This window comes from Paenibacillus vortex V453 (genome assembly GCF_000193415.1).
Lineage (GTDB): Bacteria > Bacillota > Bacilli > Paenibacillales > Paenibacillaceae > Paenibacillus_AQ > Paenibacillus_AQ glucanolyticus.
Genome location: NZ_ADHJ01000037.1, coordinates 173,014 through 230,684 on the forward strand (window position 1 = coordinate 173,014; position 57,671 = coordinate 230,684).

The window sequence follows — 57,671 nt, forward strand, 5'->3', positions numbered from 1 at the left end:
TCTGACCGGCTGCTGCGTATCACGCGATCCAGGGACATCTCCCCAGAAAGCTCCCATGAACACCTTTATCAGGGAATACAATACAGCTAGGCTTGATGCCAGGGCCAGTCCAGACAGCCAATAATGTCCCTCGCTCAGCCCGCCGCGGATAATAAGGACTTTTCCAAGAAAACCGCTGAGCGGCGGGATGCCAACCAGAGCAAGTGCAGCAATGAAGAACATCCATCCTACCAACGGATGACGCTTCATCAGACCGCCCATCTCACTCAGTTTATTCGTGCCACCCGATGCTATGATGATGCCGCCCAGAATGAAGAGCAGTGCCTTCGCAATCATATCGTGCATCAAGTAGAATACGGCTCCATTCAAGGAATCGGAAGACGCGACTGCAACCCCAAAGGCAATGAAACCCACACTGATAATGATGTTATAATTCAGGATTCGTCCAAGATCCTTGTAGGCAACCGCACCCAAGCTGCCTAGAATCATCGTGGCTGCGGCCATCCATCCGATGATGGCATGAATGCCGCCAATATCATGATAGAAGATCAAGGTAAAAGTACGGATAATCGCATATAACCCGACCTTTGTGAGCAGCGCGCCGAACAAAGCGGTCACTGCCGCTGGAGGCGCACTGTAGGAGCCCGGCAGCCAGAAGAACAGGAACAAGCCGGCCTTCAGGGCAAATACGATCAGGAACAAAATGCCGATGACCGACAATACGCCATCCTGGTGCACTTCGGCCACGCGTTGGGACAGATGCGCCATATTCAACGTACCCACCGTACCATACAAGTAGGCAACGGCTGCAACAAACAGGGTGGATGAAATAATATTAATCAGCATGTACTTTAGGGTTTCTCTCAGCTGACGCTTCGTTCCGCCCAGCACAATCAGTGCATAGGAAGCGATCAGCATCACTTCGAAACAGACAAACAGGTTGAACAGATCCCCCGTCAGGAATGATCCGATTACGCCAGCAAGCAAAAATTGAAAAAAGGGATAGAAGTAGTGCTTCTCTCTCTCTTCCCCAATACTTCGAAACGCGTAGAACAGACAGCCTGCAGCCACAATCAGCGTTGTAAGAACCAGCAGTGCCGCGAGCATATCCGCAACAAACACAATCCCGTATGGTGGCAGCCATCCGCCCATATGAAGCGTCTGAATGCCTTCATGGTTCACTTGATTTACGATGAACAGAGCGACCAGTACGTTCATCACAACGCTGATGGCGCTAATCAAGCGCTGCGCGCGGACGTATTTGGAGCAGAAGATGAGAATTACGGCTGTAACCAGCGGAATGAGAAGCGGAAGAACGATTACATTATTCATCCTCCGTCCCCCTTAACTCTTCCATGTTATCAGTGCCGAGGCGTTGATACGCTTTATATGCCAATACGAAGAAGAACGATGTGACACCGAAGCTGATGACAATGGAAGTTAGAATTAAAGCTTGCGGAACCGGATCGACGTAAGCGGATGCCTTTTCGCCAAGCAGCGGTGCCGCTCCGGTCTTCAGCCGCGACATGGTGAGCAGAAGCAGGTGGACACCATGGGTCAGGAGCGATGTACCCAGAATAATCCGCAGCAAGCTTTTGGACAGAATCTGGTATATCCCAACGGCAAAAATAATCCCGATAGCAAGTGACATATAGAGTTCCATGGTCAGTTATCCCTCCCAATCGAATTGATGATGGTCATCGTTACGCCAACAACGGCTAAATATACGCCGAGGTCGAAGATAACGGCAGTAGCCAGCTCGGTTTCTCCAAGCAGTGGCAGGTTGAAATATCCGAAGGAATGACTTAAGAACGGTGCGCCAAAGGCAAATGAACCGATGCCCGTAAGCAGAGCAATGAGAAGTCCTGTCGCCATAACCTTCCGGAACTCGAAGGGCACGATTTTCCGGGTCATGTCCATGCCGAAAGCCATCGACAACAGAACCAGTGCCGCGGAAGTCATCAATCCTCCAACAAACCCTCCGCCAGGCTCATGATGTCCAGAGTTGAACAGGAACCATGAGAAGGTTACCACGATAAAGATGACAACTTTGGAAACAGTCCGCAGAATGACGTCGTTGCTGTTGGGCAGATAAACACCTTCGTAGCGATCCCGCTCGCCTAGAATGCCTTCACCCAAATCGACTTTGATCAAGGCGTAGATTCCAAGGGAAGCAATGCCCAGAACCGTAATTTCAAGCAGGGTATCGAAACCGCGGAAGTCCACCAGAATGACATTGACGATATTTTTACCGCCCGCGGAGTTGTAGCTCTCTTTAATGAAATAGTCCGCAATCGATTCAAAGGCCCTGCCGCTGCTGGCAGCGAGTGCAATCAAGGTAACCACGGCCCCGACGCCGACCGATATGAGCAGATTTCTCCACTTCAGGCTCATCGGAACCTTTTCCCGCTTCAGCTTCGGCAAATGATAGAAACAGAGCAGGAACAGCATGACGGATACCGTCTCTACAACCATCTGCGTTAGCGCAAGGTCCGGCGCACGGAACAGGACAAAGAACAAGGTAACCATGTAGCCGGCAGCACCGGTTAATATGATCGCCATCAGTCGTGTACGGACGAACGGAAGCGCAATGACCGGAATGACCAAGCCCAGAATCGCAACTGCCTCATAAAAAGACATTGGCGCGTATGCAGACATATCAAACCCGATATTGTCTATCAGCAGCAGCCCTCCGCCAAGAACGGCAATAAAGAATACAAAGATATACATGACGTAATGACGGATTGAACCTGTCATGTAAGTCGAGGTCAGCGACTTGCCGCCTCTTTCGAGGACGCGCAATCCACCGTCATACAGACGGTTTAATGTCATTCGCTTACTCAACGGACGGTTCAGCACGCTCACGCTGCCATGAAGTTTATACAGAACGGTACCCAGAACAATAATGCCGATTGTCATATAAATTTCCGCAGTCCAGCCGTGCCACATCTCGATCTTCACGTGGAAGCGGTCGCCTCCTGCCAGCAGCCCCGGATGAATGGCAGCCATAGCCGGTTCAATAAGGGAGTAGGACAACAAATTCGGAAACAGACCGAAGACGATGGCCAGCGAAGCCAGAATTACTGGAGGAATCAGCATCCCCAGCGGTGCTTCATGCGGCTTCTTCTCCAGCTTCTCAGGCTGGAATTTTCCGGTGAAGGTTCTGAATACCAGAATCATGCTGTACAGGAACGTAAACACGCTGGCTATCCATGCCACAACAGGGATCAGCACACCCCACGTATCTGCATTCCAGAAATTCATATGAGATGCCTGCAGCACGGCGGTGAAGAACATTTCTTTACTTAGGAATCCGTTAAACGGAGGCAGTCCGGCCATGGAAAAAGCTCCAATGACAGCCACCGTGAACGTAATCGGCATGAGTGACATGAGACCGCCGAGCTTCCGCAGATCCCTGGTGCCCGTCTCATGATCCACGATGCCGACCACCATAAACAAAGCGCCCTTGAATATCGCATGGTTGATCAGGTGGAAGATGGCTGCTGTGGTCGCTTTCGTATAGAGCAGCGTGTCCACGCCTCCTCCATAATAAGCCGCCGCAGAACCCAGTCCGAGCAAACTCATGATGAGCCCCAGTTGGCTGATCGTAGAGAATGCAAGCAATGCCTTCAGATCCGTCTGCTTGATCGCGCGAATTGAAGCATAGATCAACGTGGTCAAGCCTGTAATCGCAATGATCCAGAACCAAGCGGCCTGACCGGCAAATACCGGACTAAAGCGGGCAACCAGGTAGATTCCCGCCTTGACCATCGTGGCCGAGTGCAGATAAGCACTGACCGGAGTCGGCGCTTCCATGGCATCCGGCAGCCAGATATGAAATGGAAACTGCGCGGATTTGGTGAAGGCGCCCAGCAGAATCAGGATCATGGCTGGAATAAACAGCGCTTCGCCGCTGATGCTTCCCACATTCGCCACAATCTCGCGGACACTGAAGGTGCCTGTCATGGTATACAACATAATGAATCCAGCAAACATGGCTAGGCCACCGAATACGGTGATCAGCATGGATTTCAATGCCCCGTACCGGGAACGGTCGCGATGGTGCCAGAATGCAATCAGCAAGAATGACGAAATGCTGGTCAGCTCCCAGAAGCCGTACAATACCATCAGGTTATCGGAGAGCACCACGCCCAGCATGGCCCCCATGAACAGAAGCAGATACACATAAAATCTGTGCACGGCTTCCTTCTTTTTGTCCATATAGAAGATAGAATACAATACCACAAGCGAGCCAATACCCGATATTAAGAGTGCAAATATCAAACTTAACCCGTCCAAGTAGACCGTAAAGTTAATTCCAAGGCTTGGAATCCATTCCAGAACGGCCTGAACTTGTTCACCTCCCTGAATGGTTGGGATAAGACCCAAAAAGTAGGCAAACAGGATAACCGGTACCGGCAGAATCACCCATCCGGTATGAACACGGCCTATGAGCTTGTAGGTCAGCATAACCACAAGCGCTACAATAAAAGGTGCCAGAACGGCGATGTGCAGCAAAGACAAAGTCTACTCCTCCTATAGTCCGAATTTTCCTTACATTAGTATTTCCCCATTAATTTAGGAATAAGTCCAAAAAAACACAAAAAGAGCCCGCTGATGGCAGGCTCCTCCGGGTAAAACCATATGGTATTTTTTCGAATCACACTGAAAATCAGTATATCTTGTGAGCAAAACTTTGTCAAAGGTTATGTTGGAATGAAATGTGATCAATCAGGAAATCACTGTATATAAAGGAGTGGTTCCCATGATAATCAAAAAAACATTGGTTTGCGCTATCATTTTTGTCGTTATTTTAGCTGCAGCCATCCTAACCGATAGTCGTACACGATCACGCTATCAACCGGACAACACGTCTTATATACAAAGGTATCAAATGCAGGATTTCCAAGAGGAGTCCCGATGGTTCTCGCCTAGAGAATATATAAAAATCATTCGGAAATCGCCGGAATCCGGACCGGATCAGCCATAGTCCTTGTCCTGTGGCTGTCTATCCGTGAAACTGAATTTCACTGTTTTCTTTGCTTCGCTTTTTTCTCCGGATCAGCCACGATATGATCATGATGACGGCGAGACCAGCAACTACAGCTGCCACATAGTAACCGTAACGGTTAATCATCAGTCCAATGTGATCAACCACCTGATCCCCAACAAACATCCCCAGAGAAAAATAACCGATGGTCCATACCAAGGACGCGGAATAGGAGAACATCGCAAATCTTCGATAGGGCATCCCCTTCATGCCTACCGCATAGGGAGTTACGTTGCGCAATATCGGTAAGAAAGCGCTGATGCAGATCGCATAGTTGCCGTATTGGTGAGTCAGTCGTTCGGATACATTAAGAAACTCGCGAATTTTCGATTTTTCCCCAACGCGGTTTAACAGTTTGCTTGCGGTAAACCGACTGAGCATAAATCCTACCGTCGAGCCTGAGCATACCCCGAGAAAAGTCATAAAAAAAGACGGTACCGGTGATAAAATCTCGGATGCCGCTAACGCTCCACCGGTCATGGCCACGACTTCATTAGGCACAGGAAGGCCGACCAATCCAAGGCATAATACAAGAAATAGCGCATAATGCCCGATCTGTTCAATAAAATCTAATAGCGTATCCACGCCTTGGCCCCCTAATCCGTCCCTTAAAATATATAACCAGTTTATATGCAAGCGCCGCATTCGCACACGTGCTGCAGACGAGGATATGCACTGGACCTGAGACTAGGATCAGTCCATCACGATCTCTTATAGATTTTTAAAAGCTGCAATAAAAGACTGCGGATCATCCTTCACCGTGTAAGAGTACACGCCTTGCTGGGTATGCAAATATAAAAAACCACCGCCGCCTCCCAGAGGCCGATACGAGAGGTCAAACACCTGCTTAATCGGGAACTCGCGGTATTTCGTGACGATTCGATCCTCATACAAGAGCATCTCCCGGCCTTGCTCCTCGGTTCGTTGTTCGATGCCATCCACGACTCGGTTGATTTTGTAATAGGGCTGCATCGCTATACACTTCATAAGCTCCCTCCTTGCTGTCTGTGTCATCCTCGCTTCGAAGATTGCACTTCCCCTCTCTTCTTCCTGCGGTTCCTGATTCGTTCCATCAGCTCCAGGGCTCCAATGAATAGAACGAAAACTACGAATAACCCGATCGCCCGGCCTGGTTCAATCAGGCCATATAAAGAAGCAGCGATGCCGGTAATCCCTACAATAATAATACCTAATACTGAAAGTTTCCAACCTGTTAACATATGTATGCTCCTATAATAAACATAATTGCCATTCATTAAATCGATAGCTTTAAGATTGTCCAGATGTATATTTCCAGACACAGGGAATGTATCATAAAGAAGCCCCTACATTCAAGTTATAACGGAATCGGCAATTTCAATTGCCAAACACTCGTGACTCCTGCAATAATTTACTCAAGGAGAGGAACGATAAGCTGGCTCCGGACACAAATAGACAGGAGGAATACCTTATGAACACATCCATTTGGATCCTGATCATTTGTTTTATTTTGGTGGATTTATGGATTATTGCTTTATTTGTCTTCAAGCGCTCGTTGCGTAATATTAATAGTCAGCGGCTCCCTAAAGAGAATAAGCCTCGACGCGGGAAAACACCCGATTTGCCGCCCATCGTGAAAGCGGGAAGCCCTGCAAGTGAGCTTGCCGGCAGACTGGAGGCCGCCCTGCCTTATACCTATCAGAACATGCTGAAGCAGAGAGTAATGAGTGAGCATCCGGACATGTCAGAACCGGAATATGAATGGCGATGGCAAGAGCTGAAACGTTTTTTTATCCTGTGCGCTGTTCTGGACCGAGTCCCGATGTTCAGCAAAGACGTGGACGAAGTGTGGCATGAAATGCTGATGTATACATACGAGTATCAACAGTTCTCGGAGCGCTTTCTTGGCCGTATGCTTCATCACGCTCCCAACACCGGAAGCGAACATGTTCCCATCCCGAATGAACGGGCATGGTTTGACACGGTCTATGTCCAATTATTTGGCTGGCATGAATACAGCGCCAAGCTATGGGGAGCATTCTTCCGCGTCCCGCTGCCACGCGAAGAGCTGAAGGACTACGGTTCTGGCCATTTCGCCGGGAATCATGGTCAGAAGCGTTTTAACGCTTGGACTTATGAGAGCATGCCTGCGGCACGTACGGCGATTGATGCCGTCATTCATGATTTGCAGGATCGGATTAGAGCAGCCGAGGCGGAGCAGCCGCGTAATCGGAAGCTGGTTAATTTCCGCAATAGCGATGTGCTGCTGGCGGCGGCCGTTTATTATGCTTGGAACGCACCCGAGCAATTCTCAGATCATATGATCCCTGATGAGCGGGAGCTTTATAAGAGCAGCAGCAGCTCCTCTTGCACCGCTGCTTCGGCTTGCGGGTCCGGCGGTGGCTCGGACTCCGGCAGCGGATCCTCCTGCAGCAGCGGTTCGTCCTGCGGCAGCAGTTGCGGAGGCGGCTGCAGCAGCTAATGTGAATCGGGGCCGCAGCAGGTGTGCCAGAGAGTTTATCAACTATATGTAGAACAGGGCCTGGAATAATTCCAGGCCCTGTTTATGTTATGGATGCGTTATTTCCCGCCGTCTACAATTTCACCTTTTCTTACCTTTACATCTCCCAGCCAGTTGATGTTAAGAGATTTCGTGCCGTCTCTAAACAGATCTGGATGATCCGACACTTGAAAATGCAGATGTGCCTCACTGGAATTGCCGGAATTGCCACACAACCCAATCCGATCACCCGATTCCACGTCCGTCCCCTCCAACACGCACACCGATCCCAGCTTAAGATGCGCATACAGGCTGTATTCATGGCTGCCATGATCGATGATGACATAATTTCCTGCAGGTTCGGTTTCGTTTACCACTCCGACAGGCACGTTATCCGCGATGTTGTTCTCAATGGCAATCACTTTACCGCTGGCACCTGCTAGAATTTCTTCTCCAAACGCGAAGTAACTTTCGTTCAAATCGGGATCCCCATGGTAGGTCATCCCTTCCTCCGTTCTCACAACATCGATGGCATACCGCTGGCTCTCCTCCACGTAATGATAATTGTCCATCACATGCTCGCCTCCCCAGAACACATACCATTTCCCCTTAAACGGCAATTTGAACGTTGTTGCCGAATAACGGCTATCCGATTCCGAAAATCTCTCAAGAGGCGATAACATGAATCCGACAATCATGCCCGCTTCATCGATCATGGCTTGGATTCCTTTTGTCCCGCTGTCATCCATCCAGTGAATCATTCGAAGTTTGTTCATCGTGTTGTCCAGAACGAGATGGAACGCACTCACTCCAGCCGTATATTCCTTGGACATCGCTTCGAATTGTTCCACCGTTACAAGTGCTCGCAATTCCTCCTCAAAAAGCTCATACAGCACGCGATGTTCCCCATCAAGCATTAATTTCGGAGCATCTACCATATTCAAGTCCTCCTCCATATGTATACGGGTCCACTATGACCCAAGTATACCTGATGAGATTTATCTTGATCGAAACAGAAGCTTAACTTTAGCTAAACTTTCTTCTGCAGCGAAAATTACAATGATCAATGATTTCATATTCCATATAAAAAGCACCTGTAACCTATCCTTCGACGGTTCAGGTGCTCCTATTCACGATGTGACTTGGCCATATTATCCATTGGACGAGAGAATCATGCCGGAACGGGTCTGCGGCCCGACTTTGCGGATTGAAATCTGATTTTGTTCGGCCCAGCGTGTCAGCTCCCGAATTCCTTCGCAATTCTTCTCTTCAAATTTAAAACAGCAGTACATAGGGGGTACGCTCTTATCCTTGAGAATGAATTGAAAAGCGGCCTTGTGACATCCGGAAACCTTAATCTCACGAATCTGACCGGCATGAACTTCAACACCATTAATTGTAATCGTATCGGAATTCCCGTCAATCTGGACTTCACGCTTTACCAAACGTGCATAAGCTTCAATTCCTAATGCCGCAACAATAACGACATTCACAACCATCTGCATATAGAATAGGACAGGATACGAATATTCCGTCAGTGTCGCAACTTGAAACATCATGATGCTAATTACCAGAGCAAATAAAATAATGTCTTTCATTCTTGTAGAATAGTGAATTGCGAATTTCATAATCATCAGCTCCGTTCGTTCTGTAAGGGTTTTCATTTTCTTCTTTCCTTATTATAACACCATTGTACATAATTTTGACACATATCATTCACATTTCTGTCAAAAAAATATTTGCTTCGCTCCATATTCTATGCTTATTCGAATGGCGCAGTGTCGTCCATGGTCTAGCCAACCGCATAACTACTCGGTGATGATCAGAACCTGTCCCCAGTGAATGCGGAAAAAGTGGGTATGAGCGATTGGTTCCTATGGCATCTCTTAACAACAAAAAAAGAGCATCCCGCCAGATCCAAAATCTGTTGGGATACCCTTTGTTTCAACCTGTTGTCTTTACTTGGTTAACGCCGTATTTCCTTCCTTTCTCCGAAACCGTTTCATCACGACAGATACGGTATCAATAAGGGCGATGACCACAATAATGTAAATGAGGCCGTCCCTGGATCGATCCCAAATTAACTTTACGGTCTCATACGATCCATCTCCCGTTGTTACAAGTCCTGATTGAACGAGCTGATCCATGAATATCGGATTCCAAATCGTCATATCGGAGAACAGGATCACCGCAACGATAACGGAAGCAATGTTAAATATAACATGCATGACGGCAAGCTGCGGCGTCCACTTTCTTGTGATTAATTTCCTGGCTTCATTGAATATGCTGAAGGCGGTAAGAAGCCATATCAGCGGCAAATACTTGGCGAAGGCAGCCTGTTCAAACACCGGAATGGCGATCGAGTGTTCAGCAAATCGATGAACACCGATCAAGTTAATGGAAAACGTGAACAGGACAAAGAACAGCACGGAAAAGAGGATGCCAAGCACCGGCTCGCTCGGTTTAATCCGGGTGGCTGGTTCTGGAATTGCAGGCAATTCCGAGGGTTTCCATGGATCATTGGAGACTTGGCGAGCCCCGCGGTATTCGATAAAGGCAAAAATAACGGTTACCCAGGCAAATCCGTGGATTCCTACGCTAAGCAGCGAGACAAGGTATTCCAGCAGCTTCTCGGCAGTGGGTTCCGTGCTTATAAAGAAATTAACGATGTAGACGATCCCAAGAGCAACGGCTATCGAATACAGAACAATCCTTAGGACGGACCAATAGCTGTCAATCAAACCAGGACCAATGAGATACCTTTCCCTTCCTCTGTATCTGGCTGCCATTTCCACGGGGGGGCCGAGCTCAAGCAGCACCTGCTCCACTTCTTCCAAACTAGCGGTCTCCCTGTCGGCTCCCCGATCTTCCAGCATGTCTTCGACGAGTCCTTGAAGCTCCTTCTCAATATCCGCCCGCTGCGATTCGGGCAGCTTCTGGGTCACCGCATAAATATACCTGTTAATCAGATCCATCACTTTAGTCCCCCTTGTCATTTATAAGTCCCTCCAGACTTGTCATCATATCTTTCCATTCATGGTAGAGCTGCCGATATATATCCTTGCCTGTCTGACTTATGATGTAATATTTCCTCGGCCGGGCTTCATTTGTATCCCACTCGCTGTTAAGCAAGCCTTGTTTCTCCAGCCGTCGCAGCAACGGGTAGAGCGTACCCGCTTCCACGTTGATCCCCCTCTCCTGCAATATGGTCACTAATGAATAACCATACTGCGGCTCGGACAACTGGCTGAGAACACCAAGGATGATCGTACCTCGCCGAAGCTCCTGCACCATACTGTTTAAAATGTCCTGATCCTCTGGCATATCATCATCTCCTGGAAAGGATTATACTGTATGTCACACACTAATGTAAATAAGACATTAATGATCATTTAAAATTATTTTAGATGGCCTTATGTTAACTACTGCCAAGTTTGATGACTTACCAAATCCGGCCAATTGCTTGTACGCAAAAAAAGGTTATCCTACAGCCGTGACGGACCGTAAGATAACCTTCTCTATTTATGCTCAACCCATTACAGGGATACTGTGGATGTTCACGTCAGGGAACCTGGTATACCAACATTATCGTTCATTGGCAGTTACATGTTCATCTTGCCTACCTTATCTCGATTTTCTGGGAAATCCGTTCTGATACTGTGTCGGAATTGCCGTCTCCTTCTGCAGGACAGCTGCAGCCTCCAATGCCCAGTAAGGGTTCCGAAGCATTCCTCTTCCAACGGCAACGAGATCTGCTTCTTCATTGCCAACGACCGCATTCGCCAGTGCAGGTTCATCCAGACGGCCAACAGCTATGACCGGTACTTGCAGCGCTTCTTTAATTTGTCTGGCTAGCGGAACTTGGTATGCCACATGTGTGCCCGGTCTGCCTTCAGCAGCAATCGGTCCCTCGCCGCCTGCGCTGATATGGAACATGTCGACACCGGCAGCCTGATATTCTTTGGCGAAAGCGATGCTCTCCTGAATGCCGTAACCGCCTGTCACGTATTCTCTTGCAGAGATTCGCATGATTAATGGCATATCTTCCGGCATTTCACTTTTTGCGGCTTGAATGACTTCTTTACCAAACTTCGTTAAATCCTGGCCATACTCATCTTTTCTTTGGTTCGTTAACGGGGAGTGGAACTGATGAATCAGATAACCATGTGCACCATGCAGCTCAATTGCATCAAATCCCGCCTTCACCGCACGGCGTACAGCCAGACGGAACTTCTCCACCATCTGCTGAACTTCTTCAGTTGAAAGAGCTCTGGGCGTTTTGGAATTCTCGTCAAACGGAATAGCCGATGGAGCCACAGGTGTCTCCGCATCCTCTGCTTTCCGGCCGGCATGTGCAATTTGGATCGCTGCCTTCGCACCATGCTGGTGAACAGCATCAACGATGCGAGCCAAAGCCGGGATATGATCATCCGACCATAAACCGAGGTCATAATCGGAAATCCGTCCATCCGGTTCGACGTCCGTCATTTCAACGATAACAAGTCCCGCTCCGCCAATCGCACGGCTGGTATAGTGCAAGTAATGCCAATCCGTCGCGATTCCGTCCTTGTTTGTTACGGAGTATTGGCACATCGGCGGCATGACCACCCGATTTTTCAATTCTAAAGATTTCAGTTTGTATGGGCTGAATAAATGTTCCATTGTAACACGCTCCTTCTATTCAAAAAGATTGATTCGCAAACTTATTAATGCATGCGCATGCATCTAAAATAACAAAATAAGAACCATCCGTCAATAAGGAGACTGAAAAATGGTCACGCCTGCACCTGTTTTAATACATCCTGAAGTCCATGCTTCAGCTTAGGCGCAGAGAATTGCTGCTCCAATACCCCTTGGACAGTAGCTTTCGCTTTTTGCAGCTTCTCTTCACCGATATGAGTTAGCGATGTATAGATCCCTCTTCTGTCATCCTCGCAGATGGCTCTCTGCATCGCACCGCAGCTTTTGGCTTCAAAACGGCTGACGAGTCTCGATATCGCACTTTGACTAAGGCCCACCATGGTTTGCAGCTGCTGAAGGCGCAGTTTTTTCTCAGGCGACTCCGATAGAAATAACAGCACATAAAATTCATTCAACGTTAAATCATGCTTTTGCTGCAAGGTTTGTTCCAGCTCATGGGTAATCATCGCCTGAACCTGCGTTAAAGATAGCCAACTGGTTATAAGAGTATGCGTTTGTTCTGTTGACATAAGGTCTCCACCTGTTCTAGGTATATTTCCATCAGATGATCCACTCTGCCACCATCCAACGGCTCACTATTAGTTATTAATAATAACAACTCCCCCTTTGGGACGTCAAACCTATCATTCGTTAAATCGTTCCGCCAACAACCAACATGCCAGTCTATAACCCTCAAGAGAGAGCTTCAACTGACACGCTGTAACGGACTTTTTTCTCTAAAAGAGACTAAACAATCTCCTGCGGTTCCTTATCCAACAGTCCCAGCATTTGAAGGCCGTGCTTGATCCCGTCCTGAGCAACATCCCGGGTCACGTATCTTGCTGCCTGTTTTACAATCTCCGGCGCATTCCCCATTGCTACACCGTGACCCACGTACGACAGCATCTCCAGATCATTCAGATAATCGCCAAAGGCGATAGTATCCTCTAATTGGATACCAAGCATATCAATCAATGGTTTGATTCCTTGGGCTTTTGAACCTCCCGCAGGAAGAACATCGATTCCATAAGGCCCCCAACGCACAAAATCAAACTGTCCCTCGAAACTTTTCGCATAAGCCGATTCCTCTTCCTCCGTACAGAAGACAATGGCCTGATAAATATCTCTGCCCAGATAATATTCCGGATCATATTCCGGGATTGTAAGTTTGAGCTCTCCCCAGCTGGAATCGATATGAACATGCTCGGTTACGTTCATCTTCATCGCTTCGCTGCCGGCATAGATAATCGGATGGTCAAGAAGAACAGCCTGTTCCGTAAGCTGCTGCAAGGAATCCTGCGCTAATGGATTGCCGTAGATCGGTTTGCCTTCATGCACCACATACTGGCCATTCAAACAGACATACGAATCGATACCCAGTTCCTCACGCAGTTCTTCAAAATGATACGGAGCACGCCCTGTTGCAATGGCAACGATGTGTCCGGCTTCCTGTAGTTGGCGAATGGACTCCCGTGTCGTTGCAGGTACCTTCTTCTCATGATCCAGCAGGGTTCCATCAATATCAAAAAAAAATCATTCTCTTCATCAATAATGCTCGCCTCTCTTCCGTATACTCAAGCTTGTAACTACATTGTAAATGATGAAAAGCATTTCAGAGCAAGCATTATTTTCAAACAGGGCTGAAACGGCAAGACGCCTAAGCATACAAAAACCGCGCCCGGGCGCGGTTTTCACGGTATATGGACTACCTTTTATTCATGGTGGATTATACGGTTCGCTCAGCCGATTCTACGGTATGCTTCAGCAGCGTAGCAATCGTAACAGGACCCACGCCGGCAGGTACCGGCGTAATCGCGGAAGCAGCCTCCGCGCAAGCTTCATAATCGCAGTCACCGATATTCCCTTTGTTATAGCCTGCATCCAATACAACGGCCCCCGGCTTGATCCAGTTCCCTTGAATAAAATTGGGTTTGCCTACGGCAGCAACAACAATATCCGCCTGCGAGACAATATTGGCGAGATCCTTCGTTCTCGAATGACAGATCGTAACCGTAGCATTGCGATTCAGCAGCATCATCGATACCGGCTTGCCGAGAATCGGACTGCGTCCAACAATGACGGCATGTTTCCCTTCAATCGGCAGGTTGTAATAATCCATAATCGCAAGTATCGCCGCAGGCGTACAGGAAGGATATTCGGCAAAACCAAACGCATTTTGCGAGAACCCAAGCGTGGTGACCCCGTCCACATCTTTTTCAATACGGATGGTATCAAAAGCCGCTCGTTCATCGATATGATGGGGTACCGGATGCTGCAGCAGAATGCCGTGAACATTGGGATCCTCATTCAGCTCTTGAATGGCAGCCATCAGTTCCTCCGTTGTTGTCGACTCGTCTAGCACCACTTTTTTGGATATAATTCCAAGCCGCTCACAGGCATTTCCCTTCATTCGCACATAGGTTGCCGAAGCCGGATCTTCTCCTACCAATATCGTTGCCAGACATGGGGTTACCCCTTTCTCCTTAAGCTCCTGCACCTTCACGGCCAGCTTGGCCTTGATATCGTCGGATACCAGCTTTCCATCCAAAATCACAGGTTCCTTACTCATTGCACATCCGCTCCTTCGCCATTGTTATTGTAATAAACATAAAGAGGCAAGGCGACATCTCTGTCTCCTTACCTCTTGCCCAGGCGTACGGCATATGATCCTATGTGCTCCCTCTTGGTGACCCAAGTTACGCCAGTAACACATAGATAACTTTTTTTAATATACCATGACTTTGGACTTCACGCTACCAGGATGATGCGCCTGTTCCAAATCGTAATCTTTTTGATTAAATTATTAAAAACACGTATGTTGCCGATTGTCCAAGCATAGAATGTGCTAAGAACATTTCGCTTCAGGAGGACTTGATGAAACATCCCGTTGTATTCAAAATGCTGCCCTTCATCCTGCCGCTTGTCTTCGTGATTCCGGTCTTAACGATATGGCTGCAAAATGGTTCTGGTTCCAGGCTCGTCGAAATCCTTGACATGCAGCAGGTCAAAACCATTTTTACTGGCATCTTCCTTGAGGCGCTACCTTTTGTTTTGCTAGGCGTGCTGCTCTCGTCCCTTCTGCAAATGTTTGTAAAAGAGCAATGGGTGCGCCGTCTTATACCCAAAAATCCGCTCATCGGCGTCTTGTTTGCTTCCATGCTGGGCATCGTGCTTCCCATATGTGAATGCGGGATGATACCGGTCGTCCGAAGGTTGATGTTAAAAGGGATGCCTGCCTACATCGCTGTCACCTTTATCCTCAGCGGCCCCATACTGAATCCGGTCGTGTTCGCCGCAACCATCATGGCCTTCCGCTCGCATCCCGAAGTGGTGAGCGGCCGGATGGGACTAGCATTGGCCGTTGCCGTGACGATAGGTTTAATCGTATATGTATTCTCCAAACATAATCCGCTCAAGCGATCCTTTCAGGAGTTTACCGAACAGGGCTCCGTCAATGGGGGACGGAAAATGCATGAGCACCCTAAAACATGGAGGAGCATGTTTGTTCACGCCGGAGACGAATTAATTGAAATGACCAAGTATCTGGTTCTTGGCGCGTTCTTGACCGCCTGTATCCAATCCTTCATTCCAAGGGATGAATTGTTGGCATTAGGAAACGGTCCTGCCGCCTCATATCTGTTCATGATGGGGTTTGCGTTTATATTGTCGCTCTGCTCGACTTCGGATGCCTTTGTCGCGTCTGCGTTCACGCACAGCTTTTCGGTCGGTCCACTGGTTTCCTTTCTTGTTCTCGGCCCGATGCTGGATTTCAAAAGCTTGCTTATGCTGTCCGCTACGTTCAAGACCAAATTCGTAATCGGTCTAAGCCTGCTGGTTATCACTCTGGTCTTTATCGGCTCTATAGCCGTTGATGCTCTGTTTCGAGGTTAGCTTATTGGGGAGGAGGCTGATGTAAACGATGATTTCCAGCTTGGCTATACGGGGCCATTATGTGCTTCGGTCGCTGCTCATTGCAGCTCTTGCCTTCTATATCATGCATCTGAATGCTACAGATTCTCTTCATTATTACCTGGCTCCACACATGCAGACCCTGCTGCTGCTCTGTCCGGTCCCGCTTCTATTCATTGCATTCGGTATGCTGTGGCACGCTCTTGGGGGTGATACCGGAGAGGTGTGTGATTGCGAGCATCCCCTGCCTAACGGCTTTGTCAAAAACATGACCGTCTACGGGTTGTTCGCAGTACCGCTGCTGTTCGGCCAGCTTCTGCCGAATCAAGCTCTTGGAAGCGACATGGCTTCCAAAAAAGGCATGATCTACACCTATCCGAACCCGGATGTCCGCCGTAAGGCCGAGGACCAGAACGCCTCTGCAGCCTCTGAGACAAATAACCACTCTCTATCTGCTGATCAATCGGCGACCCAAGACGCCTCGCAGCAGGAGCTGTTTATTGCCAAGGACATCTACAGCGTGGAATTCGCAGAGCTCGCCAAGCGTTTATATACGCTTTCCGTCATTTCGGTTGAACCTGACATTTTCTCGGAGACCGTCGGTGCCATCGATATGTATAAACAGCAGTTTCAAGGAAAATCCATTACAGTCCAAGGTTTCGTCCATCGGGATAAACATATGTTAGAAGACACGTTTGCCGTCAGCCGATTCCTTGTCATGTGCTGCACCGCTGACGCCATCCCGTTTGGCATTATTGTCCGCGGCGCGAATGCTTCGTCTTTTGACAATGACACATGGGTTCAGATCGATGGCACGATCCAGGTGAGTACCCTAAATGGTGAGAAAACTCTTCAAGTGCAAGCCGAAAAAATTCAACGGATTGAGCAGCCGGCATCCCCGTACATTTTTACAAATGCGGACTCCGTGGCGGAGTTTGATGAACTGTATTCCAATATTAAAGATACCGGGAGGTAAGGAACCGATGAGCAAAGTGCCTGTAATTATGATTAGCGGTTTTTTGGGAAGCGGCAAAACAACGCTGCTGCTCAGACTGCTGGATTATGCCGCCAAGCAGCAGTGGAAGACAGCCGTATTGATGAACGAGATGGGCGATCAGGACGTGGATGGGGCTATCGTATCCGGCGAAATGCCGGATCTTCCGATCGAGAAGCTGCTTGACGGCTGCATCTGCTGCACCAAACGAAGCGAGCTTGGGCAAGCTCTGAACACCCTGTTAGATCAGAAGCCTGATCTCATATTTATTGAGACCACCGGAGTCGCGAACCCTGAGCAGATTCTTGAGGATCTGCAGGATCCGTCCCTTGTGGATCGTATATCGATCCAGCGCAAAATCGCTTTGGCCGACGGCAGTAAATTTCTGGAATACAACAGCTTCTTCGCATCCAGCCGCGAACTGGTCCGTACCCTACGGGGACAAATCAGCTTCGCGGATATTATCATCCTTAACAAAGCGGGGGAATGCGAAGAGAAACATCTCAACAAGGTCATCACTTCCATACGAAAAATAAACACGGCCGCAAGCCTGTCCGTGACCGATTACAGCCGTATAGATGAGCTGGAAGTGTTTCGTGAATTCTCACTGCCAGCGGATGTTCTCACAGATCAAATTCAAGACACACCATGGAGTGAAGAGGCCCTCAAACATGAGCCTCATCCCCAGGGAGCCCCAATATTCGCGAATCACCGCCATCAACATGGAGTGGAGTCAGAGCAGACAAATCCCTCCTTCTCGGGTCTGGATACCTTAACGTTATCCGCGCCAACCCCTATCCCGCTTCGCATAAGTGTGATCGAAGCCTTTTTGACCGCGCGCAGGTCCAGCCTGATACGAGCCAAAGGCTATATTCAGCTCTCGACTGGCCCCACACTTGTTCAGTGGGCGGGTTCACAGCTGGAATGCCAACCAAGCACCCTGCGGCTGCAGCGCGGATATCTCACACTCATCGGCCATCGTCTGGATAAAACGCGCATCGTACAGGAATGGGAGGACTTACTGAGCGGCGTGGTGCAATAAAGTGAAAATCATGTGGAAATAATCCCAAGAGATGTGAGTGCAACCGCGATGGGAGGAACGTTTCATACATGGAGCATCTTCCAGCAGGAACAGGGGCATCTCACAAGATCTAAGATCTTATGAGACACCCCTTGCGGTAACTGGTAGTTTAAACACATGCGTAATTCCGATAGAATCATAATTTATTCCCGGGGATAATTCACTTCCATGATGTCCATAAATGAAACTTTAGTAACCTCACCATTATGTTTCATATGTACCTTCCCTGTTCGGGAGTCCATTTGATCGATTTGTCCGCGAACCGTCTCTTCCCATCCCCATACCGTTAATACAATCACAGATTCCTCTTGGTAAGCTTCTGTAAGTTGATTGCCGAGCTCTTCAAGTACAAACTCATCTCTAGTAGGTCTCTTTGGTACTTTTGCCTTGGCCATATCCTTGCCCTCCTGATTTATGTTGTTCATGCTGCAGCATTAAATTTCGAATGAACGATTTCTTTCATCAAAACGATGAATTGGGAATCTTCTTCCTATTATACATCAAAAACGATCCAGAATGCTCAGTCCATCACTTATCTCAACGGATGATAGGCAGAACAAAAAAACAAGCCTTGATAATCAAATCAAGGCTTGTTTTTATGCGTAATCATTACGATTAATTTCAGTCAAAAAATATAGTCCTACATAAGGGACTCATTCTCTTCTAATACCATCCATGGCAGCGGATTGTTAAATGTTGACCATTCAAGCTGCATTTCCTCGTCCGTTAACAGACATCCATCCAGGTCCTGCTCGATTTGCTCCCGCTCCATCTGAATGCCAATCATCACGAGCTCGGTCATCCGATCTCCCCAGACGCCATCCCATTTTCTCCGGATATCCGGTTCGCTCTGAATCAGCTCCTGCTGCTCCTGCTCGGTTAATGCAGCAATCCAGTATCCTGCCGGTCCGAACTGAATGGAGGGACCCGCCTGACTTAAGCTTGCAGCCACATCCTCACGCACAGCCAGCCATGCGATTCCTTTGGCGCGTACGACCTCTTCGGGCCAATCCCCCATGAATTCGGCCAGCCGCTCGGGATGGAACGGTCTTCTTCTCCGGTAAACAAATGAGCTGATGCCGTATTCATCCGTTTCCGGCACATGCTCTTCCTTCTGAAGCTCCTGAATCCATCCGGGCGATTGACTCGCTTTTTCAAAATCAAAAAGCCCGGTGTTCAGGATTTTCGCAGGGGAAACCTGTCCGTTCACTGTACGAATGATGCTGGCACTTGGCTGAAGCTTGCGCAGTATGCCCTCGACCTTGGTCAATTCCTCTTCGCTTACCAGATCACATTTATTCAACAGCAGCACATCACACATCTCAATCTGATCAATCAACAGATCGACTACTTCCCGCGTATCCTCTTCGCCCAGCGCTTCCTTCCGATCGAGTAGGCTTTGGCCGGAAGAGAAGTCTTTCCAGAATCGGTTGGCGTCCACTACCGTTACCATGCAATCCAGCCTGGCGAGGTCAGACAACTGCACACCCGAGACCTCATCCGGATAGACAAAGGTCTGCGCGACAGGCACGGGCTCGCTTATTCCCGTTGATTCAATCAGAATGTAATCAAAGCGCTTCTCTTCCGCCAGCTTCTGTACTTCCTGCACCAGATCTTCCCGAAGCGTGCAGCAGATACAGCCGTTGGACATTTCGACCAGCTTCTCATCTGTGCGCGACAAGCTTCCCTCTCCTCGAACCAGATCTGCATCAATATTCACTTCACTCATGTCATTAACGATGACAGCTACCTTCAATCCCTCACGGTTATGCAATACATGATTAAGAACCGTTGTTTTCCCTGATCCGAGATAGCCGCTAAGTACAGTAACCGGTATTCTTGTATTATTCATTTATTGAACTCCCTCCATTCATTAATCGTAATCATTACGATTAATACGTTTTGATATTATATCTCCTCCGTTCAAATGTCAATCCTTCTGTACAAAAAAACACGCCTCAAGCAGTAAAAAACCTCCGGCGCCTTATGTACCGGAGGTTTATACCATATTACAGCGAGGGCGTGAGTCATGATGATGAGCTGCCCTCTATGATTTAACATGCTCTTTTATCTGCTTATCGTTAGAGTTAATCCTCTGCTGCTATCATTTATGTTGAAGCCATTCATATGCGATTTTGAGGTATTACAGCTTACAGCTTTTCAACTGTAGCTTGTCCTGAACCTTGCTCAGCAGGCAAATCCCCGTCTTTCCAGATAACCTGCTCGCCGTAATCTTTTCCCCAATCGTACATCAGTTTCAGGATCGGCATTAAGCTCTCCCCATAAGGCGTGAGTGAGTATTCGACTCTGGGTGGAACCTCGGGGTAAACCACTCGATGCACCAGCTGATCCTCTTCCAGCTCACGAAGCTGATTGGTCAGCATTTTTTGCGTGATATGAGGAATCATCCTGTTCAGCTCACCGAAGCGTTTGACGCCTTCCAAGCCAAGATGCCATAGAATGATCAGTTTCCATTTGCCGCCGATGACCGCAAGGGTTAACTCCTTATGGCAGTTTATTTCTTTGAGATTAATCCGCTGCTTGACTTCACTAGCCATAATTAACACCCCTTCCTCCCTATAGTATACAACGGGCGCGGCCATATCATCAAAATGGAAAACCTCACATAATCAAGCTTCTATTCCAGATTGGCGTGCAGCCCAAACATATTGTCCGACTGCAGTTTCTTCTGTTCCATCAATCTGAGTATGACGGCATCCAGCACGATCAGCAAGGTCTGCTCAAATAAGGAAGCCATCGGTTGAACGGTTACGAGATTATCCTGATTCTGGTCTTTGGTTGCGCCTGGAAGCACAACAACCGTATCTGATAGTTTACCCAATCGGGATTCGGGCTTAATGGTTACAACCGCTAAGGCAGAACCGATGCTTTTGGCCTTCTGGGCCATGGCCACCAAGCTCTGCGTCTCGCCGGAGCCTGAACCGATCAGGATCAGATCCCTCTCTCCAATAGCCGGAGTTACCGTATCACCCACAACATGGACCTTGTATCCCATCTGCATCAACCGCATGGCAAAAGATCGGATCATCAGACCGGATCTTCCGCCTCCCGCTACAAAGATAGACTCGGATCTCATAATTCGTTTGATCAATTCCTTAATCTGGGTACCATCGACCTTCTGTACAGATTCCGAGATCTCCCTGGCAATCACATCTGCATGTTGAAAAATCGGTTTATCCATCGTCCTTAAGCCTGCTTAACCCATTGCTGCATTTGGGCAGCAGCGGCTTTCTTATCCGATTGGCCCGTGATTCCACCGCCAACGATTACGAGATCGGGGTTCGCTTGGATCACCTCAGGCAGAGTCTCCAGCTTGATTCCTCCTGCAACGGCTGTCTTGGCATTTTTGACTACACGTTTGATCGCTGCCAATTCTTCGAAGGAGTTTTTGCCTTCCGCCTGATGGTCATAACCGGAATGCACGCAAATGTAATCCACACCGAATGCATCAATCTCCCGTGCTCTTCCCTCGATATCCTTCACATTAATCATGTCCACCATCACCTGTTTGCCTTGCTTCAGGGCTTCAGCCACGGCGCCTTTGATGGTAGAGTCATCGGATACACCCAATACCGTGATAATGTCCGCACCAGCCTCGGATGCCTTCATCACTTCATAACCGCCAGCATCCATAATTTTAAGGTCAGCAAGCACGCGCAGATGCGGAAATGCCTCCTTGATAGCTTTTACGGCGTGAAGGCCCTCGTTAATGACAACCGGTGTTCCAATCTCCACGATATCGATAAACTCGGCTACCTCGGCCACCACTTCCTTTGCTTCCGAAATATTCACCAGGTCTAATGCCAATTGAAGTTCCATATTGTTAATCTCTCCTTATGAGCGTATTGGTTAGCTGTTACACGCTCATTGTAGAGCCATTACTTTACTTTATGGAAGTACGTACTTATAAGTGAGATACTTACGGCGAAGTAAGTAATGTGGTGGGACAAGGGTTTGCAGGCTCTCCTTTTCCGCGAAAATATTTTCGATAACATGCTAGTGCCCAGGTAAAAAACAATTAAGGTCATTTATTCGCTTCTGTCTCACCAGCTGCTGTGGTTTAATATAGTTGTCCGGCCGGACTAAATGATCGGAAAGGAGGCTGAACGAATTGATTCAGAATATGGAGGTGGCATCTGCGTAAGCGGATGCCGCGTTAAGGGGAGTCCATCTTGGACTCCCCTTCATTCATTTTATTCATAAATAACGGCTTTGATTTCGTCACTATCGATGTTGTTTTTATCATACCAGTAGAAGCCCGTATCAATCTGCGGTTCTACCTTCTCTCCTTTGATAGCGGCAACAGCCGCTTTCACCGTCTCATATCCGATGCCGACCGGGTTTTGCGTGATGGCTCCCGCCATCGTTCCGTTCTTGATGGCATCGATCTGCGCTTTTCCGGAATCGAAGCCGACCACCACGATCTGGCCTTCCTTCTTCATCTCCGTTACCGCATTAATGACACCGACCGCAGATCCTTCATTCGCCCCGAAAATCCCTTTCAAATCCGGGTGTGCCTGCATCATCGCTTTGGCAAGGTCCGTGGATTTCAGATGATCTCCGCCCCCATATTGGATATCAACGATCTCAATATTCGGATACTTGTCTTCGATCTGCTTCTTGAAGCCGTCGCGACGGCTTACGCCCGTGACACTTGTCTGGTCATGGACCACCATCGCGATTTTGCCTTCATTCCCGATGAGCTCCGCCATCTTATCCGCTGCAAGAGCAGATGCTGCCAAATTGTCTGTTGAAGCAGTGGTTACCGGAATGTCGCTCTCCACGCCGGAATCAAAGGCGATCACCGGAATATTGTTCTCCTGGGCTTTTTTTCAGATAAGGGATCGAAGCCTGACTATCCAGTGCAGCGAACCCGATCGCGCTTGGTTTCTTGTCCAGTGCAGCCTGCAGCATTTCGATCTGCTTATCCACCTGGGATTCCGTTTCCGGTCCTTCAAAGGTAATCCGTACGCCCAGCTCCTGCCCAGCCTGCTCAGCTCCAGCTTTCACCGCCTGCCAGAATTGATGCTGAAAGCCCTTGGAAATGATCGGGATATAGATTTCACCTTCGGCACCGGTGCCTGAGCTTGAACCGCCTTCACTTGGACTATCGGTACCTGTCGCTGTACTGCCTGATCCGCCGCAAGCCGCCAGCAAGCCTGCAGTCAGCATGAGAAACAGAGCCAATACGAAAAGCTTTTTCATAATCTCAATCTCTCCTTATGTTTCAGTAATGTACATCTATAGAACTCCATTCCGGAAGTTTCTACACAACCAATCTGCTTCTGATCGAGCTTAATTCCGTCATTGAAACGCTTGAAACGCTTCACGCTTTACGTCTGCGAAGAATATCCGCATACACCGCAAGAATGATAACAAACCCGACCACAACGGTCTGCCACTCCTGAGGCACAGACAGAATGCGCAATCCATTCGTCAGCACACTCATGATCAGAGCACCGATGACCGTTCCGATAATGGTGCCCTTCCCTCCGCTGAGTGAAGTTCCCCCAATCACCACCGCTGCGATAGCTTCCAGCTCATACCCGGCACCCAGCGCCGGATTGGCCGAATTCAATCTCGATGCCATCATGACGCCGGCCAGGCCGGTAAAGGCGCCGGTTAAGGTGTAGATTACGATTTTCCAGAAGCCTACATTAACGCCCGACAATCGGGTCGCCTCTTCGTTGCTGCCAAGCGCAAAGTTATATCGGCCGATAATGGTCTTCGATAGGATAAGATATCCGACAATAGCGGCAACAAAGAAAATGACCACTGCATTCGGAATATCGAGTCCCGGTATCAACCAGCCCAACACGCTGCCTTGGGAGACCTCTGCAAAACTCTCGGCGTCGTTGAAATATACCGGCTTCGCCCCTGAGATGATTAACGCCAGCCCTTTTGCTATCATCATCATCGCCAGCGTGGCGATAAAAGGCGGGATCTTCATTTTCGCAACCGCCGTTCCGGACAGAAGTCCGCATAAAGCGCCCGTCAATATGCCTCCAAGGATACCAACAGGAACCGGCAAACCCCAGAACGTAATGCATACCCCTGTCATAACGCCGCTGAGTGTCATGACCGTACCAACCGATAAATCAATGCCTCCCGTAATAATGACAAAGGTTGAACCCAGAGCCAGCACGCCGATCACGGCAGTGGAGAGAAGAATCCCCACGATATTGGAGAACTGAAAAAAATTGCTGGATGAAATCGTGAAGAAAACAATGAGAACGACCAAACTTGCAAGCGCCAGCACTTGCTGAAGCGCACCTGACTTGATTTGAATGTTCATCTACTAATTCCTCCTGACGTGTATGGATAACGGCTTACATTCTCGCTGTTGCCAGATGCATAATGATTTCTTGGGTAGCCTCTTCATGATCCAGTTCGCCTGTAATCCGGCCTTCACACATCACGAGAATCCGATGACTCATCCGCAGAATCTCAGGCAGTTCCGACGAGATCATGATGATTGATTTGCCCTGCGCCGCAAGTTCGTTCAGCAATCTGTAAATTTCGCTCTTCGCCCCCACGTCAATCCCGCGCGTAGGTTCATCGAAGATCAGAATATCGCAATCGCGCGTCAGCCATTTGCCAATGACCACTTTCTGCTGATTGCCGCCGGAGAGGAACTTTACCTCCTGGTCAACATGCGGCGTTTTTGACCTTCAATCGTTCGACCATATCCTCCGCCTGCTTGCGAATCTTCTCCGTATTCATCCATCCACCGGGACGGAGAAATTCAGGGTAGGAAGCAATGACCACATTGCTCTTCACATCCAGGTCAACAACGCATCCGTATCGCTTGCGGTCTTCGGATAAATACCCGATGCCTAGACGTACCGCGTCATGCGGGCCTCTCATCTTTACCCTGGAGCCATGGATGTATATCTCTCCGGATTGGATACGGTCCGCACCGAATATCGCTCGCGCAAGCTCGGTGCGCCCCGCACCCACCAGACCCGCAATGCCTAGAATCTCTCCTTTTCTCAGGGTGAAGCTAATATCTCTCAAGGCTCTGCTTTGATTCAGCCCCTTCACCTCCAATACCGTCTCGCGCTCGCCTGCCGCGGCTTCCGGCTTCGAGGTCTCGTAAATCTGCCGGCCAACCATCTTGGATATAATATCCTGGGTGGTGACTTCAGCCGTCAACACCGTATCGATGTACTGCCCGTCGCGCATCACCGTAATGCGATCCGTAATCCGCTTGATTTCGTCCATTCGATGCGAAATGTAAACGATTCCAACTCCGTCGGCGCGAAGCTGACGAATGATGCGGAACAAATCTTCGATCTCGGTCTCGCTTAAAGCTGCCGTCGGCTCATCCATAACCAGTACATCCGCGTTATAGGACAAGGCCTTGGCGATCTCCACCATCTGCTGCTTGGCTACCGTTAATTCCGATACCTGAACGGCTGGGTCCATATCAAGCCCCATTCGCTGGAACAATGCCTTCACCTGCCGGTGCAGCGCCTGATCATCCAGAAACAGACGGAGCCTTCGCCGTGGCTCACGACCGATGAATATATTCTGAGCAACCGTCAAGTCCGGCGCCAGGTTCAGTTCCTGATGAATCATGCTGATTCCGGCGTCTTGAGCCGCTTTCGGATTCGTTAACTCCACGGGTTTCCCCTGGTACGTAACTGTACCTTCATCCTTCTGGTACACGCCGGTCAAAATCTTCATCATGGTCGACTTGCCCGCACCATTCTCACCCATCAGCGCATGAACTTCGCCGCGCCGCAGCTCAAATTGGCAGTTGTTCAATGCCAGCACACCCGGAAATTCCTTCGTGATTCCTTCCATCTGCAGCAGCACTTCACTCAAAATCTCTCACCTCTCCAGCATTGATGCATTTATTCATCATTGTATAAGCCGTTAAGTTTCACGGGAATGGAATATTCTCTGTTCCATGTTGAATATTCTACGATCCATCCATAAGCTCAAAAAAAGAAGCTACTCTTCCACAAAGGGAAAGAGCAGCTTCTGATTTTCCTCGGTATACATATTGTCCTTGTTGATAATTACGGAGTCCGTATAAACATTAGGAGACACCTTATCCCCTTCGATAAGGGATACGGCTGTTTTTATCCCCAAGTAACCGATACTAAACGGCTTCTGAACAATGGTAGATTGGAGAACTCCCTCTTCCAGCAGCTTCACTTCCTTGATCGAGCTGTCGAAACCAACGAGTTTCACCTTCCCGACCAGTCCCTGTTCTCCAATCGCCCTGCCCGCCCCAACCGTGGAAGGCTCATTCAATCCTACGATTCCATCCAAATCAGGCCGCTCCCGCAGGAGCTCCATCGTGATTTCATAGGCCCTCTCCTCCATGCCCTCACTGTAATAGGTGCCGACAATCTCAGCGCCTTCACGCTGCTCCAGTATACTTCGAACTCCTTGTTCCCGCTCGATCTGCGTTGAGGTGCCCTGAACGAAACTGACGATAGCGACCTTGGCATTTACCGGAAGCCGTTCAGCAAGCTCCACAGCAGCCTTTTGCCCCGCATTGAAATTGTCCGTAGCGATCAGGCTCTGTGCATAATCACCATTTACGGCAGAATCAATCATGATCAGCGGAATACCTGCTTTTCGAATCGACTCCACAGTGGGGACCAAGCGGTTATAATCGCCTGCGGCCATTACGATGGCATCCGGCTGCTGCTTAATGGCTTCCTGCAGCATTTGGATTTGCAGGTCAACCTGAATTTCACGAGGAGGTCCTACCACCGAAACGTCCACGCCGAATTCACGCGAAGCCGTGTTTACCCCTTCAATCAGCACTCTCCAGAATTCGATCTCTTCCACGGCTTTGACGCCGACAATGATCTTCTTGGGCCGGGGTTCATCTTTAGACCATTGAAGAATGGCATAACCCACTATCAAGGCAGGGATCAGCAGCATCACAATATAACGCATGCTCAAGTAGGACTTCAAGGCAGTTCCCCCTCCTTTTCCCGCCGTTCCTCCGCATGAATAGCCGGAATGAGCAGCTTTACGCACGTCCCCGCACCAGACTCGCTTGTATAACTCAGGCCATAATCCGCACCGAAATATAACTGAATCCGCTGATGGACATTCGCAATCCCAACGCTATTCCTCGATTGGTTCCCACCACTGGACGTTAAGAGGGTCTCCACCTTGGCCTCATCCATTCCGATGCCGTCATCCATGACTTGAAATACGATCATATGGTCTTCATGCGCACCCGTGATGGTGATCGTTCCCGGGCCTTCCTTGTTCTTGATGCCATGATAGATAGCGTTTTCCACAAGCGGCTGCAGCAGTACTTTTAGCGTGAGATAAGAATAAAGCTCCGGATCCATATCAAGTGTATACCGGATTTTATCCTGATATCGCATCTGCTGTATTTTTAAATAATTCGTAATGTGTTCCATTTCCGTGGCAATCGGTATCAATTCCTTCCCCTTGCTTAGTGACGCCCGGAAGAGACGAGCTAAAGCCGATGTCATCAGAATAACCTCATCATGCTTCTTGCTCTCGGCCATCCATATGATGGAGTCGAGTGTATTGTACAGAAAGTGGGGATTGATTTGGGCCTGAAGGGCATTCAATTCGCTTTTCCTCTTAAACTCCTGTTCGACCATAATCTGCCTCATCAATTCTTTGACCTTGGATACCATCACGTTAAAGCTGCGGGCCAGGCCGGAGATTTCTCTGGAGTGCCCGACAGGAACGCGGATATCGAAGTTCCCCTTCTCCACCTCCATCATTTTCTCCTGAAGCTTCTTGATAGGCCGGGTCAGGTTGCGGGAGATGACAACAGAGAACAGCACGCCTAACCCGAGGCATAACAATCCTGCTACGGACAAAAGAAAGTTGCATTTGCTTCTTATTATCCACCAGCTCATTCTCGTAAAAGACGCCGACGATTTTCCAGCCGAAATCCGTGTCCTTAATGCTATAAATCCGGCTTGCACCATCCTCCTTCACAACAAATCCCCCTTGCTTGTCCTGAAGCACCTGTTCCAATCGCTCCGTCTTCAGATTGCTGTAGAGCAGTTGCTGCTGAGGGTGGTATACAATCCTCCCCTGGCTGTCAATCACAAACACATAACCCCGGTTGCCCAGATCGAGCTTGCTGAGCATGTCGTTGATGACCTTGAAATTGAGGTCAATCAGCAGGATTCCAAGCCCTTGGGTAGGGGTAATGCCGCTGAGCTCTCGGCTGAGCGATACAACCCAGCGGTATTCTCCCTTGATGACCGGCTGCACATGCGACGACGATATGACCGTCTGCCCCTTGTTTTCCTGTGCCTGCCGATACCAGGGCTGCTCGGAAACCTCAATATAAGGATTTAACTCTGCATTCGTCCGATCGGAAATGAAGGTCCCGCCCTCGCCGAAGATGTTGATCGAAGCTATATCCTTGCGAGAGACCCGGATGGAATGGAAATATTCCGATATTTTCGCTTTCAGTTGGGCTAATTCAGCCGGCTGCAATTCCTCGGAAGAGGCAAGATATTCCCTCACGTTCGGGTTGTTCATGGTCGCAAGCGAAATGTCCTTCATGCCCGTAATGTAGGTTTGGATGTTCGCATTCACTTGATTGATAAGCTCGGAGGTATAACTTTCCGCCGTTTCGCGAACAGCTGATTCGGATAACCGATAGGAGATAAAAATAAGCAATAGTGCCGTAAACAGCACCAGCATCACAAACGAGCTGGCAATGCGGGACTGAATGCTCTTGATCCGCTGCGAGGATTTCATGAGTTTGTTCCATCCATCGTCATTTTGTTCCGGTATTCCGTGGGGGTAACTCCGGTATGCTTCTTAAACAGCACGCTAAAATATTGAGGGTCCAGGTAGCCGGACCTTGCCGCAATTTCATAGGTTCTCATCGGCGAATGCTTCAGCAGCTCTTTGGCTTTCTCCATTCGAACTTCCGTTACATATTCAACGAAGGTCTTCCCCGTATGAGCCTTGAACAAGGAGCTGAAATAACTTGTGCTCATGAAGATTCGGCTGGATACCGACTTGATCGATAGCTGCGCATCCTCATAATGTTGGTGAATGAAATTCACCGCTTCCAGCATCTGCGAACGCGTAATATCCTTCCTCGTCTTGGCCACGTCCCGTATAGCTTGCTCGCACACTTCTTGCAGCCAGCGCTCAATCTCATCGAGGGAACGAAATGAGTATAAATCGGATAGCAGCCTCTTTTCCTTGCCAACCCACTCATTCTCGTTGCTGCCGATTTCCGTTAGGGTCTGAAGTACGGCCAGCATGACCCGTACAATTCTCACATAACATAGCTCAATCGATATTGAAGCGCTTCCAATTTCGCTGATCAAACGCTTGATGCACGCCTCCACTTCATTCGCAGTTCCTGCACGGATTGCGGCTATAAGGGCTGCTTCATTTTCACTCCCGTCATGCAGCGGGCTGGTCTCCCGCTTTTCGAGATCCGTAATGCTGACCACCTGATCATGGCCCATCAGGAGCCGATATTCCAGCGCAGCCTCTGAGGCACGACAGGAATAACGTATCGCATGAAGCTGATAGCAGATCGTTCCTATTCCTAAGGTAACGGTGAATTTCATAAATCGTTTCGTAGACACGCGAATTTCCTCTGCCAGCTCTTGTGCCCTTGCGTACAGCTCTTCCTCGCCAAGACCGGACAGAATAGTCATGACTTTATTCTCCTTATACCGAAAGACCGCTGCTCCCGGCTCCTCCGCTAATATCTCCTGAGTGATATTGTATAAGGCAAAAGCGTGCAGCTCATGATCCACACACCCTTCATCAGAACGGAGTTCATCCATATCCGCCAGCATGGCTATATAACACGGGCCATGGAGTGGAATTTCAAAATACGTCAGCTTGTTCTCAATCTCCGTGATTTTCATCGGAGATGTTGCCAGTCGCTCCAGGAAACGTTCCTTGAGGAGAACCAGGCTTTCGTTCAACTGCTGCCGGAGTTTTTTCAGGTGCTCTGCATGTCCGCGCTCTTCATCCATTTCCAGCTTCAGTTTATCCAGCAGTTCTCTTAACTCCGCGGATGTAACCGGTTTCAAAATAAAATCCGTCACCTGCAGCTTCACGGCCTGCTGGGCGTATTCAAAATCGTCAAACCCGGTCAAAATGATAATTTTGGTCTTGGGGTGCTGCTGCGTAATATGTCGGGATAATTCCAGACCATCCATATACGGCATATGAATATCCGTCAACACGACGTCCGGTTGAAGCCGGTTCACAGCTTCCAATGCATCACGGCCGTTCTCGCAATCTCCAATACATTCAAAGCCGTGCTCTGCCCACGGAATCCGGTTTCGAATTCCTTCCCTCACAATCGGTTCATCGTCCACAATAAGGATTGTATACAATCGAAGCCTCCCCCGTCCGAAGCAAATTCGCCTTTCTTTCACATTTCATGGATATGAGGAGAATATACAGGAAAAGCCCCTCGGCAGGCAACTGCCAAAGGGCTTCATACGTTAACATTATTTGCGGGAGTTCATCCAGTTTATGAAGTTGTTCACCACGATATCGATGAAACCAATCGTCGGTTCATGGATCAGCTTACCGGTCTCATCCATCTTCTCATGTACCGCACCGATATATACTTCATTATTGGGAAGCAGCGGTGACGTAATGCCGACGGAAAAAAGGATATCCCGAAGATGCTCTTGAGCACGAACCGTGCCAAGCTGACCCATCGATGCCCCCATGATCCAGGACGGCTTCCCGTTCATGACCTTATCGACGCGGGATAACCAATCCAGTGCATTCTTAAGCACGCCAGGTATGGAGTAGTTGTACTCCGGCGTTATCCATAACACAGCATCAGCTGCTGCAATCCGCTCCTTGAAATCTTTGACCACCGCAGGCGGATCCAGCTCCACATCCTGATCGTAATGCGGCAAATCGCGAATGCCAACGATCTCGAATGTAATCTGATCGGCATAACGGAGCTTCAAATATTCCGCAAGCTTCATATTGTACGACTGTTTTCTGATGCTTCCTACCACAATTGCAACCTTCATGATACCCTCCAATTCTTATGCCTTAAGCACAAATGTTTCAGATTCTAGACAACTCTATTCAGCCTAACACCATATTTTACCATTGTCAAAATAACCTTCGTCCTACTTCATCAAAGAGAGCAGTTTACACACATCGCGCTCCAGCTCCACTCTTCGACCTTGCGGCACATAGGGGATAGGAGCGCCAGTGCAGCGTAGGGCACTTTGATTGCGTGAGGATCTTCATAGAGCCCGCTCCAATAGGACGAATCCATGATCGAAGCTTCATCCGATACCTTAATTTCCTGATGCGCGAGTTCTTGCGGTCTCAGACGGTTCAATATCGTCTGCCGCTGGTGGTTGCCTTGACCCAGCCTGGCCAGCTGGGTGTATCCGAGCCTTTCCAGTTCAATAAGCGCATGGGCATGCGTAATGCCGTGTTCAAGCTCTCCTGCAAAAAAGTAATACTTGCCCTCATAATGCTGATCCGGCAGCACCAGCTGCAGCTCCGATAGGGCACGGGAGGCCAAGTCAGACGCATCCTGGTAAGGTGGTATGTCATTGAACGAGAGTTCCGGCAGACTTTGCCGGGTATAATCCTCAATCCCATAATACCTGGCAAGCTTATGCTCATGCGCTGCATCTTCCATCAGCTTGAGCAGGCCCCTGACGATAGACGGAGTCAGCAGATCCGGCCGGTCCCGCAGCGCTTTAAGGCCGAGGACTCCGAGGGTCACCCCATGCCCGGAGGTGCTCAGATTTGTCAGGTTCGGCAGCAATCCTTCTACCAATTGATCCATTAATTCAGGCTTAGCCAGCTCCGATGGATAGGGCTCAAACCAATCCTCATGCTGACTGCGCAAGTGCCGGCAATTGGCGGCCAGCCCCTGCCGCACGTCCTGCGGAAGATCATGCTCCTTCTGCATGTAATAAGCCGCCAGATACGCCCCGCCGACATGTCCTTCAAACCAACCCACCTCACCCCCGCGGCTTAGTGCCGTGAGTCCATCCTCCAAATATTGGTCGCTGATGTCCATGTCGTCTCCCTTCCCTTCACTCGTGTCCGGCAAATTCAGCCTGGATGCAATATCCTTGGGCAAACTCGTTTTCTTCAAACGAATATTGTAGCCATACATTCTAAACTGCAGACCATTTTCGTTATCCGACACGATGATCCGGCGATCCAATGAGGAGCGAACCCGATCCAGAAAGCGATCATCCGTAACCCCATAAGTTAAATCTAACGACGGTGCCAGCGCATACATCGCGATTGGAATCCATTTGCGCTTGGTAGACACGACGACCGCATGGGCCGTTCCCCCAATAACAAATGCAAACTGCTCCGAGTCCTTGGCAATCGTTAATCCCAACGTCCGTTTCATCCATAATCTAGCGGCTACCGGATCCTCTACAGGCAATCCCACTTCCCGCAAATACAGGACACCGTAAGGGCCATTCGGAGTCAGAACCCCTTCTTTCAAGTCGTGATGGGCTATAAATTCAAGCAGATTGCCATCGCCGTCTTTGAAATACGCGTTCACACCGGAATCAAACCATTCAACCACCTCGCCGTCGGGCCATTGCAGCAGTGGCAGCTGCTCTGCGAGCTGCTGAATCGTAGAGTTGAAGCGGGAATAGGAGACTTCAAACGCGATATGAACCGGGGATAAGGGTTCGAACACTTCTTCGAATACAAGCGAAAAATCAGGTGTAGGCTGAAATTCGATCTCGACCTCATTTTCCCGCGTGATGGGGAAGTGAAGCAGTCCATGATAGAACTGCTTCACCCCCTGAATGGATAGGGTCTTCAATTTCAATCCGGCAAAATGTGTAATCACGATGGAAAAGCCTCCTCTTTACCGCTGACTTTCTTGACCAGCTCCATAAAGATGGAAAGGGCTTCCTTGGCACGGTAATCCAGCACAATTGTACCTTCTGCCGATTCGTTTTCATAAATGGCACGCTGAGAGCCACCAATGGAGATCCATTCCGGACTGTTAATTCCATGCAGATTGCGAATGGTAGCCTGCATTTGCTGCAGTGAACTCACACCTACTGCGCCGCCCGCCGAGCTTACGGATAGAACCGGCTTGCCTGAGAAATGCATCTGTCCCATATGATCCAGCGCGTTCTTAAGCACCCCGCTCATTCCACCGTGATATTCGGGAGTTGTCAAAATAATGCCGTCTGCCTCCATTAACAGCCGCTGCAGCTCACGCACGCCCTCATGACGGTTGAATATTTCGTCCGGCGAATAGAACGGAACCGGGCTTTCATACAGATTGAACAGGTTTACTTCCACGAACAACCGCCTCAATTGCCCCTCCAAAGCTTTTGCCAAAACGGTACTGGTTGCTTCCTTGCGATTGCTGCCTGTGATCATCACGATTTTCATAGCACTGCCTCCCTTTTAGGTTGTCGAGTGATTTGTTAAGTACATTGTATAGGAGGCAAGCCATGGAATTCGTCATCACAAGGAGTGATTTCACGTGCAAAAACCCTCAAACCTTTGGCTGAGGGCTCTACAACTATAGTCTTAGATACGATCACTATGTAAAGTAAACTTTTATACGATTCCGTGCTTGAGCGCATAGATGGCCGCCTGAGTCCGGTCGGCGACACCCAGCTTATCAAGCAGATGGCTGACATGGGTCTTGACTGTCTTCTCGGTAATATACAGCGCTTCGCTGATTTCTCTGTTGTTCATGCCCGAAGCGATCAGCTGCAGCACTTCCTGCTCCCGGCGGGTGAGTTTATCCAGCTCCTGCACAGCTTCTTCCTGCCTGCCTGGCCCGCTGGACGACTCCGCTCCTTCGGGTAATGTAACGTGTGTCATTAACAGTCCTGCTGCATCCGGATGCAGCTCGACCATGCCTTGGAATACGCGTCTGATGGCAGCTACCAGCTCCTCCGGTTCAATATCCTTCAAGAGATAGCCTCGTGCGCCTGCCCGAATGGCGGGCAGAACATGGTCGTAATCGACAAAAGAGGTCAGTACAATCACTTTAATGTGAGGCTGTTCTTTTTTCAGCCGTGCGGTCGTGTCGATTCCATTCAGCACAGGCATGTTCAGATCCATTAAAACAACATCCGGCTTGAGATGAACCACCCGTTCCAAGGTCTCCTCGCCATTGGCGGCTTCACCCACCATTTCGATATCCGGCTGCGTAGCCAGAAAAACCTGCAGTCCCCGGCGTACCATGGCGTGATCGTCAGCAATTAACAATCTGATCATCGCATATCACCTCCATTCTCTGTTGATTTCAACATCAAGGGCAGCGTAACCTCAATGATGGTTCCTCCTCTGTACACACTATATAGACGGAATTGTCCTCCCAGTGATTCGGCTCGTTCCCGCATGCTGGACAGTCCAATGGAGTGTCTTGTGAGCTCGCTCAATCGTTGTTTGGTAATGCCTCGCCCGCGATCTTCAATCCGAAGTTCCACTTCACCATCATGCAGGGTTAAAGCTACCGTAACTTCCTTCGTATCCGCATGCTTGCTTACATTGTTGAGCGCCTCTTGGCCGATCCTCCATAAGGCTTCTTCTATTAGCCTCGGCAGCTCGTGAATACCGCTGATATGTGAACGCACATGAAGCTTCAATCGTTCGCCGTATTGCTTCAGACCTGTCACAAGCCCTTCCTCAAGCCCTGGCGGACGAAGCTGCATAATCAGCTCCCGCATTTCCTTGAGGGCGCTTTGTGATAACGACTGTATGTCGTGAATCGTGTCCTGCAGCAAGCTTGATTGATCATTGGATTCCGCTGCAAGCATACCGCCCACTCCCCTGGACATCATCACCAGCGAGAATAAGGTTTGGCTTACCGAGTCGTGCAGGTCGCGTGCGAGGCGGTTTCGTTCATCCATCCGGGTAAGCTCTCGCCGGTTCTCCTCGAGGCGGACACGCTGAAGGGTCAAGCCAATATGTTCAGCCAAAGCCTCGATTACTTCGATATCCGCCCGGTACTGATCGCCGTATTGATCATAACCCACCAGAAGCAGGCCGAGTGAAGAGTCTCCGGCGACAGTGACAGGGGTAGCCACAGCACGGGTCAGGGATGAGACCCAGCCTTCCTGAACGAGCTGGTCTGCCAGCCGCTGCGCATCTTCTGCGCAGACCGGATCTCCTCCTGAGCGCTTCCTATCGTTAGGGTGGGGACGTGCCATCTCGGCGAGTGGAAATTTGGCATGGGGCAGCGTTGTTTTTCCCTCGCTGTATAGTGCCCGGAGTGTGATTTCCTTTTCAAGCGGCTCCAGCAGCGCGACGACCGGCCAATCAAAATATCGGCCCATTAAACTCATCACCTGCTCTGTTAACTCAGCCCGGTTAACGGCTTGTGAAGCATAGGCACCGAGAGCGCTGCTGTATTCCCCGAGCCGGACGAACAAATCCGCTCGACGCTGCTCGGCCGCGTACAGCCGCATGCGCTCAATGGCGCTGCCAATCTGATATGCAACCGACTCCAGCAGCGCCAATTCCTCTTTGGAGAAATGCAGCTTCCCGGGCGCAGCCACATTCAGCACACCGAACCTGCGGCTGCCGGATCGCAGCGGAACCGTTGCATGGTGGGTAATGCCTTCCGTGTCACCCCACTGATATCGAACCGCGTTATCCAGACGTTTGCAATTTAGAATGTTGACTGCATTCTTCAGGCGTCCATCATCGTAGCGCTCCAAGCACCAGCAGCTGCCGCATCTCATAGGCTCGTTATCCTCCCGGCTCAGTGCAGGCGGCAGATTTCGATTCGCAACAAATTCATACGTTCCCCGCTCATTCACAAGGAACAGCCAGCCGGTCGTAAGTCCTGTCAGCTCCAACAGCTTGCCTATGACAACATCCAGCATCGGGGTCAGCTCATTGGATTCGTTCAAGGTTTCTGCGATCGTCTTCAGCGTAATCAATTCCTGAATATGCGGATCCTGATTGGACATACACGAGAACTCCTTCTTTTTTTTGCATTCTGAAGTAACTATATTATATAATCCAGTCACATACCATCCAATCCCTCATCCAGCATCCTCAGCCAGCCCGATACTTCACCCCATTAATTTTGGTAAAAAACAATTAATATTGTTTTATCTCTTGCATAATTCCACCTACATATGGCTTAATATAGAAGTCGGGCCGACGAAATGAGCTGAAAGGAGGCTGATTGAAATGATTCAGATCCGTGAGGTGGTATTCGCGTAAAGCGAATATCCGTTAAATGGGAGCCCGCTGCGGGCTCCCTATATCTATTTTAAAATCCAAAAAAAATCCTAAAAAACTAATTTCACGAAAGGAGGAGGGCAAGCATGATCAATGCAATTGTTTTGAAACTCAGCGATAGCTTAAATATGTATACAGAAAGAGGAGGGCATCGATGGGCCATTACAAGAACGGAAGAGAAGTGCTTCCCCCCGAGCTGCTGCAGCAAATTCAACAGTATATAGATGGAGAATTACTCTACATACCGAAACAGAGCGAGCAAAGAGCCGGCTGGGGAGAGTTAAGCGGTTCCAAACAACGCATCGAAAGTCGCAACAAAGAAATGTATCGCGCTTACTGCAAAGGAAGGTCTATTGAAGAACTGGAACGGACCTACTTCCTGTCAGGAGAAAGCGTGCGCAAGATCATAAGCAAACTTACCCGCGTAGGGACCTAAAGCGATGAGGCTTAACGGACTGCATGCGGATTAACATAGGACTGTTCCCCAGGGGTGCAGTCCTTTTCATGTGACTCAGGCTAAACTGGCGTGGAGCCTGGCTTGTGTTGAACCGTATATCGGAATTCGAGATTCGACTACATAGAAAAAAGAATGCCCGGCTGTAGATTGTCTACGGCCGGGCATCTTCATGTCCAACTATCCTTCCTGCGGCTCACCCGCTATATCCCATCGATGGCGGAATTTCTCCAATCTCGGATGCAAGTATGGAGGCTCGGACAACAGAATCAGCCTCAGCTTCACAATCCATTCCTCAAATGAAGAAAAAGACGCAAACACATTAGCCACCTCAGGCGTCAAAACAAGAAAATGCGGTCTTCCGTATTTCTCGACCAGATGACGAAGCGCAGTATCGATTGGCGTGTACTTTTTTCGTTTCGACTCGAAAGCTTCAATTACAACCGAGGAGTCTTCACGCTCCCCGACCCATTCCTGAAGCCGTTTCTCCCGTTTGAAATAAGGACTCACCGGCTCCTTGAACATCCGTCTTACCGTCTCTTCATGCAGCGGATACAGCACCAATTTTGAAAACGCCCGTTCTTCCAGAATGGCTACAGCCTGCTCCAGATCCTCCTGCACCTGTTCGAAGGAGTCGTAAAATATTAATGTTCCCTTGGTTGCCGGCTTCGGGGGTTCGTAGCCGTAAGGAACATGCACCAAATTGCGCGGCATGATGGAGCTTCACCTCTCTTTACTCTGATGACTGGGATGAAAGCTTTGGCGCTACGCGATGTCGCGTCGCCTGTTCAAAGCCATAGGCCAGCTTGATTAGCACGGGCTCACTATAAGCCGTTCCGATGAAGGTAATGCCCTGAGGGCCCTTCGTCATGTAACCGCCCGGAGCAATGACGCCATTCTCCGCGTAACCTCCAGGAACGGTAATCGAAGGATAGCCTGCTCTGGCTGCCAGATCCGGTCCATATTCATTACCCAGGAACAGCAAGGCATCCAGCTGGAACTCCTGCAAAACCTGGTCAATGCCCCGGGTCCCTGCCATCTCCCTGTTCTTCTGTCTGCTCTCGAGGTACTCTTGCTCGGTCAATGTACCGCTGGTTTCCTCGGCCCAAATCAGCGTGCCCTGACCATATTTCTGGGCCCTGTCGGCATGTGCCTCATTATAAGCGATTACGTCGGCCAATGAGTGAACCGGCAGCGAAGAATCCACATTTACCAAATAATCATTCACGTACTTCTTAAACTCATAGCGGAGGACATTGGCATCCCACTTCGTATTCTGGCATGGCAGATCGACCGGGTCGATTATGACAGCTCCCTGCTCCCGCAGCACTTGAATGGCGGATTCTACAATGTCTAGTCTATCCCGATCGAGATGCTTATAGTAGTGTCGGGGAATCCCGATTCTGGCCTGCTTCAGATATCCAGCATCCAGAAATTCGGTGTAATCCTTGATCCGATGCTGAGGATCTATGTTCGTGGCTTCGTCCTGGTCATCAGCCCCCGTGATGGCACCAAGCAGAATAGCGGCATCCGCGACAGTTCTGGCCATTGGGCCTGCTGTATCCTGCGTATAGGTGATCGGGATGATACCCGAGCGGCTAACCAGACCCATTGTCGGTTTAATTCCAACCAGACTATTCTGGCTGGATGGGCTGATAATCGATCCCGAGGTTTCCGTCCCGATAGCCGCCGCGGCCAAATTCGCCGCTACCGCTGCACCGGAACCGGAGCTTGAACCTCCAATAAACAATTCACCCGGACCATATGGATTTAAGGTAAGTCCTTTTCTCGAGCTATACCCAGCCCACATGGAGGCTGACATGAAGTTGGCCCATTCGGTCATGTTGGTCTTTCCAAGAATGACGGCACCAGCCTGGCGCAGCTTCTCTGCAACGAAGGAGTCCTTGGCTGCATAAGAGTCCGCAAGCGAGATAGAGCCGGCGCTTGTATGCAGCTTGTCTCCTGTGTCTATGTTATCTTTCAGCAGAACTGGAATTCCGTGCAGCATTCCCCTGACTTTCTTGACGCTGCGTTCCTGATCCAGGTCCTTGGCGATCTGCAGCGCGTCCGGGTTCACCTCCAGAATCGAGTGAAGCTGTCCGTCGTACAGCTCGATCCGCTCCAGGTACAATTGAACCAGCTCCACTGAAGTGATCCAGCCTTGTTTCAATGCATCCTGCATATCCGAAATGGTTGCTTCCACAATCCATGTTTTTTTATCCATAATCCTATACTCTCCCCCTGATTCATCGTTTTGAACTTGCCATAGATAACGGGGATTACATTTTCATATTCTAGCCTCCAGACTGCTCGTATCCGTTTTAATTTCGAGATTCGGAAGCAAAATCCCTCTAATATCGGAGTATTTCAATCCTTTCGATCCATACTTTATACTTGTATAGTATCGTACATCCCATGATGTTGTTCCCAAACAACAAACAAGCCGACCAAGAATAAACCCTTGATCAGCTCGCTTTCGTTAGGAAACCGGGTGCTACCGGTACCACTGTGCCTGTTTGTTAAACATCTCGGCATAATGCGCGTCCTGCTCAATTAACTCCTCATGCCTTCCCTCTTCAACGATCCTTCCATCCTTAAGGACCAGAATACGATCCGCTTGTCGGCAGCTGCCCAGCCGGTGAGATATGAAGATGGCGGTTTTCCCTTCCGTTATGGACATCAGGTTCTCAAATATAGCAGACTCCGTGAGCGGATCTACCGCAGCCGTAGGCTCGTCCAGATAGATCACCTCGAAATCCCGGTAAAATGCGCGGGCAATCGCTACCTTCTGCCATTGTCCCTGCGACAGTTCACGCCCGCCCGAGAAACGCGTGCCCAGCTGTGTTGACACCCCATCACGGAGTGAATTGACCAGCGAGGTCATCGATGCCTTATCGATGGCATGAGTCAATTGGCGCTCGCTTTTCCAATCATCCGTCTCACTCTCCTGCAACGTGATGTTCGCTCCAAGGGTCAATTCATATCGGTAGAAATCCTGAAACACTGCCGTCACTTTACTGCGGAAGCTCGTGGGATCATAATCATGAATCGGGATGTTATTGTAACGCACCTCACCGCTGGTTGGCTCATACAACCCCAGCATAACCTTGACAAGGGTGCTCTTACCCGCACCGTTTTCACCCACGATGGCTACCTTTTCACCAGGCTTTATGCGAATGGACAGATCGTCAAGGATATTCCGTTCCTGGCTCGGATAACGAAAAGAAACACGATCCACTTCAATGCCTTGAAACAGCTGCCCGGCCATCGGCAGTTCTTTGCTTTGCTGTGGTACGGGCGTATCCAGAAACTCAAACAATTCATGAATGAACAGACCGTCATGGTAGATCTGTCCCATGTTCTGACTAATATTCTGTATGGAATAACGCGTATCCTGCACCGCTTGATAGAGTGCAACATAGCTGCCAATCGTCAATTTGACGCGGGAGCCCAGCCATATGAATACAGCCAGAATGCTAAATGAAAATATCGTAACCGCGGACTCCACCACAAGGCGATTTTTCATATTTTTCCGCTCAACACCCAGCATTTCATACGTGTTCTTGAAATAGATGTCCCTCCATCTGCTCAGTAAAAAATCCTTGGCATCAAACAAGCGAATTTCCTTCGCCGCTTCCTTGGTTTGCAGCAGCTGGTTCATATACACCGCCATCCTTGACGAAGCAGTCTGCTGATGAATGACTATAAAGCGGGAAGCCCCCTCCTTCTTCTGGATGACCAGCAGCGGAATAATCAGAAGCAGCATCACGATGGGCAATATGTAATGGAAGCTGAACAGCAGCACAAGCAATCCCGCAAGCGTAATGACACTCTGAATGATGGAGAATATGTAGAACACCATGTTAATGCCGCATATGCTCAGATTGCGAAGTGCTCTCTGCAGCTTGTCATAACTTTCCGGTGATTCAAAGAACAAGAATGGAAGCTTGCTCAATTTTTCGGATACTTGAAGATTAAACCAGAACGATACATACGCGTTCATCTTGCGTTCCGTATACTTTTGAAAGGAGCTCAGCGCGATTCCAAGCAATATGACCGTCAACTGAAGAACCAACCAATACAGTGCGCTAAGAGGCGTTTCACCACGGGTCAGCACACCCGTAACAGCGTTAATGACTTGAGCCGTAATATAGATCTGTGCTACAGGCAAGAAGGCCTGAGCCAGATAAATAACAGTGGCCCTTGAGAACATGCGTGGAGAAACACGGTACACCTGCTTCATAACCTCAAATATCAGGTTTGCATATTTCATGGTGTATGGCCTTGAGCCTCCTTCACGATTAAGCTGATTTGTTAAAGGCTGAAGGTTTTGCATGCGGTAGCTGTGTCATCATTTGCTCAAAATGATGCAAGTAATTGGTGACACTTTTGTTGAGGATAACCTGCTCATCGGATAAGTAAAACGCAAAGGGAAACCGGTTCACTTTATACGAATCGATAAGTGCCCGATCCGCCCATACCACCTGAAAATCTGCTAATTCATTGGTGTTGACCATCTCTTCAGCCTCGTCAGCATCCTGTGCGTACAGAAATAACGTGACGGGAAGCCCAGGATGCGAAGCAATGAATGTTTTAACGGCGCTATAGGTTTCCTTGCAGGCATTGCAATTGTTCATGGTGAACAAGATGATTTTGGACTTGCCATCATACAGATTCACGGATTCTCCCCCCATACTCATATAGGTTTTACGGGGAATCGCCACCCCCAGCTCAAGCCCTTCCTTCGGGATTGTCGGCTCCTCCTTATCGGTTATCGCTGGCTGAGACTTCAAACTCCGAACATGTTGATACAATTTAATTACGAAGAACGCCAAGCTGAATATGAGTACATATTGAATAACAAGCACGGTAATAATCAAATCCATGGATTATTCCTCCCTCCTCGGGTGCAATTGGGCTAGCGTATAATAGTTCAATACGACCAAGGCTAGAACGGCAACTCCGATGGCTGACAGCACGGTGAGAACCACTTCTTGTGCCGGTAGGCTCCAGAAATCCACAGACTCAGAGAAGATCGATAGCAGCACATTTAACAATCCTAATAACCCGATCTTGACGACCGTGCTCATTCCGAGCGTTTCACTGGACCACGAGCCGAAGCAGCTGCAGACAATCTCCTGTTTCCGCACAACCTTTGCCTGATAAACGGCGAATCCGAACCCTGCCAGCATGATGAAAATCGCGATCTGCGCATACATCCTGCTTCCTGAGAACAGCAGACCTGCCCCTGCCGCTATCTCAGCGGCGCATATGAGAACAGGTACAATGGGTGAGCGACCTGCAGGCATCTGCAATCGTTCTATCGTTGTCCTGAAATCCGGTAACGATAACAGTTTCGACACTCCCGAAAACACAAATATCACGGTAAGAGACAGCAGACCAAGCGCGGTCATCGACACGGTTCATTCTCCTTCCCGACAGCCAGGGAGACCAGGCACCCATTTGATGACATTGAATTCTTGCTGACATCGGACTGTACTCATCATGCCTGCTCACGGCTTCTCTTCCATACTGCAATGGACCAGCAATCATAATCGATACCTCACTCTCCAACAGTGTTATGAAATAGTAGATTCCGCATGAAATATAAACAGCGGAACAAGAAGTTCCGCTGTTTATACGATGAGTGCATGCGTTTTCAAAAATTAGCAGCCGCAGCTATATCTTGCTTCGGAACCATTGCCGCAATCCCATACTTCGAGAAGAACGCCAAATTTGTCACGTCCGCATTGCTCTGTTGTGTTACAAGAAGTGTGACGAAGAATACACATTAATCTTCACCTCCTTTCAAACCATGAAATACATGTGCATTTATGTGAAAGGTGCTCTGGCAGCCGTGTTGAGATGTGTAAACCGCTTGATGTAGGGAGTCGTTCAGTCTAGTAAAGCGCATAGTTTAGTGAATAAATCCAGAGGTTGTTTAAGAGGAGCTTGATCTAACTAACTAGCTTGCAAGATATGATTAATATACTATATTTATCATTTCTTACAAGGATAATATCTTATAGTAAATAAATAGAATATTATCCCTTATTCAATAAATTACATATCTTTTACGGCGTTTATACTCCATTCTCCATTCCAGCTTTCGCCATGCGAGAAGAACATGACAAAAGGTTTCAATGCGGACTTGGTTTGCGTAACCCCTACAAAAAACATTAGGAAACAGAGGCCTCTTAGGCCACCTGCTTTGCAATTTAAATTAAGCATTTCCGATCGTAGGATTGTCTTCCTGCCCCCTTCATGCAACCAATCCCCTTCTGTCAGCGTAATAGAAGAAAACACCCGCTGGAAAAGGTATTTTTATTCGTAATCGCTATAAAAAACTAATTGAAAGAAGGAAGATCGTATGATTATTACAACAACATCTACCATTGAAGGTTACCCGGTTAAAAGGTATATCAGCGTTGTGACAGGCGAAGTCATTATGGGCGCTAATGTAGTGAGGGACTTTCTGGCCTCCATTACCGATTTTGTTGGCGGGCGCTCGGGTGCATACGAGAACAAGCTGCAGGAGGCAAGAGATGTAGCGTTTGCCGAGATGAAAGATAAAGCTGAGCGGATGGGGGCCAACGCCATTGTAGCAGTGGACATCGACTATGAAGTCATTCGCGAGGGAATGCTGATGGTGGCCGTCAGCGGAACAGCAGTGGTGATATAGCCGGTCCTGTAACAGACGACGAACGGCGCAAATCAGCCAGTAATCGGCATATCGCAAGATTGATGCTATAAGTCGAGCTGCAATTGAAAAACGGCGTGATCAAGACTGGAAAGCTGCTCAATACATTTCCTTTCTACTCCCTTGTATCCACATAATCGTTTGAAGATTTCGATCAAGTCTTTTCTCACTTGATTACAGATCTCTTTCCGTCTATACGTCGGGTGAACACAATATGGTACTTGCACAGTGGTTTCATATTTCGCACGCTATCGCGTGCTCAACTGACTAAACTCAGAAGAAAACCCTTGATTTATCAAGGGTTTTCTTCGTATAGGACTCAGAGGAATTTAACCCCTAACCTGTTTGGCATTCTCAATTAAATCACAACGCCTTTTTTCAGAATGATGTTTGCATATAATGCTTTTTCGCCTGTCGAGACGACCGCGTAAGCATTTTTTGCCCGTTCATAGAATGCAAACCGCTCCATTTCCTTGAAGTCCATATGCACAGCATGAAACTCCCTCACGATCCCCCTGTATTCCTCCCAGATCGGTGTCTGCACCGTATCGCCAGGCATGACAGCCATCAGCGCAACAGGGGACTCAACGTACGTATCCAGAGGAAACAGCGGCAATATGGCGCTCAGCAGCGCAGGGATACCATGTCCGTCTGCCCGGACCAACCGCCGGGCATGACTTGCTGCCGGGAAATTGGCGTCGCCGAGCACGATTTCATCCGCGTGCCCCATTTCCATGAGGATCTTCAGCAGATCCGGGGAGATCACATTGGATATTCCTTTTAACATGGCACGAGCCCCCTTCTATGGCAACAACAGAATAATAACGCATCAAGCAGTTGGGACGTCATGTTGCTTACATGAATAAAAGAGTGCAATAGCCTATTTCACTTGCTGCTGTGCGGTTATGGACTTGTAATGAGAGAAGGCTGCGTTCCAATCCTCTGCAGACGCTGGTTCATACCAGGCAAGGGGAAACGATCGCTTGACCAGCTCTACTCCCTCTTCCCGATTGCACAGTGTGCCATTCGCCACAAATTGAACCAGCATATTGCCGATGGCGCTGGCTTCGACCGGTCCAGCCCACACCGTTCTGCCCATGGCATTAGCCGTATACCGGCATAACAGCTCGTTTTGAATGCCGCCGCCTACCATGTGCAGCCCATCATAATGGCATCCGGTAAGAATCTCCATTCGTTCAAGCACTTCCCGGTATCTTAATGCCAAACTCTGCAAAATACACTGCACAAACTCGCCAGTACTCTGCGGAACGGGCTGGCTCGTCTCCTTGCAATACTCCCGGATCTCAACCGTCATATCCGCCGGATTCATGAAGCGCAGGTCATCCGGATGGATGAAACTCCGGAACGGTTCTGCCTCTTGCGCAAGTTCAACCAGCTCTGCGTATGAATACGTCAGTCCCTGAATCTCCCATTGGCGTTTGCATTCCTGCAAAATCCAGAGGCCCATAATGTTCTTCAGCAATTGAAAGGTCTCATAAGCCCCGCCTTCATTGGAGAAATCCTCTTCCAGCACCTCCATGTGCACAAGCGGCTCAGGAAGCTCCGTTCCAAGAAGCGACCAGGTTCCGCATACCAGATAAGCAAACTGCACCGAATTCGCCGGTACAGCGACCACGGCGGATTCCGTATCATGCGAGGCAACCGCAATGGCCTCTATCGCCGGAACCCCCAGCTCTTGTGCTACGGAATCCTGCAGCTTCCCTATAACCGTACCCGGTTGAATGGGATCTATGAACAGGGCCCGGGAAAGCCCGAGCTCTTCGAGGAGCTTCTCGTTCCATTCGCCATCCGTCACATGATACAGCTGCGTGGTTGTCGCCATTGTAAACTCGCATGCCTGTACCCCTGTCAAATAGTAATTCAGCAAATCCGGGGTGAGCAGGAGTTTATCCGCAATATCCAGCATCGGCGATTGTGACTTCAACATCGCATTTAATTGAAATATGGTGTTAAACGGCATAAACTGCAGTCCGCTTTCTTGAAACAGGCGTTCCTTGCCAACCTGCTCACAAGTCTCCTTCACCATTCCCTCGGTCCTCAGGTCCCGATAATGGTAAGGAACCCCGATCAGCTCTCCGTTGCAATCAATCAGCCCATAATCGACACCCCATGAATCAATGGCGTAGCTAACCGGTTGATGACCGGCTTGAAAAGCTTTGCGGATGCCATGCTTAACCTCCTGCAGCAGCATCGGAAAATTCCAATGCAGATGCTCTCCCATCTGTACAGGGATATTGGCAAAACGGTGAATCTCGGTAATCTTCAACATTCCGGGCGAATCATGATCAGAAGAGGTGATTTCTCCCAGCAGCGCCCGGCCGCTGCTCGCCCCCATATCAAAAGCAAGCACCGCCGATGATTTGCTCATAAGACGCATCCTTTCTCACCTTCAGTACTGTACCCATCCGAATTTGAACCCATGGATCTGAACACAACAATCGTTTATTTCATCTTCTGCAACAGCTGGATTCGATAATCTTCACTTTCGAGTGCAGCGATGTCGTCCACTTCCTGTTCCGTCAGCGGCACCAGCGTGCCGGCAGCCTTCGCGCTCAAGTAGATTTTGGCACTCTCTTCCACAACCTGGGTCCGGTAATAGGCTTCCCGAAGATTCCGGCCGGTGGTGACCAAGCCGTGGTTGCCCAGCAGAATGGAACTGGCCGTTGTAACCTTCGCCGCAACGGCATCTGCCAGCAGGTCGGTTGTCGGGATAATATACGGAATATAAGCTGTTCGGCCGACCAATGCCGCTTGATCGGGGAACATCACCGGGAGCTCCCGCTCAACCAGCGTGAACGCAATGCAGTGTGACGGATGTGTATGCACCATGGCCCCGATATCCGGGTTGCTACGATAACCATACAAGTGCATCAATACTTCGGAAGAGGGTCTCAAGCCAATGTCGGTAATATCTCCCGTCGGGATGTCAACCTCAATCCATTGCTCCGGCTCGATCTCCTCCAGCGCAAAGCCGCTCGGGGACAAATACATTTTGTCCCCGGCTCTTGCACTGATGTTCCCTCCCGGACCCACAACAAGTCCGCTGTCGACGATTTTTTTGGCATACTTGCAGAGCTCGTTTCTCGTTTCTAGGTTCAGCATGATTCCTTCTCCTCTCGAATGACCCGTTATTTATATAGGGGTCCGAAGTTCTGACAAGCGCGGAAATCAGCGCTTTCCGGGTCAGACGTTCCGAACATGCCCCATGCACGCGGACGGAACACCTCTTCGGCGGACACATTATGCATGTTGACCGGAATCCGCAGCACGGAAGCAAGGGTTATAAGATCTGCACCGATATGACCGTAACTGATGACGCCGTGATTAGCCCCCCACTGATTCATAACCTCATACACGCTTGTGAACGCTCCCTGTCCTGTGAGGTTCGGCACGAACCAGGTTGTCGGCCAAGTCGGGTCGGTACGCTTGTCGAGTGTATCGTGCACCTCCGCTGGAAGATCCACCGAGTAACCCTCGGCAATTTGCAGGACGGGGCCAAGTCCCTTCACCAAATTCAGACGGAACATCGTCATCGGCATTCCGCCGCGTGTCAGATAATCGGTCGAATAACCTCCGCCCCGGAAGTACTCTAAATTAGCCGGTCTCCACTCCGTTGCCCTCAGCGTGCGGTCCACTTCCTCGTCCGTAATCTCCCAGAACGGCTTCATGGCCGGTTTGCCGTCCTTCTCCTGCTCGCCCGTGCCATCCAGCGCTGCCGAGCCCGAGTTAATCAAATGCAAGATGCCGTTCTCCGCCTTGCCTTCTAGCTTGTAACCCGTGACCCGTTCAACCGATGCCGGACTCCAGTATGTTCTAACATCCGCGAAGATCTGCGCCGTGTTGGTTAACAGATGCCCGAAGAGCATGCCCACGCCATTCAAGCTGTCATTCTCGGTGGCGACAACATAAGGAGCGCGTTTGCCGTTCCAGTCGAAGGAGGAGTTCAGCAAGGTCTCCAGGAAATCACCATTCGGCGAATGATCCGTCCACTGGCGTTGTCCTTGAAAACCGGAAGCGATTGCGCTGTGCCCCTGCGCTTCCTCCTCGAAACCCAGCTCAGCCAGGCGCGGATTGCCAATCATTAAGTCGCGGGTAATCAGCGTCATTTTCACAACGGTTTCCCACTCCAGATCCTTCCGCTCCCGGCTGTTCTGAAGATGGTCCGGATTGTTGTCCGGTCCTTCCGCACAGTTCTCCTTCACCCAGGCTAGCGCCTTTGTATATTCTTCAGGATCGTAAATGCCTTCTGCTAGGCGCCGCGTGAATTCGCTCATATCCACATATTCATTCCGCATGCCCAGATATTCCTGGAAAAAGCTGTCGTCTACAATCGAGCCGGCGATGCCCATTGATACGGAGCCCATGGACAAATACGATTGTCCACGCATATATGCAGCGGCCAAGCCGCTTCGGGCAAAGCGCAGAAGTTTCTCCTGCACATCGTCCGGGATGCGGGTATCGCCTTCGTCCTGAACGTCCTCCCCGTAGATACCGAATGCCGGCAGTCCCTTCTGTGCATGGGCAGACAGTACGGCAGCCAGATAAACCGCACCTGGACGCCCTGTTCCATTAAAGCCCCACACTGCCTTGGGACGTGAAGGATCCGCATCCATCGTTTCGGTTCCGTAACACCAGCAAGGCGTAACGGTTATCGTTAGACCGACCTCCGCATTCTTGAATTTTTTTGCGGCAGCTGCTGCCTCAGCGGCTCCACCGATGCAAGTATCTGCAATAACGCATTCAATCGGTTCGCCATTCGGGTATTTAAGCTCGCTGGACAGCAGCACAGCGACGGCCTTGGCGAGGTTCATCGTCTGTTCTTCGAGGGATTCCCTTACCCCTCTCCGTCTTCCATCTATCGTAGGGCGAATGCCGATTTTCGGAAATCCGTCCCGCCATCTGTAATCGTTTTCAATTGTCATGTTGCCACGCCTCCCAATCAGGAATATGACCTCATTGTAAATTGATTCAGCGCAGAGGATAACCCACTATTTTGTTGTATCGGACCATAATTTCAGCAAGACAGTGAACCATTCCGGCTATTCATGTAAACGATTTCCGCATGATGAGCATTATGCATTATAATGGATACAGGATGCTGCTTTCCAGGAGGGACGAGACCGTGCCAAAGATCGAAATCTCGCATAGCAAAAGCGATCAATTCCGCTTCATCAAAAATCCGCAGCTGCTGTTTGCCGGGCAAGTGGTGGACGAGGATTTTTTCTACGGGCCGCCACAAATTCACGATTTCTGTGAGATCCTCTATGTGGTTGAAGGACGCGGGGAATTCACCATCGCAGGAAAAGTATATGAACTCCGCAAAGGCGATGTTGCGATTTACAACCCCGGTGTCCCCCATGAGGAACGATCCATTACGGACGGGCCTTTTAAAGTAATCTATTGCGGCGTGGATTCGCTCCACATTGAAGGCGTTCCGCAAGGAATGCTGCTGCCGGCGTATGTCGAGCCGGTTATTTCCTGTGAGAAATACGCCTATAAAGTCGAAAGTTATCTTTCGGAAATCATCCGCGAATGTGATTCGCAGGTGCTGGGTTACGAAACGCTGAGCACGAACCTGCTCATGTCATTGATCACCGTGATCTATCGCATCGTGGATGTAAAGCATCAATTTCAATCCCTGAAGGGCAAGAATGAAATCGCGCTCCGGACCAAACAGTTCATCGACGCCAACTATACCCAAAGCATCAGTCTGAAGGACATCGCGGATACGATGTACGTCAGCCAGCATTATTTATCCCATCTGTTCAAAAAAGAGCTTGGCGATTCTCCCTTCAATTACTTGATATCCCGCCGGATTGAGGAAGCCAAGCGCCTGCTTGCCGATTCGGAAATGCCAGTGCATGAGGTGGCCTCACAAGTAGGCTATGGCAACGATAAATACTTCTCGATGTTATTCAAGAAAATTACCGGTCAAACGCCAAGTTCCTTCCGGGAACAGAACAAGCTGGCCTTGGAATAAAGGATTTACATGCGCAGACTATTTATATGAAGCCGTCTTTAAAGAACCTTAGTCCGGTGCTCTCACTCGACTAGGTTCTTTGCATTTTTCTGGTAACGTTATGGATTTCCCTTGCGTGAAATACCCCCTTCATTTTTTCGCGATTAAAAAAAGCATGCAAAAAAGGCCTGCCCTCCTTATCATTCAAGTTGGAATAAGCCTTTGAAAATTTCGCTCAGTGTATTGAATAGCTATTCTAATCTGCAACTCAAAAAATAGTCGCCAGATAATATCGTTCAAAAGTACGGAGCATGCCTGATTTTGATGGGACCCACCGCTTCGATACGGCTCTGACATCCCAAACGGTAGCCTTCCTCAATCTCTTCCGGATCAAGGCGCCCCTCTTCCGCAAGGTTCGGCTCGGACAAATATTGAATACCCTCCGCCACCAAGCAGCGGCAGCGCGCGCAAGTCCCTCTTTTGCAAAAGGAGTTCCAATCCACGTCATTCCGCTCCGCAAGATCCAGCACGGTCATACCAAGAACAGGCGCCACATTACGCTGAATCTCTCGTCCCGTAAGCTCGATAATCAGATCCGGTACAGCCTCAATCGGTTCTCCTTCCGTACTCAACGATGTATCTCCGCGTTCACTACCCTTTTTATTCTTCCAGAATTTAAACACGCCGTTGTCCCCCTATGCATGTAATCATCAGGTTATGTATGAATTCCTGTATTTATTATACTTGAAAGTTTAAAAAATCAACATGCCTGCTCTTATCTATTCTATGACATCATGTAATTGGAACTCTATGAAAATTTTGCTATAATTGCATATACTAGATTACCATTCCATGCAAGGCCAATCTACTATTATATGATGAGTTGGAGGAATACGGAGTATGTTACATAAACATGTAGGAAAAACAGCGGCCGCCACCGTTCTGGCCCTATCCTTGCTGGGTACTGCCACGAATATCAGTAATGCCGCCGCAGGACCGGTTATTGCGGTCATGCTGGATGATGTTCCACTGAAATTTGATGCTGCTCCGAGGATAGACAACGGTGTCACTTATGTTCCATTCCGGACCGTTGGCGAAGCGCTCGGAATTGAGATCACCTGGAACAGCAAGACGCAAACGGTGAAAGCGATCGGCAGCCTGAAGGGGCAAGCAACGGAGGTATTGCTGCAGGTGGGCAGTAAAACTGCAACCGTGAACGGGAAAAAAGTTACGCTCGCGGCACCACCAGTACAGCGGGAAGGGCGCGTGCTGATTCCGCTCAGCTCGTTCAGCAGCCAATTCGGTGTCGACGTGGGCTGGAACCAGGCTACGCGTACGGTTTCCCTGACATCTCCGCAGCGGGAGATGCATTTGAGAGCCTTCTATGCTCTAGAATCCTATCAGGAACGCGATATAATACCTTCCATGAACTCAGTCGCTTTCGGGTGGAGCCGCATCGACCGCGAAGGTCAATTTACGCTTGAGGGTAAAGAGTACCGCTTGCCTGCATCTGCCGGTGATGTAACGCCACAATCCATTGTGGCGGATGCAGCGGATCAGAACATTAAACCGCATCTTATGGTTTATGCTTTGGATGGTAATGGTGAACTGACCAAGGTTCTGAGTGACAGCACCCTTCGGCAGAAATCGATTGAGGGCATAACGACAGCCGTTACGGACAACGGCTTCGGCGGAGTTGTTCTCGATTTTGAAGGGCTCGGCTTTAAATTGGATGCAGGGCAGCAGCAGAAGCTGCTTAACGATTATGTCAAACAGCTGAAGGCTTTTTTACCGAAGGACATCTCCCTGTCATTGGCCGTGCCGCCATTGAACAGTGCTTATAAAGGCTATGATTACAAGACTCTTGCCTCCATAGCAGATGATCTCATCATTATGGCTTATCAGTACAACCCGGTCGGCACCAAATCGCAGGTACCCGAGCCTAACAGTCTTGTAGATCAGGCGATTCAGCTTGCACTCCAAGCGGGTGTTCCTAAGCAAAAGCTCCTGCTCGGCATCAGCTTAAGCAGTGAAACTCCGTCTTCCGTAGATGATAAGCTGGGTCTCGCCAAGCGCTATGATCTAAAGGGAGCCGCCTTCTGGCGTCTGGGACTATTCCGGACTTATAATAATCAGATGGAAGGCGCTGTGAATGCTTCTGTTGTAAAGGAATAAAGTGATCAGGTCTAGCATCCCTCAATAAAAGAAAGCCTGACAAAGATGGATCTTTGTCAGGCTTTCTTAATATGTATTATACTTCCCGAAAAACTGCGTCTCTCAATTAGCTTGGACTGCCTACCAGTTTCGCATAGTTTTCTTGACTCAGTACACGACGCGCCGTTACATAACGCGGCTCATAATAAGAATCGCTAAGCTTGCTGATTCTTACACCCTTGCTGCTGGAAGCATGCGCAAATTGACCTTCGCCAATGTAAACTCCTGCATGCGAAATTCCGCTGCCGCTTGTATTGAAGAACACCAGATCTCCAACCCGCAGGTCTTCGCGATCCACATAAACCCCGGCTTTAGCCTGGCTTTGGGATGTGCGTGGAAGATCTATATCAAAATTTCTAAACATGTACAGTATAAATCCTGAGCAATCAAATCCACTGGTGGTCGTTCCGCCCCATTTATATGGAGTTCCTACCAATTGTTTCACTTGATGCTGAAAGTTCGGTTGTTGATCAGCAAATGCTGTTACGGCACCTGAAGAAAAAATAATTGCAGACCCAAGCAATGTGATGACAAATTTCTTCAAAATATGTTCTCTCCTTCGATGCCTACGGAGTTAGCTAAGGGTTCGGTTGAAGGTTCCCTATACTCTCTTTAGTACAAGAATAATTCACCCAAGACGGTTCCCCCGTTTTCACAAACGAAATTCGGCAAAAATTCATTAACATTTTGTAACTTCTCTTAATATAGTATACAAGCAAGGATGCTGTCAATAATATCCTAAGAATCTATCGTTTTATGTTACCCGCTGTCGGAATAATCGAATTTCGCAGCCTGATTCCTGTTAACAATCTCACATAGTCATGACAATTATGTAACTCTAGCGTATTCCTCTTACTCCATTTTCTTAAAACGTTTAGCAACTTTTTACAGGATCCTGCGTTTAACTATATCAGAAAAGAAATCATAGAGGTGATCCATTACGAATGAGTCAAATCACAATGGCTGAAGCTTTAGCCGTACGGGCAGCAATTCATCGTCTTATGAGCCAGCTGGCGTCGGAGCGTCTGAATAACAGCAGTACGATCATTGAAAAAGGAGAAACGGCTGAGTATCCCGCGCGGAGTGTAGATGTCATTACGGAAGAGATTGAAGCGGCGGCGGCGGATTTCAGAAAACTGGATTTGCTGATGGCCCTCTCCAACACAACGAAGACGATCTCCTGGAATGGTTCCGACATAACGATCATGGAAGCAATCGAGCTGGCGAAACACATTCGCGGTGATATCGGACAGCTTGCACACCTCGGCTCTCGCAAGAAGCTTGAGCGTCAAAGCAGCCGGGGAAGCGGAGACAACGCCACGACGCTGTTCAACGTCGCTCTGTATGATCCTGAAGCTTATCAGGCGGCAGCGCGCAAGAAGGAACGCGAGGTAACCAAACTCTCGTCACTGATAGAACATGCCAATCATAACGCCATGATATCGTTTGACGCATCGAAGTATATGGGGTAACGGCAGCCGCCGGCTCCAAGCCTACAGGTATTCCTCACGTGCGGGTTTGGAGCCGGCGGTTACCGCCGGCGGGCGGGAAAGTGCGGGCAACCGCTTGTTTGTCGGATACAAACAAACCATAAGAAAACCAAAAAGTCGAATCCTATGCACAAACGGATGACGGTTTACGGTTCACACTTATCACTCATTACATGTGACGGACTCCCCAATAGCAAAAAAAAAGATCGCCCCGTTTCCCGCTTCCCTGATACATAATGAAAGCCGCCCTTCTATGGGCGGCTTTTTTATAACTACTGGCTATAAGACCCGTCTAATTCCAATTCTATTTCCCTGCCAAATGAACTCTATCTAAGCTTTATTCCATCCACTGCTCTATCCACTACCCAAGCATTGCATTTGTCATCACCGGAACAAGGCTGCGGCACCAACCAGACCCACATCATCCCGCAGACCGGCCGGAACGATCTCGTACGTGCCTAAATAGGACGGCATGACCAGTTTATCTGTCATTTCCCGCAGCTGCGGGAACAGCAGCTCTCCTGCTCTGCTGACACCTCCGCCAATTACGATGCGGTCCGGGTTGAAGCTGTGAATGACATTAACCAGACCTAGTGCCATGTAATAAATAGCACGGTCGATGACCTCCACCGCTACAGGGTCCTGAAGACGCTTAGCTTCAAATACGTGCTTTGCATTCACTCCCCCATCTGCTGCAGCCAGCTCTCTGATCACGCTCGGCTGATCGAGCATCCGCTGGGACGCTGCATGGCCGATCGCTGTCCCCGAGGCAAATACCTCCCAGCAGCCATGACTTCCGCAATTGCATCTGGGACCGCTCGGATCGATGATATGATGCCCGAGTTCGCCTGCAAAAGAATTACTGCCCAGAAACAGCTTGCCGTCCAGCACGATTCCTGAACCAATGCCTGTACTCAGCGTCACATACACCATGTTAGTTGAACCTCTGCCGGCTCCTCTTACATATTCCCCCCACGCGGCTGCATTGGCGTCGTTCAGCACCTGAACTTCCGTATGCAGCTCACGCTCCATCCAGGCTTTGAGGGGGACATTGGTCCATTCCGGCAAATTCGTTCCATGAATGACAATCCCCTCTCGGCTATTCACTGTGCCTGGTGAGGCCATCCCTACCCCTCGAAGCGGATGGCCGCCCGACACACTGCGGATCATGGCCGTAATTCTGCCGACCACCTCCTCCGCCGTCTGTGCGCCGGCGGTTTCCATCTGCTCCCGGTTCAGCAGCTGTCCTTCGGAATCAAAGAGCGCTGCCGCGATCTTTGTACCCCCAAGGTCAACGCCAACCACAAATTCTTGCTGTTTATTCCATTCGGTTTGCAATTTTTGTTCACCTGTTTCCGATAGGTTTGCTACTACTTCTATTGATGTATGCTGTCTGCCAGCGATCTCAATTCAATCGGATCAATGGGCTTCAGCCCTGACCGACCATATCGAACCGCCGAGCCGAAATGCACCTCGCTCACACCGGTCTGATCGATAAATTCACGAATAATTTCCCATTTCAGGCCATTGCCGGCCAATATCTTAAGCTCGCTGCCTTTGGTTTGTTCCACAAGCTCCCGAATTCTCGGAATTGCTTGTGGCGCTGGCTGGGGCCCTCCCGATGTCAGTACACGGGTAACGGACGGGTATTTCAGCAGCGTACGCAGACCTTCGAACTGTTCCTCCAGCTCATCAAAAGCACGGTGGAAGGTGACCTGCATGCTGCCCGTCCATTCCAGCATGTTGGCCAAGGAAACCTCGTCAATCTTCCCATCCGGTGTCAACATGCCCAGCACTACGCCGGCTGCCCCGGCCTTGCGGATCGCCTTGACCTCCGCCGTCATGGTTGCTATATCGTGTGTGCTGTACACAAAGGACCGACTGTGTGGTCTTACCATCACATGGACAGGAATTTGAACAGCCTTCACAACCTCTTCAACGAGACCGATTCCAGGCGTAAGTCCGCCCTCGGTTATGGCCGTAATTAATTCCAGACGGTCCGCACCATTCTGCTCTGCGGTGATGGCATCATCCACGCAAGTTGCGATAATTTCTAGAAGCATCATCGTCACTCCTCATCTAAAGTTCTGTTCTCTATGTCTTGAGAAACTGCTTCTCCACATAATCTGCCAACAATCTGGCGCCATAGCCGGTGGCTCCCGCAGCGGAATAGGGAAACTCCCGTTTATACTGCACGGTGCCTGCCATATCGATGTGCACCCATTTCATAGACTCGGCTACAAAATGGCGGATGAACAGCGCAGCCGTTATGGCTCCAGCCAGCGTAGACGTACCGACATTTTTCAAATCCGCATAATCGCTTCTCAGCTCCGAGGCATACTCATCCATCAGCGGCATGGGCCACAAACGCTCCCCGTTGCGTTCCCCGATATCAACCAAATCAGCTGTAATATCGCGGTCTCCCCAGATTCCAGCAATCTCCAGGCCAAGCGCTGCGCCGACATTGCCTGTGAGGGTAGCGATATCAATGACCTTATCGGCACCGAGATTCGCTGCATGCAGCAGAGCATCCGCAATAATCAATCTCCCTTCCCCATCCGTATTGGCTACCTGAACACTCAGCCCGTTCGGATAATGGATAACGGAAGAAGGAAGCATGGCATCCGGTCCAGCTAAATTATCAGCCACGGCGATCAGTGCCGTGACTCGCACCGGTGCTTGGCGAGATACCAGAATATCCATTGCACCAACGACGGCAGCAGCACCGCCCATGTCCATGCGGGCATCGCTGATATCTCGGCCAATCTTGACGTTCATACCACCCATATCAAAGGTTACGCCTTTGCCGATGAGCACGATATGAGGACTCTTCTCCGATGAAGAAGCTCCGTTGTAGGATAATTCAATCATGGCAGGGGCGTATTGGCTGCCAGCGCCTACGGCAATAAGCCCGTTCATCTGCCGATCATGAAGCTCTTGTCCGCGATACACGTGAAGCTGAACCGGTGCCTTCTTGAAGCGTTCCTCCACGACCGCAACGAACGCTTCCGGATTTAACGTTTCCGGTGATTCGTTAACCAAATCTCGCGTGAGCCGGGTTCCTTTTATGCGGATGGAAGCCTCCCTCAGGATGGATTCCATATCTTCACGGGTGAGCCCCTGCCAATCTTTCACTCGGAGATTCAAGGAGAGGTCTTGATGATTGGCTGTAACGCCTCGATGTTTATTGAATTGATATAATCCGTACATCCAGCCTTCCATCCATGCTTGAAGCTCCTCCTTCACCGATATTGCTGCAGAAGCCTCTCCCTCGCGGAATGAGGCGCGCACCAACACCGCACTTGCTTTTTTCTCCTTAAGCAGTGCTCTCGCTGCGGATGCTCCCGTTCTGCGCACTTGCTCCAATGTCAGGCCAGAGCGCGGACCCATTCCGGCTACGAGATCGTCTGTCTCATGATGAGAACGGCCATAGAACCAGGTCAGTGTATATTTTTGCTTCTGGGATTCCGTTACCCGGAAAGGGGGCCCCTCCCCTTCATAAACCGCATAAATCGAAGTATCTACCGATTGCATATCGTCTATTGTGATTTGCATCTGAGTCCTCCTCCTCAACCGAACATCCATATCAAAGCTGCTTACACATGCTTCATGATCTCTTCATCATATAAATGACAAGCCACCTGATGCCCTGGTTCAACCTCACGGTATACGGGCGTTACCTGCTTGCACACTTCCATGCAGGAAGGGCAGCGCGTGTGGAATCGGCAGCCTGTTGGCGGATTCACGGGACTTGGCAAATCGCCTTTCAGAATAATCCGTTCCTTCTTCTGTTTCGGATCCGGAACCGGAACCGAGGACAACAGCGCCTGGGTATACGGATGCAGCGGACGATCGTACAGCGTATCTTTATCCGCCGTTTCCACCAAAGTCCCTAAATACATCACACCGATCCGGTCGCTGATATGCTCGACAACACTCAGATCATGCGAGATGAACAGGTAAGTTAGCCCATACTCCTCTTGAAGATCTTGCAGCAGGTTCAGCACCTGCGACTGGATGGATACATCCAGTGCCGAAACAGGCTCATCTGCTACGATCAGATTCGGACGAACGGACAGTGCTCTGGCAATGCCAATCCGCTGACGCTGGCCCCCGCTGAACTCATGGGCAAAGCGTTCGGCATGGAAGCTGTTCAAACCCACCGTTTCCAGCAGCTCGCAAGCCAATTTATCCCGCTCTTTCGTGCTCATCTTGGTATGGATCAGCAATGGCTCTGCCACCAGCTCTTTCACCTTCATCCGGGGATTGAGGGAAGCGTAAGGATCCTGGAAAACCATCTGCATATCTTTACGAAGCGGACGCATCTGATTATCGTTATAACCGCTGATGTCTTGTCCGTTAAAAATCACTTCGCCTGCGTTTGGTGTCAGCAACCGTGTGACCAGCCGGCCTGTCGT

The 57,671-nt window shown here is 49.5% G+C and carries 53 protein-coding genes, 3 pseudogenes and 2 riboswitches (2 of these 58 only partly in view); of the genes and pseudogenes, 9 read left to right on the forward strand and 47 right to left on the reverse strand.

Going from position 1 to position 57,671, the window contains the following annotated elements; translation table 11 throughout:
• From PVOR_RS18565 to PVOR_RS18595, 6 genes are all read right to left on the reverse strand, one after another.
• Window positions 1-1,332: the 5' portion of a Na+/H+ antiporter subunit D gene (locus PVOR_RS18565; RefSeq protein ID WP_006210981.1), read on the reverse strand. Its footprint begins 153 nt before the window's first position; the window shows 1,332 of its 1,485 coding nt (coding positions 1-1,332); it begins with the start codon at window positions 1,330-1,332; the stop codon falls past the left edge of the window.
• The gene (locus tag PVOR_RS18570; RefSeq protein WP_006210982.1) at window positions 1,325-1,663 is read right to left on the reverse strand and encodes a Na(+)/H(+) antiporter subunit C; all 339 of its coding nucleotides are present in this window, start codon (window positions 1,661-1,663) and stop codon (window positions 1,325-1,327) included. The genes PVOR_RS18565 and PVOR_RS18570 overlap by 8 nt, the downstream gene beginning before the upstream one ends.
• Window positions 1,664-1,665: 2 nt before the next feature.
• Window positions 1,666-4,524, reverse strand: a complete 2,859-nt coding sequence (locus PVOR_RS18575) for a Na+/H+ antiporter subunit A (protein ID WP_006210983.1) — start codon at window positions 4,522-4,524, stop codon at window positions 1,666-1,668.
• Between the two features lie 484 nt (window positions 4,525-5,008).
• Window positions 5,009-5,635 carry a DedA family protein gene (locus PVOR_RS18585; protein WP_006210985.1) on the reverse strand — a complete coding sequence of 209 codons (627 nt, stop codon included), beginning with the start codon at window positions 5,633-5,635 and terminating at the stop codon, window positions 5,009-5,011.
• 126 nt (window positions 5,636-5,761) lie between these two features.
• Window positions 5,762-6,037, reverse strand: coding sequence for a hypothetical protein (locus PVOR_RS18590; RefSeq protein WP_040680739.1), 276 nt, complete (start codon window positions 6,035-6,037; stop codon window positions 5,762-5,764).
• A gap of 23 nt (window positions 6,038-6,060) precedes the next feature.
• Complete coding sequence (locus PVOR_RS18595; RefSeq protein ID WP_006210987.1) at window positions 6,061-6,270, reverse strand: hypothetical protein; 210 nt, start codon at window positions 6,268-6,270, stop codon at window positions 6,061-6,063.
• A gap of 230 nt (window positions 6,271-6,500) precedes the next feature.
• Here PVOR_RS18595 and PVOR_RS18600 point away from each other — a divergent pair, with 230 nt between their 5' ends.
• The gene (locus PVOR_RS18600) at window positions 6,501-7,511 is read left to right on the forward strand and encodes a hypothetical protein (RefSeq protein WP_006210988.1); all 1,011 of its coding nucleotides are present in this window, start codon (window positions 6,501-6,503) and stop codon (window positions 7,509-7,511) included.
• A gap of 98 nt (window positions 7,512-7,609) precedes the next feature.
• Here PVOR_RS18600 and PVOR_RS18605 read toward each other — a convergent pair whose 3' ends face one another.
• The 8 genes from PVOR_RS18605 to PVOR_RS18640 all read right to left on the reverse strand — a co-directional run bounded on the left by PVOR_RS18605 (window position 7,610) and on the right by PVOR_RS18640 (window position 14,778).
• Window positions 7,610-8,467 carry a M23 family metallopeptidase gene (locus tag PVOR_RS18605; protein WP_006210989.1) on the reverse strand — a complete coding sequence of 286 codons (858 nt, stop codon included), beginning with the start codon at window positions 8,465-8,467 and terminating at the stop codon, window positions 7,610-7,612.
• A gap of 213 nt (window positions 8,468-8,680) precedes the next feature.
• On the reverse strand, window positions 8,681-9,157 hold the full coding sequence (locus PVOR_RS18610; protein ID WP_036637414.1) for a hypothetical protein: 477 nt from the start codon (window positions 9,155-9,157) through the stop codon (window positions 8,681-8,683).
• A gap of 330 nt (window positions 9,158-9,487) precedes the next feature.
• Window positions 9,488-10,504, reverse strand: a complete 1,017-nt coding sequence (locus tag PVOR_RS18615; RefSeq protein WP_006210991.1) for a hypothetical protein — start codon at window positions 10,502-10,504, stop codon at window positions 9,488-9,490.
• 4 nt (window positions 10,505-10,508) lie between these two features.
• On the reverse strand, window positions 10,509-10,853 hold the full coding sequence (locus tag PVOR_RS18620; RefSeq protein WP_006210992.1) for a PadR family transcriptional regulator: 345 nt from the start codon (window positions 10,851-10,853) through the stop codon (window positions 10,509-10,511).
• Window positions 10,854-11,153: 300 nt separating this feature from the next.
• Window positions 11,154-12,191: an NADH:flavin oxidoreductase/NADH oxidase gene (locus tag PVOR_RS18625; RefSeq protein ID WP_006210993.1), complete on the reverse strand. Its 1,038-nt coding sequence runs from the start codon at window positions 12,189-12,191 to the stop codon at window positions 11,154-11,156.
• A 113-nt stretch (window positions 12,192-12,304) separates the two neighbouring features.
• Window positions 12,305-12,739: a MarR family winged helix-turn-helix transcriptional regulator gene (locus PVOR_RS18630; RefSeq protein WP_006210994.1), complete on the reverse strand. Its 435-nt coding sequence runs from the start codon at window positions 12,737-12,739 to the stop codon at window positions 12,305-12,307.
• 217 nt (window positions 12,740-12,956) lie between these two features.
• Window positions 12,957-13,730: a Cof-type HAD-IIB family hydrolase gene (locus PVOR_RS18635; protein ID WP_040680740.1), complete on the reverse strand. Its 774-nt coding sequence runs from the start codon at window positions 13,728-13,730 to the stop codon at window positions 12,957-12,959.
• Window positions 13,731-13,935: 205 nt separating this feature from the next.
• Window positions 13,936-14,778 carry a bifunctional 5,10-methylenetetrahydrofolate dehydrogenase/5,10-methenyltetrahydrofolate cyclohydrolase gene (locus PVOR_RS18640; protein WP_006210996.1) on the reverse strand — a complete coding sequence of 281 codons (843 nt, stop codon included), beginning with the start codon at window positions 14,776-14,778 and terminating at the stop codon, window positions 13,936-13,938.
• 70 nt (window positions 14,779-14,848) lie between these two features.
• Window positions 14,849-14,928, reverse strand: a riboswitch (ZMP/ZTP riboswitch).
• Between the two features lie 155 nt (window positions 14,929-15,083).
• Here PVOR_RS18640 and PVOR_RS18645 point away from each other — a divergent pair.
• Genes PVOR_RS18645 through PVOR_RS18655 form a run of 3 tightly spaced genes read left to right on the forward strand, consistent with a single transcriptional unit; the run spans window position 15,084 to window position 18,154 of the window.
• Window positions 15,084-16,100: a permease gene (locus PVOR_RS18645; protein ID WP_006210997.1), complete on the forward strand. Its 1,017-nt coding sequence runs from the start codon at window positions 15,084-15,086 to the stop codon at window positions 16,098-16,100.
• A 28-nt stretch (window positions 16,101-16,128) separates the two neighbouring features.
• Window positions 16,129-17,094 carry a TIGR03943 family putative permease subunit gene (locus PVOR_RS18650; RefSeq protein ID WP_006210998.1) on the forward strand — a complete coding sequence of 322 codons (966 nt, stop codon included), beginning with the start codon at window positions 16,129-16,131 and terminating at the stop codon, window positions 17,092-17,094.
• 7 nt (window positions 17,095-17,101) lie between these two features.
• Window positions 17,102-18,154 (forward strand): CobW family GTP-binding protein, encoded by a 1,053-nt coding sequence (locus tag PVOR_RS18655; protein ID WP_006210999.1) that lies wholly within the window; start codon window positions 17,102-17,104, stop codon window positions 18,152-18,154.
• Between the two features lie 182 nt (window positions 18,155-18,336).
• On the opposite strand, the gene PVOR_RS18660 is transcribed toward PVOR_RS18655, so the two are convergent.
• The 17 genes and pseudogenes from PVOR_RS18660 to PVOR_RS18735 all read right to left on the reverse strand — a co-directional run bounded on the left by PVOR_RS18660 (window position 18,337) and on the right by PVOR_RS18735 (window position 36,138).
• Window positions 18,337-18,588, reverse strand: a complete 252-nt coding sequence (locus PVOR_RS18660; RefSeq protein ID WP_006211000.1) for a YolD-like family protein — start codon at window positions 18,586-18,588, stop codon at window positions 18,337-18,339.
• Between the two features lie 245 nt (window positions 18,589-18,833).
• Window positions 18,834-20,045, reverse strand: coding sequence for a GTP-binding protein (locus tag PVOR_RS18665; RefSeq protein ID WP_006211001.1), 1,212 nt, complete (start codon window positions 20,043-20,045; stop codon window positions 18,834-18,836).
• Window positions 20,046-20,343: 298 nt separating this feature from the next.
• Complete coding sequence (locus PVOR_RS18670; RefSeq protein WP_006211002.1) at window positions 20,344-20,751, reverse strand: winged helix-turn-helix transcriptional regulator; 408 nt, start codon at window positions 20,749-20,751, stop codon at window positions 20,344-20,346.
• An 80-nt stretch (window positions 20,752-20,831) separates the two neighbouring features.
• The gene (hxlB, locus tag PVOR_RS18675; protein ID WP_006211003.1) at window positions 20,832-21,395 is read right to left on the reverse strand and encodes a 6-phospho-3-hexuloisomerase; all 564 of its coding nucleotides are present in this window, start codon (window positions 21,393-21,395) and stop codon (window positions 20,832-20,834) included.
• A gap of 5 nt (window positions 21,396-21,400) precedes the next feature.
• Complete coding sequence (gene hxlA, locus PVOR_RS18680) at window positions 21,401-22,033, reverse strand: 3-hexulose-6-phosphate synthase (protein ID WP_006211004.1); 633 nt, start codon at window positions 22,031-22,033, stop codon at window positions 21,401-21,403.
• A 374-nt stretch (window positions 22,034-22,407) separates the two neighbouring features.
• Window positions 22,408-23,428, reverse strand: a pseudogene (locus PVOR_RS18685) (ABC transporter substrate-binding protein).
• A 112-nt stretch (window positions 23,429-23,540) separates the two neighbouring features.
• On the reverse strand, window positions 23,541-24,509 hold the full coding sequence (locus PVOR_RS18690) for an ABC transporter permease (protein WP_006211005.1): 969 nt from the start codon (window positions 24,507-24,509) through the stop codon (window positions 23,541-23,543).
• 34 nt (window positions 24,510-24,543) lie between these two features.
• Window positions 24,544-26,044, reverse strand: a pseudogene (locus PVOR_RS18695) (sugar ABC transporter ATP-binding protein).
• A 129-nt stretch (window positions 26,045-26,173) separates the two neighbouring features.
• The gene (locus PVOR_RS18700) at window positions 26,174-27,154 is read right to left on the reverse strand and encodes a substrate-binding domain-containing protein (RefSeq protein ID WP_006211006.1); all 981 of its coding nucleotides are present in this window, start codon (window positions 27,152-27,154) and stop codon (window positions 26,174-26,176) included.
• Window positions 27,151-27,942 (reverse strand): sensor histidine kinase, encoded by a 792-nt coding sequence (locus PVOR_RS32045; protein WP_234973021.1) that lies wholly within the window; start codon window positions 27,940-27,942, stop codon window positions 27,151-27,153. Before PVOR_RS32045 ends, PVOR_RS18700 begins: the two co-directional genes overlap by 4 nt.
• A complete protein-coding gene (locus tag PVOR_RS32050; protein WP_234973022.1) occupies window positions 27,866-28,948 on the reverse strand; it encodes a cache domain-containing protein in 1,083 nt (360 codons plus the stop codon). The genes PVOR_RS32045 and PVOR_RS32050 overlap by 77 nt, the downstream gene beginning before the upstream one ends.
• Window positions 28,945-30,564: a response regulator gene (locus PVOR_RS18710; RefSeq protein WP_006211007.1), complete on the reverse strand. Its 1,620-nt coding sequence runs from the start codon at window positions 30,562-30,564 to the stop codon at window positions 28,945-28,947. The genes PVOR_RS32050 and PVOR_RS18710 overlap by 4 nt, the downstream gene beginning before the upstream one ends.
• 117 nt (window positions 30,565-30,681) lie before the next feature.
• Window positions 30,682-31,224, reverse strand: a complete 543-nt coding sequence (locus PVOR_RS18715) for an NADPH-dependent FMN reductase (protein WP_006211008.1) — start codon at window positions 31,222-31,224, stop codon at window positions 30,682-30,684.
• Between the two features lie 110 nt (window positions 31,225-31,334).
• Entirely contained in the window at window positions 31,335-33,041 is a 1,707-nt protein-coding gene (locus tag PVOR_RS18720; RefSeq protein WP_006211009.1) for a VOC family protein, read from the reverse strand.
• Complete coding sequence (locus PVOR_RS18725; protein ID WP_006211010.1) at window positions 33,038-33,598, reverse strand: NADPH-dependent FMN reductase; 561 nt, start codon at window positions 33,596-33,598, stop codon at window positions 33,038-33,040. The genes PVOR_RS18720 and PVOR_RS18725 overlap by 4 nt, the downstream gene beginning before the upstream one ends.
• 171 nt (window positions 33,599-33,769) lie before the next feature.
• Entirely contained in the window at window positions 33,770-34,438 is a 669-nt protein-coding gene (locus PVOR_RS18730) for a response regulator (RefSeq protein ID WP_006211011.1), read from the reverse strand.
• Window positions 34,435-36,138: a GAF domain-containing sensor histidine kinase gene (locus tag PVOR_RS18735; protein WP_006211012.1), complete on the reverse strand. Its 1,704-nt coding sequence runs from the start codon at window positions 36,136-36,138 to the stop codon at window positions 34,435-34,437. Before PVOR_RS18735 ends, PVOR_RS18730 begins: the two co-directional genes overlap by 4 nt.
• A gap of 431 nt (window positions 36,139-36,569) precedes the next feature.
• Here PVOR_RS18735 and PVOR_RS18740 point away from each other — a divergent pair, with 431 nt between their 5' ends.
• Entirely contained in the window at window positions 36,570-36,851 is a 282-nt protein-coding gene (locus PVOR_RS18740; RefSeq protein ID WP_006211013.1) for a CD3324 family protein, read from the forward strand.
• A 198-nt stretch (window positions 36,852-37,049) separates the two neighbouring features.
• On the opposite strand, the gene PVOR_RS18745 is transcribed toward PVOR_RS18740, so the two are convergent.
• The 5 genes from PVOR_RS18745 to PVOR_RS18765 form a co-directional block, all read right to left on the reverse strand.
• The gene (locus tag PVOR_RS18745) at window positions 37,050-37,583 is read right to left on the reverse strand and encodes a hypothetical protein (RefSeq protein WP_006211014.1); all 534 of its coding nucleotides are present in this window, start codon (window positions 37,581-37,583) and stop codon (window positions 37,050-37,052) included.
• A gap of 19 nt (window positions 37,584-37,602) precedes the next feature.
• A complete protein-coding gene (locus PVOR_RS18750) occupies window positions 37,603-39,093 on the reverse strand; it encodes an amidase family protein (RefSeq protein WP_006211015.1) in 1,491 nt (496 codons plus the stop codon).
• A gap of 270 nt (window positions 39,094-39,363) precedes the next feature.
• The gene (locus PVOR_RS18755; RefSeq protein ID WP_006211016.1) at window positions 39,364-41,142 is read right to left on the reverse strand and encodes an ABC transporter ATP-binding protein; all 1,779 of its coding nucleotides are present in this window, start codon (window positions 41,140-41,142) and stop codon (window positions 39,364-39,366) included.
• A gap of 28 nt (window positions 41,143-41,170) precedes the next feature.
• Complete coding sequence (locus PVOR_RS18760; protein WP_006211017.1) at window positions 41,171-41,755, reverse strand: hypothetical protein; 585 nt, start codon at window positions 41,753-41,755, stop codon at window positions 41,171-41,173.
• 3 nt (window positions 41,756-41,758) lie between these two features.
• A complete protein-coding gene (locus PVOR_RS18765) occupies window positions 41,759-42,283 on the reverse strand; it encodes a MauE/DoxX family redox-associated membrane protein (RefSeq protein ID WP_006211018.1) in 525 nt (174 codons plus the stop codon).
• Window positions 42,284-43,239: 956 nt separating this feature from the next.
• Between PVOR_RS18765 and PVOR_RS18775 the strand changes: the two genes are divergently transcribed.
• A complete protein-coding gene (locus PVOR_RS18775) occupies window positions 43,240-43,551 on the forward strand; it encodes a YbjQ family protein (protein ID WP_006211020.1) in 312 nt (103 codons plus the stop codon).
• Window positions 43,552-43,682: 131 nt separating this feature from the next.
• Here the strand turns inward: PVOR_RS18775 and PVOR_RS32055 are convergent.
• The 5 genes and pseudogenes from PVOR_RS32055 to PVOR_RS18795 all read right to left on the reverse strand — a co-directional run.
• A pseudogene (locus PVOR_RS32055) lies at window positions 43,683-43,807 on the reverse strand (transposase); the annotation flags it as partial.
• 120 nt (window positions 43,808-43,927) lie between these two features.
• Window positions 43,928-44,356 carry an L-fucose mutarotase gene (gene fucU / locus PVOR_RS18780; protein WP_006211021.1) on the reverse strand — a complete coding sequence of 143 codons (429 nt, stop codon included), beginning with the start codon at window positions 44,354-44,356 and terminating at the stop codon, window positions 43,928-43,930.
• A gap of 93 nt (window positions 44,357-44,449) precedes the next feature.
• Entirely contained in the window at window positions 44,450-45,958 is a 1,509-nt protein-coding gene (locus PVOR_RS18785; protein WP_040680741.1) for a rhamnulokinase, read from the reverse strand.
• 74 nt (window positions 45,959-46,032) lie between these two features.
• Window positions 46,033-46,692, reverse strand: coding sequence for a class II aldolase/adducin family protein (locus PVOR_RS18790; protein WP_006211023.1), 660 nt, complete (start codon window positions 46,690-46,692; stop codon window positions 46,033-46,035).
• A gap of 26 nt (window positions 46,693-46,718) precedes the next feature.
• On the reverse strand, window positions 46,719-48,512 hold the full coding sequence (locus tag PVOR_RS18795) for an L-fucose isomerase (RefSeq protein ID WP_006211024.1): 1,794 nt from the start codon (window positions 48,510-48,512) through the stop codon (window positions 46,719-46,721).
• Between the two features lie 200 nt (window positions 48,513-48,712).
• Here PVOR_RS18795 and PVOR_RS18800 point away from each other — a divergent pair, with 200 nt between their 5' ends.
• A complete protein-coding gene (locus tag PVOR_RS18800; protein ID WP_006211025.1) occupies window positions 48,713-49,570 on the forward strand; it encodes an AraC family transcriptional regulator in 858 nt (285 codons plus the stop codon).
• 275 nt (window positions 49,571-49,845) lie between these two features.
• Here the strand turns inward: PVOR_RS18800 and PVOR_RS18805 are convergent, their stop codons facing one another.
• Window positions 49,846-50,232, reverse strand: a complete 387-nt coding sequence (locus PVOR_RS18805; protein ID WP_006211026.1) for a 2Fe-2S iron-sulfur cluster-binding protein — start codon at window positions 50,230-50,232, stop codon at window positions 49,846-49,848.
• Window positions 50,233-50,449: 217 nt separating this feature from the next.
• Here PVOR_RS18805 and PVOR_RS18810 point away from each other — a divergent pair, with 217 nt between their 5' ends.
• Complete coding sequence (locus PVOR_RS18810; protein ID WP_006211027.1) at window positions 50,450-51,724, forward strand: stalk domain-containing protein; 1,275 nt, start codon at window positions 50,450-50,452, stop codon at window positions 51,722-51,724.
• 106 nt (window positions 51,725-51,830) lie between these two features.
• Here PVOR_RS18810 and PVOR_RS18815 read toward each other — a convergent pair whose 3' ends face one another.
• Entirely contained in the window at window positions 51,831-52,307 is a 477-nt protein-coding gene (locus PVOR_RS18815; protein WP_006211028.1) for a C40 family peptidase, read from the reverse strand.
• A gap of 3 nt (window positions 52,308-52,310) precedes the next feature.
• A riboswitch (cyclic di-AMP (ydaO/yuaA leader) is annotated at window positions 52,311-52,444 on the reverse strand.
• A gap of 263 nt (window positions 52,445-52,707) precedes the next feature.
• Between PVOR_RS18815 and PVOR_RS18820 the strand changes: the two genes are divergently transcribed.
• Window positions 52,708-53,235 carry a hypothetical protein gene (locus tag PVOR_RS18820; RefSeq protein ID WP_006211029.1) on the forward strand — a complete coding sequence of 176 codons (528 nt, stop codon included), beginning with the start codon at window positions 52,708-52,710 and terminating at the stop codon, window positions 53,233-53,235.
• A gap of 402 nt (window positions 53,236-53,637) precedes the next feature.
• On the opposite strand, the gene PVOR_RS18825 is transcribed toward PVOR_RS18820, so the two are convergent.
• The 4 genes in view from PVOR_RS18825 to PVOR_RS18840 are tightly spaced (at most 41 nt apart) and all read right to left on the reverse strand, a layout consistent with a single transcriptional unit that may run on beyond the window.
• The gene (locus PVOR_RS18825) at window positions 53,638-54,591 is read right to left on the reverse strand and encodes an ROK family protein (protein WP_006211030.1); all 954 of its coding nucleotides are present in this window, start codon (window positions 54,589-54,591) and stop codon (window positions 53,638-53,640) included.
• A gap of 38 nt (window positions 54,592-54,629) precedes the next feature.
• Window positions 54,630-55,316, reverse strand: a complete 687-nt coding sequence (locus tag PVOR_RS18830; RefSeq protein WP_006211031.1) for a copper homeostasis protein CutC — start codon at window positions 55,314-55,316, stop codon at window positions 54,630-54,632.
• Between the two features lie 31 nt (window positions 55,317-55,347).
• The gene (locus tag PVOR_RS18835) at window positions 55,348-56,808 is read right to left on the reverse strand and encodes a leucyl aminopeptidase family protein (RefSeq protein WP_006211032.1); all 1,461 of its coding nucleotides are present in this window, start codon (window positions 56,806-56,808) and stop codon (window positions 55,348-55,350) included.
• Between the two features lie 41 nt (window positions 56,809-56,849).
• On the reverse strand, window positions 56,850-57,671 hold the 3' portion of the coding sequence (locus PVOR_RS18840) for an ABC transporter ATP-binding protein (RefSeq protein WP_006211033.1). 168 nt of this gene lie beyond the right edge of the window; only the last 822 of its 990 coding nucleotides appear in the window; the start codon falls outside the window, past its right edge; the stop codon is at window positions 56,850-56,852.

Excerpts from the sequence above, each read along its gene's own strand:
- PVOR_RS18570 (WP_006210982.1), bottom strand. The coding sequence starts at position 1,663 with ATGGAACTCTATATGTCACTTGCTATCGGGATTATTTTTGCCGTTGGG.
- PVOR_RS18590 (WP_040680739.1), bottom strand. The coding sequence starts at position 6,037 with ATGAAGTGTATAGCGATGCAGCCCTATTACAAAATCAACCGAGTCGTG.
- PVOR_RS18595 (WP_006210987.1), bottom strand. The coding sequence starts at position 6,270 with ATGTTAACAGGTTGGAAACTTTCAGTATTAGGTATTATTATTGTAGGG.
- PVOR_RS18600 (WP_006210988.1), top strand. The coding sequence starts at position 6,501 with ATGAACACATCCATTTGGATCCTGATCATTTGTTTTATTTTGGTGGAT.
- PVOR_RS18605 (WP_006210989.1), bottom strand. The coding sequence starts at position 8,467 with ATGGTAGATGCTCCGAAATTAATGCTTGATGGGGAACATCGCGTGCTG.
- PVOR_RS18610 (WP_036637414.1), bottom strand. The coding sequence starts at position 9,157 with ATGAAATTCGCAATTCACTATTCTACAAGAATGAAAGACATTATTTTA.
- PVOR_RS18615 (WP_006210991.1), bottom strand. The coding sequence starts at position 10,504 with ATGGATCTGATTAACAGGTATATTTATGCGGTGACCCAGAAGCTGCCC.
- PVOR_RS18620 (WP_006210992.1), bottom strand. The coding sequence starts at position 10,853 with ATGCCAGAGGATCAGGACATTTTAAACAGTATGGTGCAGGAGCTTCGG.
- PVOR_RS18625 (WP_006210993.1), bottom strand. The coding sequence starts at position 12,191 with ATGGAACATTTATTCAGCCCATACAAACTGAAATCTTTAGAATTGAAA.
- PVOR_RS18630 (WP_006210994.1), bottom strand. The coding sequence starts at position 12,739 with ATGTCAACAGAACAAACGCATACTCTTATAACCAGTTGGCTATCTTTA.
- PVOR_RS18640 (WP_006210996.1), bottom strand. The coding sequence starts at position 14,778 with ATGAGTAAGGAACCTGTGATTTTGGATGGAAAGCTGGTATCCGACGAT.
- PVOR_RS18645 (WP_006210997.1), top strand. The coding sequence starts at position 15,084 with ATGAAACATCCCGTTGTATTCAAAATGCTGCCCTTCATCCTGCCGCTT.
- PVOR_RS18650 (WP_006210998.1), top strand. The coding sequence starts at position 16,129 with ATGATTTCCAGCTTGGCTATACGGGGCCATTATGTGCTTCGGTCGCTG.
- PVOR_RS18655 (WP_006210999.1), top strand. The coding sequence starts at position 17,102 with ATGAGCAAAGTGCCTGTAATTATGATTAGCGGTTTTTTGGGAAGCGGC.
- PVOR_RS18660 (WP_006211000.1), bottom strand. The coding sequence starts at position 18,588 with ATGGCCAAGGCAAAAGTACCAAAGAGACCTACTAGAGATGAGTTTGTA.
- PVOR_RS18665 (WP_006211001.1), bottom strand. The coding sequence starts at position 20,045 with ATGAATAATACAAGAATACCGGTTACTGTACTTAGCGGCTATCTCGGA.
- PVOR_RS18670 (WP_006211002.1), bottom strand. The coding sequence starts at position 20,751 with ATGGCTAGTGAAGTCAAGCAGCGGATTAATCTCAAAGAAATAAACTGC.
- hxlB (WP_006211003.1), bottom strand. The coding sequence starts at position 21,395 with ATGGATAAACCGATTTTTCAACATGCAGATGTGATTGCCAGGGAGATC.
- hxlA (WP_006211004.1), bottom strand. The coding sequence starts at position 22,033 with ATGGAACTTCAATTGGCATTAGACCTGGTGAATATTTCGGAAGCAAAG.
- PVOR_RS18690 (WP_006211005.1), bottom strand. The coding sequence starts at position 24,509 with ATGAACATTCAAATCAAGTCAGGTGCGCTTCAGCAAGTGCTGGCGCTT.
- PVOR_RS32050 (WP_234973022.1), bottom strand. The coding sequence starts at position 28,948 with ATGAAATCCTCGCAGCGGATCAAGAGCATTCAGTCCCGCATTGCCAGC.
- PVOR_RS18715 (WP_006211008.1), bottom strand. The coding sequence starts at position 31,224 with ATGAAGGTTGCAATTGTGGTAGGAAGCATCAGAAAACAGTCGTACAAT.
- PVOR_RS18725 (WP_006211010.1), bottom strand. The coding sequence starts at position 33,598 with ATGAAAATCGTGATGATCACAGGCAGCAATCGCAAGGAAGCAACCAGT.
- PVOR_RS18730 (WP_006211011.1), bottom strand. The coding sequence starts at position 34,438 with ATGATCAGATTGTTAATTGCTGACGATCACGCCATGGTACGCCGGGGA.
- PVOR_RS18735 (WP_006211012.1), bottom strand. The coding sequence starts at position 36,138 with ATGTCCAATCAGGATCCGCATATTCAGGAATTGATTACGCTGAAGACG.
- PVOR_RS18740 (WP_006211013.1), top strand. The coding sequence starts at position 36,570 with ATGGGCCATTACAAGAACGGAAGAGAAGTGCTTCCCCCCGAGCTGCTG.
- PVOR_RS18745 (WP_006211014.1), bottom strand. The coding sequence starts at position 37,583 with ATGCCGCGCAATTTGGTGCATGTTCCTTACGGCTACGAACCCCCGAAG.
- PVOR_RS18750 (WP_006211015.1), bottom strand. The coding sequence starts at position 39,093 with ATGGATAAAAAAACATGGATTGTGGAAGCAACCATTTCGGATATGCAG.
- PVOR_RS18755 (WP_006211016.1), bottom strand. The coding sequence starts at position 41,142 with ATGAAATATGCAAACCTGATATTTGAGGTTATGAAGCAGGTGTACCGT.
- PVOR_RS18760 (WP_006211017.1), bottom strand. The coding sequence starts at position 41,755 with ATGGATTTGATTATTACCGTGCTTGTTATTCAATATGTACTCATATTC.
- PVOR_RS18765 (WP_006211018.1), bottom strand. The coding sequence starts at position 42,283 with ATGACCGCGCTTGGTCTGCTGTCTCTTACCGTGATATTTGTGTTTTCG.
- PVOR_RS18775 (WP_006211020.1), top strand. The coding sequence starts at position 43,240 with ATGATTATTACAACAACATCTACCATTGAAGGTTACCCGGTTAAAAGG.
- fucU (WP_006211021.1), bottom strand. The coding sequence starts at position 44,356 with ATGTTAAAAGGAATATCCAATGTGATCTCCCCGGATCTGCTGAAGATC.
- PVOR_RS18785 (WP_040680741.1), bottom strand. The coding sequence starts at position 45,958 with ATGAGCAAATCATCGGCGGTGCTTGCTTTTGATATGGGGGCGAGCAGC.
- PVOR_RS18790 (WP_006211023.1), bottom strand. The coding sequence starts at position 46,692 with ATGCTGAACCTAGAAACGAGAAACGAGCTCTGCAAGTATGCCAAAAAA.
- PVOR_RS18795 (WP_006211024.1), bottom strand. The coding sequence starts at position 48,512 with ATGACAATTGAAAACGATTACAGATGGCGGGACGGATTTCCGAAAATC.
- PVOR_RS18810 (WP_006211027.1), top strand. The coding sequence starts at position 50,450 with ATGTTACATAAACATGTAGGAAAAACAGCGGCCGCCACCGTTCTGGCC.
- PVOR_RS18820 (WP_006211029.1), top strand. The coding sequence starts at position 52,708 with ATGAGTCAAATCACAATGGCTGAAGCTTTAGCCGTACGGGCAGCAATT.
- PVOR_RS18830 (WP_006211031.1), bottom strand. The coding sequence starts at position 55,316 with ATGCTTCTAGAAATTATCGCAACTTGCGTGGATGATGCCATCACCGCA.
- PVOR_RS18835 (WP_006211032.1), bottom strand. The coding sequence starts at position 56,808 with ATGCAAATCACAATAGACGATATGCAATCGGTAGATACTTCGATTTAT.